Origin of the sequence: Caproiciproducens puteiluti, from assembly GCF_052442865.1 — a bacterium.
GTDB lineage: Bacteria > Bacillota > Clostridia > Oscillospirales > Acutalibacteraceae > Caproiciproducens.
Genome location: NZ_CP194790.1, coordinates 401,207 through 457,324, shown reverse-complemented (window position 1 = coordinate 457,324; position 56,118 = coordinate 401,207). Strand labels below are relative to the sequence as shown.

Below are 56,118 nucleotides of genomic sequence, written 5' to 3'. Positions count from 1 at the left end.
TCCTCGTCCTCTATGTAACGGCGGTTGGTACAGTCATCCTTTTCGCAGTACCAGCGGGGCTTTCCCCCAGCTCTGGTATCGCGGAGCATCCTGCCGCCGCACACGCCGCAGACCGCTTTTTCACGGATGGGTCCGATGTAGTCCAGGCAGGGGGTAAAGGTATTCTTTTCTCCCCTGACAAGCTGGGCACGCAGAAAGGCTTCCAGCTCAAGGATGGGGGGATATTCCTTTTCCCCAAGATAGCGTTCGTTTTCAAGGATGCGCTTAACCATGTGCTTGTTCCATTCAGTCGTGTGGCTGTGGTAACGAAGCCCCCGGCGCATCATTTCAGCGGCAATTTTGCTGTAGGCCATGCCGTCCGCATAAAGCCTGAAAATCTCTTTGACCGCCGCCGATTCTGTGGGGCTGCATTGTATCTTTCCCTTTTTCATGGTGTACCCGAAGGGGATTTTTCTCTGCCATGCCATATTACCGCACCGACCTTTCCATGGTTTCTTTCAGCATCAGACCGTTGTGGAGGCTGATGCTCATCGCTGTTTCCGAGGCGATGGTGATGTTCTCCACCAGCATCTCAAATACTTCCTCCGTGAGTTCTTCCAGATAGTCGGGGCTGTCCTCCAGATAATCCAGCATGGCTTCGGTCGCTTTGATCTGACTGTCCTCGCCGTTGGCCTCCATGATGCGGCGGCGTTGACGGCGCAGCTCCCGAAGTTTGAAGTCAATTTCGCCGGTTTGGGATAAATAAAGAGCAGAATCTACGTATCCCTTCGACTTGAGTCGAACAAGAACGAGATTCTGCTCGGTGAGCTGGGCGATTTCTTTGTCAATATCATTGATTCTGCGGTTGGAGCGAAGCTCCTTTTCCCGAAGCTCGGTCAGCTGGGTTAAGACCGGGGACAGGATTTGTGTACGATGCCGTTTCAGCTTGTGGTACATATGGAGGATTGCCGTGACAATCTGTTCCTCCGGTATCTGTGAGGTGGGACAAAGGTTTTTATCACGGTCATGCCTCCGGCAAGTCCAGTAGACCTTTTCGTTGACGATTTTTCTGCGGAACAGGGTTCCGCAACCTTCACAGCGGATTTTTCTTGCCAGCAGTGCGAAGGAAGCCGGTCTGTTGCCCTGATTCCGTCGGCTTTCCATCAGTGCCTGCACCCGTTGAAAGTCCTCCTTGGAAATAATCGCCTCATGGCAGTTCTCTACAAAGTATTTTGGCTTCTCGCCCTTGTTGCGCACCTGCCGGAACGGGATTTCGTTGGTGGCAAAGCTCTTTTGCCAGATCATATCTCCGGTGTAAGCGATGTTGGTGAGAATGTATGCCACTGTACTTGGGTGCCAGACGGTTCGCCCCTTGGTGCGGGGGATGCCTGCTTTGTTCAGCTCGTCTGCGATGTCATCCTTTCCCTGACCGCTGAGATAAGCGGCATAAATGCGGCGCACCACCTCGGCTTGTTCAGGAATAATCATTAGGGTGCGCCCCTCCAACCTGTAGCCGTAAGGCTCGGACGGCGAGAGGTAATCGCCCTTTTCCATACGGATGCGGACGCTGATCTGCATATTGTTTGAGTGGTTCTGTGACTCCATCTGTGAAAAAGCGCCGTAGATGGTGGCAATCTGCTCCGACGTCATTTTGCCGGTGTCGATGTTCTCCTTTTCAAAGTGAATGGAGATGCCCAGCCGTAAAAGCTCCCGCACATACTGGATGTATTCCTTGGTATTTCTTGCGAAACGGGATATGGATTTGACGAGGACGCGGTCGATCTTTCCATCCCTGCAGTCCTGTATCATGCGGTTGAATTCATCCCGCTTGCTTGCTACAAGGCCGGAGATGCCCTCGTCGGCATAAATGTCCGCCAGCTCCCAGCTCTCCTGTGCGGCGATATGCCGGGTGTAATAATCCACCTGTGCGATGTAAGAGTTCTGTTGATCCTCCGAGTCGCTGCTCACACGGGCATATGCCGCCACACGGAGCTTTGCAATTTCCGGCTTTCTCGCCTGTATCAATGTGATTTTAGGCGCTTCCGCCGATGTTGAATTGGATTGATACATCTTTTTTCCCTCCTTTCAACGACATACACTACCACACCTCCCGGCATATAGCTACTGAATAGTTGATAATATTCAGAAAACAATTCCGCGACTCAGCATAGTGCGATGATGGTGGGTCGCAGCCTGCGTTCCAAGTCTTTTTTAATCCTTTCAATTTCCTGATCCGTCATGCTCTTGGCGGCCGCAAGCCATGTGAGCTGCTGCAAGGCGGCAGCGTACATTAGATTATCGGATACCTGTGCGTTTGTCATGGTGTTTCCCTCCCTGATAAAATAGGCACCGGAGCAAGCCCGATGCTGATTGCCAGTGCCTCATCAATTTTTTTCATTTCCTGCGTACCCAGCCTGCCGACATATTCCCGAAGCCTGCTGCGGTCGATGGTGCGTATCTGCTCCAGAAGCACAAAGGACTCTCTGTACAATCCGCTTATTCCGGCGATGGCCGCATGGGTGGGGAGCGGCTTTTTTGGCTCCGCTGTAATGGCGGCAGCAATCACGGTGGGACTGTAGCGGTTTCCGACGTTATTTTGCAGAATGACCACAGGCCGCACACCGCCTTGTTCCGAGCCGACCGTTGGATTTAAATCTGCGTAGTAGATGTCGCCTCGTAAAATGACCTTTTGGAACTGTTTCAAATACACACCTCTTTTCCTATGCCGGTATTCTTAATGGCACAAATATAGGGACCGCCCTGTATGATCTGCTTTGCTGTGAGAGCATCCGCAGACAGGGCGATCCCCATCGCTTCTGACATTAAGTCTTTTTTTTGTAATAACTGTGCTTAATTCAACACTATTCCCCAAGCACACAGAGCTCTGGTTTATAAGAGCCCAAAAGGCGACGGCCTGAACTGCGGCTGGCTTCACCGCATCATAGGAATCTCACCTCCACCGGGATCTCCGCTGGCTGCCCTCATTGCGTGGTCCCCAGGTCTTGTGGGGGCTGTGACTGGACAGAAGTATCAATATAGGCTGACGGGGTCATTGCAAAACAGGCTGCCACAGCCTGCTTTTCGGATGAATGGGTACCGCTTTGCACCTTATTTGGCCGTCTTTGATAGGAGCAGAAAGAAACAAACGAACAGAAAATAAGTGCTTTCGTTTTCTTACTGCCTGCCTACAGGTGGTCTTGGCGCATCCTCCGGGGTCGCTTTCCCTTTTGGGGTCCGTCAGCTAACGTATTCAGGTCGTCGGATATGAAATTTTCAAAGAGCAGTGAGGGTGAATAGAAAAACCCCCTCACTACTAAGCCGATTTCGTGAGGGGGTTGGACCAAATTATTTTTAATTTTCCATAAGTTTTTTCAGACGGGCCAGTATCCGCTTCTTCCTGTTATGGATTGTCATGCGAGGGATTCCGGTTTCTACTGCCATTTGGTGCTCACTTTTGTTCTGAAAAAACAGTGTAAAAATGAGTTCCTGCTCCGCACTGGTAAGCTGGTTGAGGCACCTGTGGAGCTTTTCCGTTATGAGCTTGTCCATGACCACATCCTCCACACGGGGAGAGACAAGGTCCGGAATCCCATCCTCGCCTGTAGTTTCCGCCGTATCCATGGCACTGTAATAAAAGACGCCGTTTGCCGTATCCCTTTCCTCCAGATAGATTTCACGGCGCTTCATGCGGTGATAGGTAACATAGACTTCTTCGCTGACCGGCACAAGCTGACCCTGCACCTTGATTCGGTATTCTTTTTTCTCTGCCATATGGCTTGTCCTCCGTTTTTTGAAATTTTGATGGTGAGTCAAAATGTCAGAAGCGGAGGGGAGCGGCAGCGAGGAACAACAGCTTCCTTATATAAAAGCAGATTGTAAAACTCTGTAAATCTCTGTCGTTGTGAACGGTTTCTTGTCGAAAAGAAAAAGTCAGCACTTTGCCCTTGGCAAAATACTGACTTTTTTAGAGTGTATCTATGAAATTGTGTATGTAGAGAAAGGTATAGACGGACAGCGCCATCTTTATCTACACCTCCATGCGGGAGGGTAACGGTTATTACTCATAGAAATACCTCTTTCTTCCGTGGCAGGTGAAAGCCGGTATCCCGATATCCAAATGATCCGTCAAAAGCCGTATAAGAGAGCAAGGGCGTGCCCTCTGTTGAAGAGGGCACGCCCTGCGCGGTTTTTGGCAGCCAGGCTATCATAACGTTCGAGAACGCCTTAGACCCTGTAGCTTTGCGCCCCCGGTTTTCACCGGGTTTGCCCTTGGCATTATAATTTTATTTGGTCTTTCATGGAATGTTAATGGCAGAAATCTTTTTCTGTAAATACTTCCGGGTTGCTGCTGTACCGGAATATATTCCTATAAAGATGATAAAAATCTCCAATCTTCCAAAAATCATTCCCAGCATTTCAATCACCAAAGTTGCTGTGTTGGTGGATGGACCCGTTATCCCAATTGACAAGCCCACTGTTCCAAGCGCGGAAGCAAACTCAAACATCGCCTCAGTAAGAGAACAGTTTGCCGTTAAGGTTAACAACAGCGACCCAGCAATAAATATGCTTAGATAGCAGGAAATAAAGCCGGTCGTATCTGCTATCAGTGTGCTGTCTATTAGGCTTTTCCCTTGCGCCTTGTTATAATAGGATACGGTTATTTTCCGCGCAGGAAATAATCTTTTACATACATTGATATAGGTTGTACGTATCATCAGGTATACGCGCGTGAGCTTGATTCCACCAGCAGTTGATCCGATTCCGCCGCCGACCAGCATCAGCAAAGTTAATATTCCAATGGCAAAAGGCGGCCATACAGTGTATGACATTGTAGAGAATCCAGTGGTGGAAAGTGCGGAGGTTACATCAAAGGCGGCACGGCGAATACCCTCTCCAATACTTATGTTTAAGGAGTGGGATAAGGAAAATGCAGTTACAGGAATAAAGATTGCTAATAATAAAAGCATGAATTTTACTTCGCTCACCCGAAAAGCCCGCCGCAGTTTTCCTTTTGTCAAGAGCTGCAGAACTGCAAAGTTTGTAGTGCCAATTAGCATTAATACGATGGTAATCAGTTCTATAGAAAAGCTGTTATATTCTCCTATGCTGTTTAGCTTGGTTGAGAATCCACCTGTTGACAATGCGCACATTGCATGAACCATTCCGTCAAACAGGTTCATTCCAGCAAGGCGATAAGCAAATGTTCCTATGCCAAGAAAAGCAAGGTACATCCCTGCGATTGTTTGTGCTGTTTTTGTCAGATTCGGCATGAGCTTGTCCGGATGTCCTTCTGCACTAAATAGATTCATAGACTGCTTTTCCCGAATAAAAATGATCATAACCATAACAAAACCCAGCCCACCGCAAAATTGCATAAACGCTCGGTGAAACAAAAAGATTTGAGGTGTCTTTGTTACATCCATTACAGAAAGTCCGGTGGTGGTCCATCCGCTCACCGCCTCAAACAGTGCCTGAACAAAGGTCAGCTGCTTTGATAAAACAAATGGCAGTGCGCCAGTGACAAATCCATAAAGCCATGCAAATAGCACGGTTAAGCTGCTGTTTTGTAATGCATGGTTCCATTGCTGACAATCCTTATCTTTTTTAGGCAGTAATCCACTCAACAAACCCAGAATAACGGATACCATGGATGGAACTAAAAATGCAAATGTATAATTGCTTTCCTGCGGATAAAAGGGTAATACTGCAAGAGGAACCGCCATTAGAATTCCAATCAGCAGCATAAGCTTTCCGCAGGTGCCACATCTGGACATATATACCTTCATAACCCTCCCCGTCCTGTCAGCTCTTTAATCGCAGTCAATTCCTGCTTGTCCGACGAAATGAGAACCAGCATATCTCCAGCAAGTATTCGAGTGTCTCCACGGGGAATCATGCTGCCCTCACCACGAAGAATGCACCCAATAATAACCTCCTTGGGCAGATCAATCTCCCATATTTTTTTACCCACCACCGGAGCTGTTCCGGGAATAGGAACCTCAGCAATGCTGATGCGCCCTTCACCAATTGGAATAAGGGACGCGATTCCATCTAAAAAAGCTTGCTGCTCAATAATATTGGTAATAGCATTTACCGCACACACCACGGAATCAATGCCCATCTGATAGAAAAAGTCTGTTTTCTTTGGATCATTAACAAGCGCAACCGTTTTTTTAATGTTATACTTCTTTTTACACAACTCACAGATAACCAGATTATCGTCATCCCTTTGTGTAAGTGCAATGGCAATATCCATGTCCTGAGCATTTGCATCCTCCAAAACAAAGGGTTTTGTTCCGTCACCATGAATCACTGATAGAGCCTCTGTCTCAGCCAAAATGAGACAGCTTTGATAATCACTGTTAATTACCGTTACACGATAATCTTTTTTTATCAGTGAAGCAGCAAGGGAACGTGCTTTATGAAAACCTCCAATAATTAAAGCTTTGTTTTTCATACTGCCGCCTCCTTTTCATGACTGTTCAGCAACCCACGTATTGCGTTTGACGATAAAATAGCAGGGGATATCGTATCAATACCAAATTCGCGATATACATAATCCCTCTCAGGGTCATACAGCCGGGCTATTACAAGTTCCTTTTTAAAGATTTCCTTAGCCATCTGAGAAATCATGATATTGGAATTGTCATTATTGGTTACAACAACCACGGCGGTCGCCTTTTCTACTTGTGCCTCACGCAAAACATCGATGTCTGAAGCATCTCCTATGAGAGTGAGACCCCCATAGGACGACGACAGTTTACGAAAGGATTCCTTATTATTGTCTATAATTAAGACATCCTGCCCTTCATCAGATAAGGCATTTGCCAGGCTACCGCCCAGCCGCCCACAGCCAATGATTACGATATAATCTGCTTTTTCTTTTCTCCCAAACAGTTTCATTCCTGTTCCCTCCTCACAACATGGCCAATACCATTTTTGTCATAAACTAATTTAAAGTTATCCTTCTTCGTCTCAGGCGGACAATCAGATTCATCAATAGCCCAAGTCCCTCTGGAGAAAAAAGTCCCGAAGTGGTCTAAGTTATGACTCGCGGGAACATAGGTAGGGTCAAGTGCCCATGCCGCACGAAAATGCTTCATGGCAGTCAAGTGATCACCTTGCATCTCCAGCAGCAGTCCAATCAGGTTATGCGGTTCCGGTGCATGCGGATATTTTTTCATTGCTTCAAAAATCAGCGGTTCGCATTTTTGATAAGCTCTTTCGCCTACTAACGTCCGTACTGTATTGCAAAGCGCAGTCAATTCGTTTTTGCTTTCCATCCTATCTTGCATTTTCATAAGTAAAGTCTCCTTTCCGTTTTCTTAAAACCAACCCATTAAAAGTCCTAAGGGCAATGCAATTAAATACACAGCAGCAAGGACCATCAGTAAAATAAAAATAGGAACTCCTATGAACATAAAATTAAAGGCCAAAAAAGGATGATGCCTCATATAATTTTCTATTTTTGCAGCTACATGCATTTTGTAGCTTGCAAAGGCTGTTATCTTTTTCATAATTCAGAGCCTCCTTTGTAATTACTTCTGATTTCCTTGCATCTACAATTTTAACGCTTAGTCTGTGACCACGGTGTGAGCTTTGCACTTTGACTGTGAGAATGCTGTGAGAATAAAAATGTATAAAAAAGGAAACCGCTTTGAATTTTCAAAACGGTTTCCTTTTTTATACATCGGTCTTATATCCAATTTAATTAAATCATTATTTATTCATCCACAAGCCGATAGCCAACCCCAATTTCAGTAATGATATAACGAGGCTTTGCCGGATTCTTCTCAATTTTACGCCGGAGCCCGGCCATTAATGCACGTAAAGCCTGTGTGTCATTTCCATAGCCGACACCCCATATTTCTTTTAATATCGCACTGGTCGTCAGAACCTTACCAATATTCTTAAACAATAAACTTAACAGGCTGTACTCCATCGGTGTGACGTGAAGTTCCTTATTATGCAGATAAACAAGATGCTTATCCATTTCTATTGTCAATCCGCCAACAGTAAGTGCACCCTGCTGGTTTTCTTTCCCATGCATATGCAAGTGACGCACAGCTACACGAATACGTGCCATCAGCTCTGTCGCAGAAAACGGCTTGGTGAGGTAATCGTCTGCCCCTAAATCAAGAGCCGCCGCCTTTTCACTATCCTGATCTCTGGCAGAAACCACAATAATCGGCAGGTCAGACCACTCCCGGACCTTCTTAATTACATCCATGCCATCAAAATCAGGCAATCCAAGATCCAAAAGCATGATGTCGATTTGCTCCGATATTAGATGGCTCAATGCATCCTGTGCTGTATGCGCCGTAATATATCGAAACTCTGCCTGTTTTAACGAATAGCAGATAAAATTTCTAATTTGAGGATCATCTTCGACCACCAGAATGTTTTTATGATAACTGTTCATACATTTGCACCTCCATGGGAAGCGTAAATGTAAATTCCGCTCCTGTTCTATCGTTTCGGTTTTTAGCTTCAATGGTTCCTCCGTGCGCTTTGATAATTGCATCGCAGATAGTCAGTCCAAGGCCGATTCCATGCTTCGCATCAGCAATCTGTGTGCGGGAGGTATAAAACATTTGAAATAAATGCGGCAAATCCTCTTGAGAGATACCGCTCCCGCTGTCAGTAATCTTAAAAACAGCGAAATGCGAATTTTCATCCTTCTCCACCGAAATATGAATATCACCGTCCGGAAGTGTATGCTTAATCGCATTGTCCAGTAAATTAATTAAAACCTGACGTATCAGCTTCGCATCCATTGGTATCATCAGAAGCTCGTCCGGCATGCTGACATCAATTTCATATTCAGGCCATTGCTTGGAAATGCGTTCAATGGCACCGGCCAATACCTCTTCGACAGCCTCCGGCTGTTTATTGAGGATCAGCTTGCCTTCCTGTAATCTCGTAAGGCTCAGAATATTTTCCACAAGGGAATGCAGCCAGTCGGCATCCTTATGAATGGCAGACGCTAAATCATAACGGGGATCAGTCTGAGTGGACATATCCATAATCATCTCAGAAGTACCCATAATCCCCGACAGTGGCGTTCTTAGATCGTGTGAGATAGCCCGCAGCAAATTTGCACGATACCTCTCCTGAACGGTTTCTTCACGCGAACGGTTATGCAGCTCTGATGCCCGCAATCTGTCCATTGCCAAAGCGACGCTTTCAATCATGGACCGCAGCAGACGTGTCTGTGCTGCGCTCATTGTCTGCGCTGTTTTAATAGGAATTCGTATCATGCCAAGCATTTTTTCATATCCGTAAATCGGCCAGTCATAAAACTCTGAACCAATTTCATAGCCTGTTTTTAATTGCTCCATCCGGCGCTTAATTTCCTCCGGATTTTCAATTTCTCGGCGTACCTGCCGGCTTTCTGTTTGCTGCTGTATAAAAAACCTTTCAGAATTTCCGTTTTCATCAAAGCAAAGACAGGCTGCCCGGCACCCAAAACATGTGCTGATTTCACCTACCGTAAAGCCAACGATGTCATTGATATTGCTTGCATCGGTCAGATGGTTTGTCAGATTATATACCGCCTTGGTCTCCGTTTCCTTTTGTCTGGCATCCAGTGCGCTTTTTTGGGCGTGAGAAGCAATTGTGCTTGTGATAAGCGCTACAACCGTCATAATGAAAAAGGTTATGATGTAACTCGGGTCGTTGACGGAGAAGGTCAGGTACGGCTCGGTAAAGAAAAAATTAAATAGGAAGGTTGCAATCACCGAGGAGAGAAGCCCCCATAGAAAGCCTTCCGTCAGCCATGCAATCATGTGTACCGCCAAAAGGTATGTGATTACGATATTCGTCTCAGGGAATTCGCTGAAATGGAACGCATATCCGATTCCTGAGGAAATGGAAAGCAGACCAACCACGAGCAGTGGCTGTACTACCATTCTTGCTTTGTCTCGCCTGTTCAAATCCATCCCTCCTTATCACAGCTCCTCAACCATTCGGTATCCTACGCCCATTTCCGTTAAAATATATTTAGGCGCACCAGGATTTTCCTCGATCTTTCTGCGGATATTTGCCATGTTGACGCGGAGTGTATGGCTATCTCCAGCGTACAGGCCCCATATTTCCTTCATGATATAATCATGAGTCAGAACTTTCCCCGCGTTTTTTGACAGAAGCGCCAAAATTTTGTACTCAACAGGGGTCAGATGGATCGCCTTTCCAGCGAGAAAAACCGAACGCTTTTCATAATCTAACTGGAGATCTCCAATGGTCGTTTTCTCTTCGCCCAGTGCCTGAGCGCCCATGCTTTGGGGACTATGCCGCAGTGCCGTGCGAATTCTTGCCAGAAGTTCCGAGGTGCCGAAGGGCTTTACTATATAATCGTCTGCTCCTAAATCAAGTGCTTCAACCTTTTCTCGTTCGTGTCCGCGGGCTGACACCACAACGACCGGTATCTTCGACCATTCGCGGATACTTTTCAGTATCTCCACTCCATCAATATCCGGCAAGCCAAGATCCAGCAAAATGACATCCGGCGAATAGGATGCTGCCATAGAAAGTCCTTCTTTTCCTGCACCGGTCTTGATGACCTGATATCCGTTTGAATTCAGGATTGCTGTTATAAAGTTGCATATTGCTTCCTCATCCTCAATGACGAGAATTGTTGGTTTTAACATAGTCACTCACTTCCTTCCAATGGCAGTGTGAATTTAAATACCGCACCACCTTCTTTGCGATTAGCGGCTTCCATTGTTCCGTTATGCGCTTTGATAATTGTCATGCAGATAGACAGCCCGATGCCCATCCCTCGGGAAGAATCCGAGCTTTTCGTTCCATTGGGAACATAGCTGGTAAAAAGATAGGGGAAATCCTCGTCTGCGATTCCCTTCCCATGATCAATCACCTCAAATATCGCTGCATTTTCGCCCTTTTTTAATATAATCTCAACGGGCGAGGTATCGGCAGAATGCTTCACCGCATTTTCCAGAAGGTTAATAAGCACCTGTGCAATCAAGGTACCGTCCATGGGCACTTCTAACAGCTCATCGGGCACAGAAACCTCAACCTTGTGGTATGGAAATCTTTTTCGGATTCGGCTTACGGCCTCCGCCACAACCTCCTCAGCCGCCTCAGGGTTCTTGTTAACCTTGGATTCTCCCTCGTTAATACGCGTTACTGACAGCAGGTTTTCTACCATCCGTATCAGCCACTGAGCTTCCTCCTGAATATCTGCATTCAGCTTGTTGCGGGTATTCTCATCCAATGTTTTTGAATTTTCATGTATTGCAGAGCTGGCTCCAAGAATCCCGGACAGTGGCGTGCGCAAATCATGAGCAATAGCCCGCAGTAAATTGCTTCTCATTTTTTCCTTTTCTGCATCTACAACGATACTGCGCTGTTCATCAGACAAATGCTGCCGCTCTAGCGCCATAGCCACCTGGGATGCAATCATACGCAAAAATTGACGGGTATTATGGCCTAAAGACCCTTTTATACAGGAAATACCTAAAACAGCCAGCACCTTGCCTTGCGATATAACCGGCATATAAAAACCGGCTGCTCCCATTAAGGTATCCGTTCCCGCTCCCGCACGCTTTTGATTTACAAATACCCAATGTGCGACTGCCTTTTCGTCCTTGGAATTAAGAACTGCTTCATCCGTATCCCCATCGGCCTGCATGACACTGCCATCGGTACCAGTTTCAGGGTCGGATGGGAAAAATACAACGGAACGCTCAAACAAATTCACAATATACGCATTGGTCAGCGAGATAATATTTTCAAGCCCTCGGGTAACCAGAAGCTTTTTGTTGATCTCATAAAGAACCTCTGTGCGGTGCTCTCTCTGAACAGCCAGCTTGGCCTGTGTCTTAATCCTTACTGTAAGTGTGCTTGTGATCAAGGCCACCAGCAACATAATAAGGAAAGTAATGGGATAGCCCGCTTGAATCGCATTGAACGTGTATAGCGGCTCGGTAAAAAAGAAATTAAAGCTCAGCACACTTGCGATTGAAGCGATAATTCCAAAAACATGTCCTTTTGTAATCCTTGATATGACAAGCACAGAAAGAATATAGGTCATTATAATATTCTGATCACCGATTCCCACCATCCGCAGCCCAAGGGATACCAGTGTGGCCGCCACTAGTAACGCCGCTGTTTTCGCGAAGTCAATCCATGAGAATTCCACCTTGCCTTTCCAAATTGTCTTGCGCGGTTTTTTATAATCTCGGCGAGCGGTGGCACCGGGAATGATATGGACTTCTATGTTTGGTAAAAGAGAAATCAGTTTGTCTTCAAAGTCCATATCGAACAGGTTTTTAAGTGTTTTCTTATTACGGCTTTTGCCTACCACAATGTTTGTGATGCCGGATAATTTCGCATATTCTGATACGGATACCGCAATTTCATGGCCTGTGAGCGAAACAATTTCTGCTCCAAGCTTCTCCGCCAGATCCATATTTTCACGGAGTATTTTCTGCTGCTGGGAAGTTAAATGATTGCTGTCAGTGCTTTCCACATAAAGCGCTATCCATTGTGCATGAAAGGCTTCTGCGGCCCGAGCCGTCCACCTTATACATTTGGCAGAGGATGGGGAAGGACCAATACAAACCAGCATTTTGGTATTCGCCATTTTTTCAGTCGTACGGCGCTCATTTTGGTTTTCATTGCTAATTCTATCCGCAGCCTTGCGCATGGCAATTTCACGCAGGAGCTTTAAATTCTCCCGTGTAAAAAAATGATTCATGGCCGTCTGCGCCCGCTCCGGTTTATAAATCTTCCCATCTTCGAAGCGCCTGAGCAGTTCATCCGGCTCAATATCGATCAGTTTGATTTTTTCGGCTCTATCGAAGATATAGTCGGGTACGGTTTCTTTTACGCGAACACCGGTTATGCCCTCAATCACATCGTTGAGGCTCTCAATATGTTGGACATTTACAGTCGTGTAAACATCAATTCCTGCGTTTAAAAGCTCCTCAATATCCTGAAAACGCTTCCGGTTTCGGACGCCCTCCGCATTGGTGTGTGCAAGCTCATCCACCAAGATCAGTTTGGGTTTTCGGTTTAACGCTGTATCCAAGTCAAATTCCTTAAGCTCTATATTACGGTAAAATACAGACTTGGGCGCAAGGGAAGGCAACCCTTGTAAAAGCTGCAGCGTTTCCGGACGGGTATGCGGCTCAACGTAACCGACCAGCACGTCTTTTCCCATGCGGTACTGCTCCTGTGCATCGTCGAGCATGGCATAGGTTTTGCCTACACCGGCCGCATATCCGAAAAAAATCTTTAATTTTCCCGAATGATTATCCTGCTGTGTTTGTATGTCTGCCAGAAGCGCATTAGGGTCGGGACGTCCATCCAATTCATTCATTTCAGCTCACCTCCTCTATATTTAACAATCATACCACTACTAACTTTTATAGCAAGTTATTCCGATCACAATTGACTATTTATACATAAATTCAGATCCTATTGCCCTTCGAACCGATCAATACTGATTATAATATGGACTGGTTTCGCAGGAAACTATGTAATCTTTGAAGCCTCCGTAACCGAAGTGGTTTCTTTCTCTAAAAGCTCATGATAATAACTGATTACAGACTTTCTTGTAATGATTCCAACAAATTTATCCCGGTCATCCACAACGGGAACAAAGTTCTGATTCATCACCCGCAGGAGCAGTTCCTCTAAGGTGGTGCTTATTCTGACCGCAGGATTCCAGCCGGGACGGATAATATCCGAGACAAGGTAATTCTCCTGCTCCCGCATAGTGTTCTTTTTCTCTTCCAGCATGTGCCACAGGAAATCACCTTCGCTCACGGTTCCGATGTATGTACCGTCATCTGCTACCACGGGTAATGCAGTATAGACATGATACCGCATACTTTCCAGCGCCTGACGAAGCGTACTTCGACTATTTATATAGGCGACGGACGACTTGACTGTGATCAAAAAAATAATATTTCTTTCCAAAGCATTTTGAATGCTTGTATGATTCATTTCCGGATTCTCCTGCTGATCTCTTTCTGGTATCTGCATTATTTTTTCCTCTCGCTAAATTTTTTCATAGCAATGGCGGAACAGTTCAACGAACTGGAAGGTCATGCAGAAATGCATGACCTTCGCAGCTGTTTACCACTTTACGGCTTACAGCAAACCATCCAGCGCCAAGTTAACCTCCAGAACATTTACAGCAGGCTCACCGAATATCCCGAGAAAACGGCCGGTAGTATATTTACTGATAATCGCCCGGACATCGTCCTCACTGATGCCGCGTTCCCTTGCAAGACGGGCAACCTGATATTCCGCCGCTTCCGGCGTGATATTCGGGTCCACGCCGCTGCCGGAGGCGGTTACCAAAACCATTGGTATGTCTGCTGTGTTATCCGGGTCAAGGGCATGCAACCAGTCCGTACGCTCCTGTACAAGTGCCTTTTGCTCCTCACTAACCGGGGAGAGATTTGTTGTACCCATCGGCCTTCCAATCATGTATTCGGTGCTTGTAAACTCCTGTGCAATCAGCGCGGAACCATAGTTCTTCTGTGTGCCATCCTTGAGCGTAATGGTGATGATGCTTCCATTTGCCTGGCCTGGGAATATAAGCTGTGCGATTCCCGTAACAGCCGCCGTATAAATAACCCCGCATATTACGGTCATCACGAGGAAGCACATAATTGCCGGACGTAGTATTTTTATTGATTTCGTCATTTTAATCCTCCTCACATAATGCCGCAGGCTGTAAGCAGCATATCAATTCCTTTGATTGCAATAAAAGGCGCTGCAATGCCACCCAAGCCGTAAATCAGCATATTCTGCCCGAGCAGCTTACCGGCGGGCAGCTCACGGTATTTTACACCCTTGAGTGCCAGTGGGATTAATGCGATGATAATCAGCGCGTTGTAGATAATGGCGGATAGAATTGCCGTCGTGGAGCTGGTAAGTCCCATAAAATTTAAGGCTGTCAGCTGCGGGTAGATGCCAAAAAACAACACCGGGATAATCGCAAAATACTTGGCTACATCATTTGCCACGCTAAAGGTTGTCAGCGCTCCACGAGTCATTAGAAGCTGTTTGCCGATGCGCACAATGTCAATGAGCTTGGTGGGGCTGGAATCCAGATCAACCATGTTTCCAGCTTCCTTAGCCGCCTGCGTACCGGTGTTCATTGCCACGGCAACATCCGCCTGTGCCAGCGCTGGTGCATCATTTGTGCCATCGCCCGTCATTGCCACTAAATGCCCTTTGGTTTGGTAGTCGCGTATCAAGTCCAGCTTTGCTTCCGGCGTAGCTTCCGCGAGGAAATCGTCTACACCAGCCTCTGCGGCGATTGCCGCGGCAGTCATGGGATTGTCGCCCGTAATCATGATGGTTTTGATACCCATTTTCCGCAGGTCTTCAAACCGCTCCTTCACGCCGTTCTTGACAATATCCTTTAAATACACAACACCCATCACCTGATTATTTTTTGCAACTACCAGCGGTGTACCGCCCGCTCCGGCAACGCGTCTTACAATCTGCTCGCATTCTTCGGGGTACTCTCCACCATTGTTCTGTACAAAAGCCTTTACCGCTTCGGCGGCACCCTTACGAATCTGAATGCCCTGATAATCCACACCGCTCATTCGAGTTTTTGCCGTAAATTCTATAAAGCTGGCATTCATCTTGGAAAGCTCCCGGCCTCGAATACCGAACTTTTCTTTTGCCAGAACAACGATGCTCCGGCCCTCGGCAGTTTCATCTGCCAGAGAGGAGAGCTGTGCGGCATCCGCCAAATCCTGCTCCTGTACGCCGTTTACCGGAAGAAACTCACTTGCCTGACGATTTCCAAGAGTGATAGTACCCGTTTTGTCCAGCAGCAGCACATCTACATCTCCGGCAGCTTCAATCGCACGACCGCTCATAGCAAGTACATTTGCTTGGTTGAGACGGCTCATACCAGCGATACCAATGGAGGATAGGAGTGCACCGATTGTGGTGGGAGCCAAGCACACCAGCAGAGCAATGACGTTTGTGATAGATATCGCCGCCCCGGCCCCAGCCTGACTGCTGGCAAAGCTTGAAAAGGGGAGCAGTGTTGCTGTGACGATTAAAAAGATAATCGTGAGCGTCACCAGCAAAATCTGCAGTGCAATTTCGTTGGGTGTCTTTTTTCTGGATGCACCTTCCACCATGGAAATCATCTTATCCAAAAAGCTTTCGCCAGCTTCCGCTGTCACCTCAATGACAAGCCAGTCGGATACCAGTGTGGTACCGCCCGTGACCGCGCTGCGGTCGCCGCCGGATTCACGGATTACCGGCGCGGATTCACCGGTAATCGCGCTCTCATCGACAGAGGCAGCTCCGTCGATGACTTCCCCATCCATGGGGATCTGCTCACCTGCCCGGACGATGACAATATCACCCTTTTTAAGCTGGGCAGAAAGCACTTCTGTATAATCCTCCACATTGCTTTTAGATATTAGCTTTTTGGCTTTTACGTCTTTACGCGCTTTGCGTAAAGTATCCGCCTGAGCGCGCCCGCGTCCTTCCGCAATCGCTTCTGCAAAATTTGCAAACAATACCGTGAACCATAAAATCAGCGCAATCGCCAGAATGTATCCGCTGTTTTCATCCTTAATTCCAACGAAGGACAAAATGTATAACGCCGTGGTTAAAATTGCGCCAATATATACGACCAGCATAACCGGATTTTTTACTTGAATACCGGGGGCAAGCTTGGCGAAAGATTGCCTGAGCGAATCGCCTAAAATATTTTTATTGATACTTTTCTTTTCCATGTTAGTCCCCCCGTTCTATCGCATTGTGAAGTAATCGGCAATGGGTCCGAGAGCCAGCGCTGGTAAAAAGCTCAATGCGCCGACAATCAAAATAACGCCGATCAGCAGTCCCACAAACATGGTATTTGTTGTTGATAAGGTTCCTTCACTGACTGCAACCGCCTTCTTCTTCGCCATATTTCCGGCAAGGAAGATGGCCGCAGCCATAGGAATGAAGCGTGCCAAAAGCATGATGATGCCGCCGACCACATTTGTAAACACCGTGTTTGCATTAAATCCGGCAAACGCGCTTCCGTTGTTGTTGCCCATAGACGAAAATGCATAAAGGATTTCTGAAAATCCATGGGCGCCGGAGTTGGTCAGCCATGAGGCGGCATCCGGCATCAATACGGCTGCGGCAGTTCCCAGAAGGGTAACCATTAAGGGAGCAAGCACAATCAGGCACACCATTTTCATGTCATACGGCTCCACCTTTTTCCCGAGATACTCCGGCGTTCTCCCCACCATGAGTCCGGCGATAAATACCGTCAGCAGAACAAAGGCAATCATGCCGTACAGTCCGCTGCCCACGCCGCCAAACACAATTTCACCAAGCTGCATCAGGAACATGGGAATCATTCCCCCGAGAGGCGTGAAACTGTCATGCATGGAATTTACTGAGCCATTGGATACTGCTGTAGTGGCTGTAGCCCACAAGGAAGATGCGCCGACACCATGGATAACCTCTTTGCCTTCCATACTACCTGAGGCAGCAACCCCTTCGAAAGAGGGCCCCATATACTGCTCACTTATTGTTGTAACGCTGAGAGCTACTACAAACAGAATCATCATGGCAATATAAATGGATTTTCCTTGCTTACTGTCCTTGACGGCCTTACCAAACGATACGCATAAAGCAGCAGGAATTAACAGAAGCGATAAGCATTCCAATAGGTTCGAAAATGCCGTCGGATTTTCCAACGGAAAAGCAGAGTTAACGCCGAAGAAGCCGCCGCCGTTTGTTCCAAGCTGCTTAATGGCAATCTGGCTGGCCGCAGGACCCAAAGGGATAGTTTGTGCCGCTCCGCCTTGAAGCATAGCCACTTCCTTGTAGGGTGCAAAGGTCTGCACAACGCCCTGTGACACAAGCACAAGTGCCAGAACAAAGGAGAGGGGAATCAGCACATAAAGCGTAATTCTGGTCAAATCAGTCCAAAAGCTTCCGATGGTTGTTTTCTGCCTTAAAACAAAGCCTCTGATTAGGGCGAACAATACGGCGATTCCAGTTGCCGCCGACACAAAATTCTGGACGGTAAGCCCTAAGAACTGCGTCAGATAAGACAACCCGGTTTCTCCGGAATACGCCTGCCAGTTGGTATTTGAAACAAAGCTTGCCGCCGTGTTAAAGGCAAGATGCCAGCTTGTGCCTTCAATCCCCGCAGGGTTAAATGGTAATACGCCCTGCAGCATCTGAATGAGCCAGACAAAAAACACACCGATTGCACTGAATATCAACGCGGACAGTACATATTTTTTTGCGCCCATTTCCTCGTTGCCTTTAACACCCATGACTTTATAGATTCCGTTTTCTACCGGAGCAAGGGCGCGGGATAAAAACACCTTTTGGCCGGTCATGACCTTGTACATATAAATGCCAAGCGGAATGGATAACCCCACCAGCAAAACAAGGTAAATAATATCCTGTAAAATAATCATGTTCATAAGTCCTCACCTCGAAACAATACGTAGAATAAGTAGATCATCAAGGCAAATCCGATGATACCGGTGATTGCCAACACCATACCCATATTCTCATCTCCTCTCACTTTCTCAGCGTATGTATGGCAGAATCATGTTCCATCGCACTGCCATGACAATGGCCATTGTAACGATTAAAAATGCCGCAAAGGATAATACTTCTTTCCATGTGCATTGCGTCTTATCATGTTTCATACCGAAAACGCCTTTCATTTTAGTTTTGTTGTAAAGTTTTTAGATATTATACGTAAATGTGCATTTTTTACCCAAATATCATTCTTTACGCTATTTATCATAACAAAAAAGAGGTCAATGAGGTGTCAATTCGAATGGAGTAGATGTCAAGAAAGCGTCCAGATGTTTTATGCAAAACATAAAGAGAAACACTTTCTTCTTTTTCTGTAATAAGTCTTTCTTAGAGTGGGAGGTTCTGGTGGGTTCACAGTGAACCGCACCTGGGTTCTGCGGAAAGACGGAATACCCCCTTGGCGGGAAATACGCCTTTCCGCTTTGCCGCGATTCCGCTACTTTTTTAGAATCAGCCGGTTGCTGGTATTACTGCCGTTCTCCCGGTAGCGGGATTCTTTTTCAATGAGCCCAGCATGAACCAAATCATGCAGGGCGCGCTTGACGGTGCTGCGGGAAAGCTGCAAGTCGGCGGCAATGGTCTTGACCGCAGGCCAGCAGTCTGAGCCTTTCCCCGCACGGTCACGAAGGTAAATATAAACCGTCCTCGCCCGATGGGGGAGTTCATCGGGCGGAGCGGTATAGATGTGGTTAAAATAGCTCATTTGTTATCACTCCGTTCTGACATGGCTGCGCCGCTTTAGTGGCTCCGCGGGATGCTCCGTCACGGGGGTGTGGAGCGCACCGGTGCCGGTGGGCGACTCCAATATCTCCCCGGTTTCCTCATCCACCATCAGGCAGGCTGTGTGCTTGCGAACAATGTTTTCCTCCAGCGTCTGCTTATCGGCATAGACCACCTTCCGGTGCGCCTTTTCTTCAACGGTATAGGGCTTCCCAAAGCGGATACCCCAATCCAGAAACAGCCGCAGCCTTGTCCGCATGGGATGTGTGCCGGTTTTCATAACGACAAAGCTGCCCTTGGGAATGGATTTGAGTTCATCCGGTGTCATAAGAGGACGCTCCATCATTTGCAGGGACTGGCTGGGATCGTTCTTTCCACGGCTGATGCTGCCGCTCATCACGGTGCGGCTGCCCAATGCCTTAGAAAGTACCTCTGCGGTCTGGCTATTGGGCGCGAAACCGCCGAAGATGGTGTCCTGGCAGTTGTCCACGATGATTTCTGCACCCTCCTTGCCGTAATTCTTTTCAAGCTGTCCGAAGGACTGGATAATGGGAATCATGGAAAGACGGCGGGAGCGGCTGGCCGAAAAAATCAGCTCAAGTGATTCAATGGCCGGGAGCGTACCCAGCTCGTCACAGTAGAACATCACCCGATTTTTCAGCTTGCCGCCGTTCTCATCCGCTACCGCAAGGATTTCACGGTAGAGTTGCTGGATCATCAGGCTGACCATGAAATATTTAGTTAGATCTTCTTCGGGAAGTATAATAAATAGCGCCGATTTTTCATTGCAGAATTTCTCCGCGTCAATGGTGGTTTCAAAGCAAAGAATCTGCTCCATTTCACTGTCGATAAATGAGTTGAGGCGGGACAGCACGGTAGACAGTACCGAGGCCATGGCCTGCTCCGCGGAGTTGAGGGCGGCTCCCGCAAACCAGCGGGCCTTATGGTCAGGCGGCAGCTTTTCCATCAGGAGCTGGAACTGGCTTTTACCCTTTACCTTGCTGGGCGCCAGCAAATCCTGTACCAGTTTGAACACGCTGATGATATGGCGGCAGTCCACCTTTTTTCCATCTGCTTTAGTGGGCGGCAGATATTCGGCTATCAGCAGAATGATGGAGGACAGAAGCCCCTCGGCGGCATCATAGAAAAATTGGTTCTGTCCGTAGTTCTCGCCGCTGGCGTTGATGATGGTCTTTGAGATGATTTTGGCGTATTTCTCCGCCTTGGCCTTTGCCACAAGATTGTTTTCATCGGCAAGGTAGGTGTCCATGTAGGTGTTGACCAGCTGGAGCATATTGTTGCCGTCCGAGCGGGTGGGGTTTCGAAGGTCAATGACCGCCACATGGTAGCCATAATGGTCACGGGCAATGGCACCGTAGTTGCGGAACAGGTCCCCCTTGGTATCGGTGGTCAGAAAGCTCATGCCAGAGGCACAGGCATACTCCAGATTCGGGTACAGGAAAAAGGCTGTTTTGCCCACGCCGGATGCGCCGATCATCAGGCAGTGGACGTCGTCGGTATCCACCAGCGCCGTGACTTTGTTCTTTGCTCCTGTGCTGCCGAGGATGATGCCTTGCTCTGAAACAGCGGGGAGGTTTTCTCCCTTCCGCCACAGCTCCGGCTGAAAGGGAATATGCTTGTAAATGCTTTTGATTTCCTGCTTGGTGGCAAAGCGCGCCGTACCGTGCTGGCCATCGCCCACTGTGCGGGACTTGATTCCGTTGAGGGTGTAATAGTGGGCTAAAAGAGAAAGGCCGCCGATGACGAGAAACATCACGGCGGCCGCTGCGATTAGAATGTAGACTTGGGATTGCATAGGGGAAACTCCTTTCAGTCTGGAATATTTTGTGGTATCCTAAATCTAAAACATATGTGTTACATAAATAGGGATTTGAGGAGTTGACTATATTGTTGGTAATGGGGATTAATCGAATTTTGAAATTGGTTCAAATCACTTCCGGAGGAAAGAGTTACACTTGTCCCACCCAAGAAATAAATGGCGAACTTTTCTTTATTTTCAAAAAGAGTTTGCATAAGGTAATGGATTTCACATCTGAACACACCACAGAGCTTATTTCCGTAGGTGGAAAAATTATAGACAGGAAGCTAAATAAATGAGCTCCATTTTTCTATGCCATCCTCATTTCAAACCCACTCTGCCTTTGCTGTGCCGCTTCCGTTAAATCGTCATTCCAGTCCTTCCCCTGAGATATGAGCCGTTCTGATTCATAGCCCTGTTCGGCAAGCTGCTGTTTCAGCCGTTCGCTGGCCTTGTGCCCGGCTGCATCGTTGTCCAGGCACAGCGAGACTTGCCGGAGCTGTGGATACTGTTTCAGCATCCACAGCATCGCCTGGCCGCCGACGCCGCAGAGGGACACATAGCTGTGCCGCTGCCAGTCCTGCGGATGCAGGGTAATAAACGACAGCAGATCCACAGGCGCTTCAAACACATACAGCGCATTGCTTTCGCCAAGCCAGTGAAAGCTGTGGCGGGGGTCGCAGCCGTCCACGTTCCCTTTAAATGCCTGCCCCAAGGTGTAAATCCCGCGCTTGTGAGCGTGGCGGGCAACTCCGTTTTCATCTAAGCCCACAAACACGGCGTTATGGTATTCCTTTGTTCTGTTCTTGGATTTTTCACAGCTTTCATAGAGGAGCTTCTGCTTTGCAAAGAAGCTCACCACCTCCCGGCCGATGTGCCGGGTTTTCACCAGATAGGCATAAACACGCCTCATATCCGTATGTGCCGGTGGGAGCGCAAAGGGCTTTTTCGGCTCCGGCTCCTTTTGCGAGGCTGGCCGATAGATTTCACCCTGCTCACCGCCCAGCAGCAGGGTCACGGCTTCAGGATAGGAGCAGCCGTAAAACTTCCGCACAAAATCAATGGCATAACCGCCGCTCTCCGCGGAGTGATCGTACCACTCGTTCCCCCGGACGGTGATGCTGCGGTCGGAGGCCAGCCGCTTATCCCGTCCGCTGGGCAGGAGTCTTTCGCCGCGCCGCTGGAGAAAGTCAGCTAAATCCACATTGTTGGCACGGTATTTCTGTTCGTCTGTAAAATGCACATACACACCCATAGCGCACCTCCTATTGATGGCGATTGCCGATTCGATGAAAAAATGCCGCCCTTTTTACAGGACGGCATTGCTTTGGATACAAATTTTTCCGGACGGGCATCCGCCCGGTTTTCTTTTTCTGCTTTTTCATGGTGTTCCTCCCATCGTTTTTTAGAGTGACATGGTCTGTTCGTGGTCGTCCCGCGCATGACCCTGTGCCTGCTTCTTCTCCCGGAGCCTGCGCAGGAGCTTACGGTCGATACGCTGACCGGGCGGTTTCAAGGGCGGAGCGTTGTCAGTAAACACACGGCTCATGTGATGCAGGAGCCGTGTGCCAGCCAGCAGGACGGAGGGGTTTTTGAACTCATCCATATGGTCAAGGAAAAACTGTGCGTAGACATTGCCCTGCGCCGCCGAGAGAGTAAACCAGCGGACGGCGGTTTCCCTATTCTTGGGTACGTCTTTTCCCATCAGATACAGCTTGCCGAGGGTATACTGCGCATACTGGTTTTCTTGCTCGGCGGCGGCTGTCAGGAATTGCAGGGCAGCGGGAATATCCTTTGGCACATCTTCGCCCATGAGATAAACCTTGCCCAGCCGGTACTGTGCGAACTGATTTCCCTGTGCGGCGGAGTGTTTTAGGTATTCCAGTGCTTTTGGGATATCCTTTGGAACATCCTCTCCCTTGAGATAGAGAACGCCGAGGGCATATTCGGCAAAGGGATTCTTCCGGTCGGCGGCAAAGGTCAGCCAGCGGATTGCGGCTTCCACATCCTTGAGGACGCCACCGCCCCCAAGGTACAGCTTACCGAGCCGGTGTGCAGCAAAGTCGTTATCCTGCTCCGCCGACAGGGTATAGAGCCGTACTGCCTCAGCCGTGTTCTGCGGGACGTGCTGTCCCGTCTCATAGAGCTTGCCAAGAAAATATGCGGCATAGGGATTTTCCGCCTCCACCGCCTGCTTGAGATAAACGAGGGCTTTTTCCACCTCCTGCGGCGGCGCTGCTTCGTCTGCAAGAATGAGCTTGGCAAGCTGGTAGCAGGCAAAGGGATTTCCCACCGTCGCTGCCTTTTCAAAATATTCCTTTGCTTTTGTCTCATTCTTTTCCGTGCCCACGCCGTTTAGAAGCATCCAGCCCAGCCGGTACTGGAGCTTATCGTCGTGCCCTTTTTCCTCCAAAGAGGTGAAACCGAGAAAGGCTTCCCGAAAACGCCGATCAGCTTCCGCACTGTTTTTTACGCAGCCGATGCTGTCCCGCATCATTTTGCCAAGCTCGAAGCTGGCATAGGGAAAGCTCTGGTCTGCCGAGCGGATGTAGAGGTCAAAGGCGGTTTCATAATTCTGCTCTACACCCTTGCCGTGATAATACAGACCGCCGAGGGAATACTGCGCATATTTGTACTTCTCGTTTGCAGAAAGAGTGAGCCAGTCCGCCGCCTGCAGATCGTCCTGCTCTGTGCCAAGCCCTGCGGCGACCATTTTGCCGATGCGGTACTCGGTGTACTTCCAAGGCTTTTTTTCCTCGGCGGCATGAAATAGCGCAAGTGCCTTTTCGTACCAGCCATAGGCTGCATCGGCGTTCGCTTCGCACCCAAGCCCGTCGGCGGTCATACGACCAAGATCATAGAGTGCCAGGGGATTATCTTTATCCGCTTCTGCGAGGAAAAGTTCACGGGCTTTTTCAAAATCCTGCGGGATTTCGGCTTCCTCATCGCCGTGGAGATACTGTTTTGCCAGCTTGTATTCCTCCGTCCACCATGAAGCAGAAGCTTTCTCCCCGTTGCGGAAAGACGGAGCAGGCGGCGGTTCGGACGCATCCTCCGGCTCGGCGGGCGCATTCTCCGGCGCAGCCTCCATGGAGGGTACATCGTCATCCGGGGTGGCGTCCGGCAGAGCGGTTTCCACCGAAGCCGGTTCCTCAAAGGTCATAGTTCCGCTGCCAAGTCTCAATGCCTCCTGAATAACCATGTTTCGGATGGGCTTGAAATCCTCACAGCGGGAAAGGGGCGGCGGCTCGGAGGGTGTTTCGGTGTATATGGATTCGATTCTGCCCCTGACCTCCCACCACAGGTGGTAGGCTTCGGCAATGCGGCTGTCCTTGGCAAGCTCATCCACAATTTCGTCTACCACATTTTTCAGGTCTGCTTTCAGGTAGCCGTACTGCTTTTTTCCGCTGACCGTTTGCAGACGTTCGGCAAGGTGTGTGAGGAGTTGCTCCATGCGCTCACTGACCAACACGCCGCCCTTCATCTGGCGAATCAGCTCCCCCATGGCTTCAGCGGCCTGCTGCTTCAGGTCATCCCGTCGCTGGGTCTTTTCCCCGTAAATCGGGATGAGCTCCTGACGGAAAATCTCATTTGCCAGAGCGGACTTCATTTTGCGGATACCCTGCTTGGTGAGATAGCCCTCCTGCGGATTTGTACTGTAGCAAATCATGTGAACATGCGGGTGGTGCGATTCATTGTGAAACGCCGCATACCATTTCAGATGGTCGGGGTGGATTTTCAGGTTCTCCGCCAGCTCCATCGCCTTGGAGGAAAGCAGGGCTTTCCATGCCGCCGCATTTTCAAAGCCAAATTTACCTGCATCCTCCCGGCGCAAGGAAATAATCGGCGTCCAGACATTGCCGGTGTGGGCGGCCACTTCCTCCGCAACCTGTGATAAAACCAGCAGCGCATCCCCGGCTGTAAACAAACCGTGACTGTCAAACTTTTCCACGCGGGGACGGTTTGCGATGTAGTCCAGATATTTTTCCCTGTCACCAATCTGCGGGAGGTGCTGCTCCAGTGTTATAGAGATAAACTCAGAAGCATTTTCACGATTGGGCTGGGCGAGGTAGTCCTCATACTCCAGAGACTCCTTGCTTTCGGGAAACTCACGGATCATTTGCGCAATGAGTGCCCGCTGATTTTTGGTGCTGTGCCAAAGTGCCCGGCCATTCGGAACCTTTTCTACGCCGTCACGGGTTGCTATATATTTCACCAGATGACTCAGGTGCGCGGCAGCTTTTCCGCCCTTGAGGTATCCGTTTTTAATGACCAGCCTTGCCATTAAAGATCAGCACCCTGTTGGAACTGCACCGCATCTTCCAGCTTGATTTTACCTCTCGTCTTTTTCACCTCGGAAATGCATCGTCCACGGAGACTGCGCAGCTCATCATCGGTAACCTCCAATGTGGCTGCCAGCAAATGCATCATCATGCTGATCTCCACCGACAAGCGGAACAGATTATTTGCCACACGATTTTCCGTATTTTGCAGCGTACCCTGAATCGCTCCTAACAGATTCTGAGAAAGAAATGCCGTACTGTTTTGGCTGCTCAAATAGCCGATATAGAAATCTACCGCCTGCGAAACAAATTCGGTGTGGTTTTTCATATCCTTTTCCTGCATCATGGCTTCCATGGTTTTAATCATATCCGGGTAGAGCCATGCCACTACCCGTTGCTTTAGCTCGTTTCTATTTTCATTCATAGGCTCAAATCTCCTTATATTTTGTGTCCAGCACCCCAAACAGCACCTTCAAAATGCTGGAATGGCTGGGCTTTCATGTGGGGCACAGCACCTGACGGAGCCAAAATCCCCATTTACAGCACCTTTTGAAATTCCGAAGCAATCGTTGCAGAGTCCTGAAAAGCCTTTGTATTTCCGTAGAGTGCGGGCGGCACTGCCGTCCGCTGTGACCGCGAGGGGCGTTTACAGCACCTCGCTTTCTCCTGCTCTTTTTTCGACCGTGGAGACTGCTGGATTTGGGGTGCAGAGAGCCTTTTCCCAACGCTCGCACAAAGCCCTCACGTTGCCGTTTAGAGTGGGATGGGTGCATGGATGCCACACCGCCTGTCAAAGCGGCACACAGGGGCGAACAGGGGGCAACGCTGGGGGACGGGCATGCGCCTTAATGTGCCGCCCTGTCCTGTGTGCCATCAGCGGCAGGAGCAGATTTCTCTTTTTCTTTTTGCTTTTTGGGCGAAGCGGTGGCGGGAGCATCCTCGCAGCCCTCGTCAATATATTCCCGGACGGAAGACGGAACGTATTTTTCATAGAGCTTCTGCAAGGAATCGCAGAGCTCCTGTGTGAGATCCGCATCCTTTTTCTCCATGTAGCGTTTCACCGCACGGAGCTTTTCGCCGTCCATTTGCACGGTAATGCTTTCTTTTTTCATGCTGAGTGTCCTCCTTAAAATCGAAATCCCATAAAGGTGAAGCCGGGTTCCAGCTCCGGTTCCTGCCCGGTGAATTCGGGAATGTCAGCAAAAAGCTGGCTGTATTCCGCGACCTTACTCTTGCCGAGCGAGGTAAAGTTGCCGTCATAGGTGGTGTCGCAGACAAAAAACGGACCGCAGATAATGTCCGCGCCCAGCCGCCTGTTGGGCGGCATTCCGTTTATTTTGCCTTCCTCATTGCAGACGGCAACGCAGCCGTTGGGAAAGCTGATGCATTCAATCAGGCCGCCCACCTCCGCCTGCAGGCTGGCAAGGTCATTTTGAATTTCCTTGACATGGGGCGCCTGCCCCGGCTCAATTTTGAGTACCTTAATCTTGTTCTCACGCATAAAATCAGCCCTTCCTTCTTAAATTTATGGTAGATAATTTCTCGGATTTTGCTTCACACCGTTCACCCGCACCTCAAAGTGCAGATGGTTTCCGGTGCTGCGCCCGGTGGAACCCACCTTGGCAACGGTTTCCCCGGCTTTCACGGTTTGCCCCTCACGGACGAGAATCTCAGAGCAGTGACCGTATAAGGTGACCAGCCCGCCGCCGTGGTCAATGGTGAGATAATAGCCGTAGCCGGTGCTGCCATAGACTACGGTTTTCACTGTTCCCGCCTGTGCCGCACGGATGGAGGTGCCTTTCGATGCGCCGAGATCAATACCGGAATGCCCCGCCCACTCGCCGGTGAGCGGGTCCGTCCTGCCGCCGAATTCAGAGGTCACCATGGAGCGCCAGTTCTTACCCAGCGGAGAAATCAAGCCGGAGGCGGAGGCTTCCGGCGCTTCCGCGTAGGGTCTTGCGTACAGCACCTGCTTGCCGGAATCGAACAAATCCCGGTAGACGACCTGTCCTTTCGAGGAGGATGCGTCCACCACCTTGCCGTCCCCGGCGTAGATGCCAACGTGGGTAATGTTCATGAAGCGGTCGTTGGGCTTGTGGCTCCAGAACACCAAATCTCCGGGAGCAAGGCTGGATTTTGGAATCGTCAGCCCGTTGTCCACGCAGTATTTGCCCTGCGCCGCAGCCGTGCCAGGCAGATTTACCCCCAGCTTTTTGTACACCCACTGTACAAGATAGCTGCAGTCGGTGTAGCTGCCCTGTCCTCGAAGCTCCTGCGAATACGGGTCTCCAAGGCGGGAAAGCCCCAGCCGGACAGCCTGTGCACCCGCTTCTCCGACAGGCAAATCGGAATAAAAACCGTCCATCTGATCCGGCGTCCAGTCCTCCCACAGCCCGGAATTGTCATCTTCCATGGGCGCGCCGGTGCCATATCGGGCGCGGTAATAGATTTCATTGGCGTTGGCCTGATCCTCATAAGTGACGGCTCTGCCGAACAGCGCGCGGATGTTGTTGTAGACAGCGGGCAGAGAGGTGATGGGTACGGCTACGGTATAGGTTTCTTCCGAGGTGGTGCCGTCGCCGTTCTCCACGGTGCGGGTGCGTTCCTCATACGTCACAAAGCAGTCCACATAGCGCCGGTGTTCCAGTCGGGAGGGGGACGCTGCGCCGAAGAACAGAGAATAAAAAATTGCCTTGACCCGGTAATTGTCAAGGCTGTCGCCGTCCTCCATCTCTGCGTTCACGTTATCGATGGCATTGTCTATGAGGGTGAAGCTCTGGCGCATATCCCCGATGTATTCCCGGTACTCCGCAGGCATACTCGCCGGAATGACACCGCCGTGAAAGCACAGCTCCACGGCGGTGTTGTTGTGGTTTGTGGTGCCGGAAAGCAAGGAGCAGACCAGCACGACGACCAAAATCAGCGGGGACAGGACGGCGGCAATGATCCAGCAGATGGTTTTCCGGGTGCGTTCATCCGAGAGCGCGGTAGCGGCGGCTTTTACAACAGCTGCGATGGTTGCGGGATCTGCCATGCCGTCACCACCATTTCAGACCGCCAAAGCCGAATAGACTCTGCTGTTCCGGCTCCGGCTCACTTGCCATGAGCTGCTCGGTATAGTCCACCGCCTGCTCCAGAACAGCGGTGTCAAAGCCCGCGGTTTTGTAGCCCTCACGGATGGTGTTGTAGTAATAGTCCGAGGGATACCCCAAGCGATGCCCCGGCGTCATCACATAGACCATGGCGGACACCGACTGTCCATCCAGTGGCAGTTCCATCAGTTCCTTGTCATAGAACCGGGGAAAGCCCTCATAAACATCCAGCGCCGCTTCATCCTTCGGCGTGATCTTCCACAGCAAAACAGGGACGGAGGAACCCTCGCAGGGCTCAATGGTGGCAACGGCTCCGTTTCGGCCGCCCCGGAACACAAGGGCATAATCCTTGATTTCGGATGCCCCCACCACCTTGGCGGATGGGCACCGGTGCGCCATCTGCGGCAGATTAAGATTGCTGCCATAGGCGATATACAGTTTGCTTTTCATACGTTCTCCCTTCTACATGGACATAGTAAAAGCGGGGGACTGCTCGTCCTCCGCTTCCATAATAGGTTCCGGCACCGCTTCTTCCGGGGGAGCCTGTGTCTGCTGACGCTCCGCCTCCCGCTTCTGACGCAGCCGTTCCTTTTGCCTTTGGGCCTGTGCCGGGTCTTTCCACGCGATGCAGCCCTCCAGATGATCCAGCAGATGCTTACGGGCGGTTTTAAACTCGTCCCCGATCATACCGAGGCGCAGAAGCCAAACACGGAAAGTATATTTTTCATTGCTGGACTGTGTTTTCGTAGGACTTGCCGACCGCTGGTTGAGCGCCTGCGCGGTCATGGCAAGACAGAACTGGATGTACGCCTTGATTTTTCCGGCGTGCAGCTCTCCGTTGAACGCCCGGAATTCCACCGTACCCTTTTGGAACACACTGTGCAGATTCAGGCAGTGGTAGCGGCTATGGTGGTAATGCTCCCGGCTGCCGTCCCCGCCGTTATACCAGAGGCTTTTCAGCCGGTCGAGGGTGGCGGGCTTCTGCCGGTTGAGCCGCTCTAAAAAAGCGGGGTCAATCTTCTGGCAGTAGTGGCTTTCCCTCCCACGCGAGACCTTCAGCGCCTTGTAAATCATATCCTCCTTGGCCGCCATGATGTTGACCAGATTACGGAGGTGGGGTGCGTCAAAGGGCGCGGCATTGATATGAATGTGGATGCCACAGGAGGAATTCACAAACGCACCGGCCTCCCGGAGCCTGCGGATCAGCTCCTGCACCGTTTCGATATCCCCGTACTGGCAGATGGGGCTGACCAGCTCCACGCTGTAGTTCCGGTCGGCGCTGACCTTCCTGCGGCCCTCCTTCCGCTGGCAGTCCAGACTGCCGTCGCTCATGACCTTCCATTTGCGGCCGGTGGTATCCCTTGCGAAATAGGTGTCATAGAAGCTGCCCTCATATTCTTTTGTGGTGCCGAAATATTCGGCAATGACCTCGGCAGCGCGGCTTCTGGTAAGCCCGGTCATTTCAATTTCAATCCCGAAATCCTGACCCTGTATCTCCATTTACTCACCGCCTTTACCATATCCTGTGCTGCAGGGTCAGGTCTTTTTCCTGAGACAGCCCCGCCAGCTCCGCCGCAGAGTTGATGAAGCCGCACAGCCGTTCCCTGCGCCAGGTATCAATGAGATACCGCCCGCATTCCTCGTTGAGCGCATTGATTTTCAGCACCGTATCCCGCACACACTCTGAAACGGCGGCGGGATCACCCTGCGCCAAGGTGAGGTCGTCAATGTAGTCATCCAGAATCTGCCCCATGACAGACACATCCTCCGGGGTATAGTGGTAGCTCCCGGCGTAGGGATCGGGGTATTCCTTGCCATCCATGCAGCACCGGAGCTGCTCCAAAATGGCGGGGCGCTCGTCGCAATCCGCTTTCTGGTATTTCTCCATAAACGCTAAAAGATCCGCCTCCCGATTGGGTGTGTAGCGGATGAAGGACAGCATATCTTCGAGGAGTCCTGATTTGTTTTCTTTCTGCTGTTGCAGTCTGTTCATGATTTTTCTCCTTTCCATGTTATCTGCCGCCCGCCGTTCCGAACAATTTCTCCTTATATGCCGGAGCGTGAACCGCGAGGTTATACCGCTCAATGCCGCATTTGTAGAGGCAGACACCGCGCTGGGGAAAGCGGATCAGGTTGTATTCGCTTTCTTCCAGCTGGAGGGAGTCGATATAGAACCGCTTGTCGATGTTGCCTGCGTTGAACAGAAACGCATGAGACGGAATGGAAAACAGCGGCTTGGTCAATTCGCGGATGTGCTCAATATTGAAGTCCTCCAAGTTCTGTGACGAAAGAATAACCGCCGATTCCTTCTTGCGCACACGCTTCATGAAATTGCGGATGTATTCAATGGCTGTCAGGTTCGTGAGGAACAGATACAACTCGTCAATGGAGGCGGCGGTGTTCCCCTCGGTCAGAAGCTTGTCGCTCATGAAGGACAGAACATTGAACAGCAGGGCGTTTTTCACGTTCCGACTGGCCTGGAGCAAGCCTTTTACTCCGAACACAATAAAGCGGTCGGAGGTTACGTTGGTGTGGCCGTTGAAAAACTGACTTTCCGCGCCCATGCACATGGAGTGAAGCCCCAGCAGGATTTCCTGCAAAAGCTCCGGCGGGTAGAGCTGGTATTTGGTTTTGTCGTAGCCCTTGTACTCGGCTTCAATCAGGGCATAGAGGTCGGACAAAATGGGGTAGTCCGTGGCGGCAAGGCTCTTGAAATCGGTGCGGTCGCTGATTCCGAACTGTTCGTACAGCTTGCCCAGCATGATTTCAATGGCGTCAATGTGGCGGTCGGAAAAATCTTTGTAGCACCGGAAGAAATCCTTGAGAAAGCTGATGTGCTGACTGAGCTTGGTGGACTGGCGGAACGCCTGGGGCGCGTCGGTGTCCTCCGGGCTGCCGCCCTCGTCCCATGTTTTCGGCTCCAGCGGGTTGATCCGGTACCGGCCCGACATGAGATCAATGAAACAGCCGCCGAGGTTTTCCGCCAGCTCCACATATTCGTGCTCTGGATCAAGGCACAGAACCGACTTGCCCGATTCGAGGATATTGCAGAGAATGAGCTTTAACAGGTAGCTCTTGCCTTGGCCGGAGTTACCGAGTATCAGGACATTGGCGTTGGTTTTGTCATCGTCGCGCTTGTCAAAATCCGCAATGATATTGGAGCCGAACTTATCCCTGCCGAGGTAAAAGCCGTGAGGGTCGGTCTTACCGCTGTAGTTGAAAGGATAGAGGTTTGCCACGGAGCTTGCGGGCAGCACCCGTTCAAACTGGCTGGCGAACACATTCCAGCCAGCGGGGCCTACGGCGAGAAAACCCTCCCGCTGGCGCAGCATGAGCCGGTCCACATTGAGCTTGGAGCGCACCAGCTCGGTGAGCACATCGGTCTGGAGCAGCTTCAGCGCATCGGAATCGTGAGCGGTCAGCTCGATAAAAACAGCGCAGTGCAGAAGCGGCTCCCGATTCCGGTGCATGGAGGAGACCAGCGTCACTACATCCTGCAGATTGCTTTCGGCGGTGACGGTCTGCTGGAGATCGTTGGTACTGCTCTTATCCATGCGATTTTTGTTGGCGGCATTGTGGATGATCTTCTTTTCCTCGGCCGCCGTTACCTGACGGGTGTAGATGCGCAGGGTCACGCCGTCCTTTTCTCCGAGGTGGCGCAGGATGGCCTGTTCCTCGGTAGCTGTGGGATATTCCCGCAGCACCCACACACAGCGGTAGGTGTTGCCGCATATGAAGTGGTCGGTGTTGAATTTGATGATGCCCGGAGCGATCATGTCAAGGAAATCCTTGATTTTTGCATCCTCCTGCGGCACTGATTTTTCTCTTTTTCTGTTTTTACTCACCGAAAATCACCCACCTTTCTCCGTCATAATCCTCGTATTGTTCCGTTGTGACATTCTGCTCATAATAGACACCCAGCAGGCGCTTGATGTCCGATTCACCCGCCTTGCGCACCGTGAAGCCCTGATCCTTAAGGCTCTTTTCGATGCGGGAGAGGTAGGGCTGAACATCGCGTTCCTTTTCATTTCTCAGCCGGATGATGATTAGAAATTCCCTTGCCGTTGCCATCTGCACCTGCATACGGTCAAGGGCGGTCTGATCCTGTGCCAGCAGTTTTCGGATGACAGGATTCTGCTCGGCATCCATTCTTGCTTTGAGATAACTCTTATTGTCCTCGAAGTTTTCCCGGCTGTTCAGGCACAGCATTTCAATTTCAGCAATGCCCTTGAGAACATTCATAAGAGCGTAGATTCTTGCCCCCACGCTGCTCTCAGACAAAACACTGATATTGGTCGGTTTAATCATAAAAAACACCAGCTCACCGTGGGGCGTTACAAGGCTGTGGGCGGTGATGCCATCAATGCCCATGAGCTGGCGGGTGGAGGCTTTTTCTCTGGCCTCCTGTTTCTTTTTTCTGTTCATATTCATCCCCTCCATTCGTAGGTCTGCTGCTTGCCAAAGAAGAAAGCGACGGCGTAGCGGATAAAGTCAAGGATGCTCACATCCTCGAAGCGGATGGATAAAAAGGCATAGACCGCCGTCAGAACAATGGGCGGCAGCCAGCCCAGCCGGGAGAGGGCAAAGACAGAAATCAGGCATTCGATGCCGATGATTCCGATGTCCCGCAGATCCCACAGCCACAGGGTCGCCTTTGATTTTAAGTTGTCGGGGTAGATGTACATCGGGGTGATCCCTCCTGTTCCTCATAGATTTTTCGTAAAAAATAAGCGATGCCTCGGAGGACAAAGTCCACGCAGGGTATCGCCACACTATTTCCAAGAGCTTTATACCGGGCGCTGTCAGATGCCCCCGGAATTAGCGTCCAGCCATCGGGAAAACCTTGGAGCCGTTCACATTCCAGAGGGGTAAGCCTGCGGATGAGGTTGCGCCTTTCCACAATGCATTTGTTCTGACTGACATACTGGCTGCCGATGCCTTTCTCATCTCCACGGCAAAGCGCGCCCACCACCTCTTGGTATGGCTCACACACTGCGTGCCGGTCGCTGGTTGTAATGGTGTAGCTGATGTCCGGCTGACAGCCGAGGCCGTTGCCGCCGTTTTCCGGCTCCCGGTCGATGGTGTTTCCGGCAATGCAGATGGTTTCCTGCAAAATAGCAATGCCGCCTTGGTTCTTGCTGGGATCGGGGCTGGTTGTGTCAATGGTTCTGGCAACCTCCGTTTCCCGGCATCCCGAATGGGGATTTGCTGATTTCATGCTGTTGGATTCCTTGGAATCCAGCGAAAAGGCAACGGCACTGCCCACCAGCGGAACATTATTGCCGCCTGTTCCCATCCGGGCGGACATGGTGGGCGCTACTGCATGGGGGCCGGTGTAGCGGCTGTCAATGCCGTGATTTTCAAATAATACCGGCTGATTATTGCCACTCATCCCGGCACTTGCCGTAATGGTCGGGCAGATGCCCTCGCCAATTTCAGCGCCGCCCTGCTGGGTCGCCATGACCAGCGGCTGATTGTTCCCGCCCTGCCCGAAGCCTGCGGATACTGTCTGCGACACATCCACCGGTCCGGTAAAGCGGGAATCTTGTGCGTGGTTGTCAAACACCAGCGGCTGGTGTCCATGCTCCTGTGCGCGGAGGGTGCCGGTGATATCCTCGGTACAGTGCATCTGACTGCCGCCCTGATCGTTGAGGCACAGTACCGATGGGGCCGTGCCGGTTTTAATGGTGGGTGAGCACTCCGCCTGATAGCCGATTCCTCTCGCATCGGCGCTGGCATTTCCGCAGAAGCCCGCGGTAAGCACACAGGGATAGCCCTGTCCGGCCTGCCCACCGCCGCCGGTAATAGAGGTGTGTACCTCCGGTGAGAGAAAGCAGTCGCCGTCACCCTTGCTGACAACGCCTGCCGCAAACAGAAGCCCTGCCGGGTTTCTTCCCCCGCCGCCGTCCGCACCGGCAAGAGTCGGCGCCACACCCTCCGGCGTGAACACACGGCTTTGCTGGGTATCCCAGCCGTTCAGACAGTTTGGCTGAGATACAAGGGGAGGATGCCCGCCCATACCGGCGCGCAGCGTGGACGCCACATCCTCGGTGACATCCATCCGTTCGCCGCCCTGATCGTTTAAGCACAACAGCGGTTCTGCCACAAAGGTCTGCTGTTTCATCCCCGGCTGAGCCTGTACTGCCCCTGCAATATCGTGCAAATCCCGCACTTCATCACGTTGGTTGGCGGCGAAAGCAATGGGTATTCTTTCTTCTGTCTGAATATATCCGTGCCCACCGCCTTCACCACTATAGAGGGCGGGCCATGTTCCGGTTTCTTCAAAAATGCGGCGGCTCTGTACATCCCATGGGGTCAGGCAAGCCCCGCCTGTATCATCAGTGCGTCCCTGAGCTGGGGCGGCAGCTCCTTGCCGCGGGCCTCCGCTCTGCGCAATATCCCCAAACAGGCTGTCTTGCTTAAATAGTATTTCGGGTGCGGTCGTGCCTCCAAAATCTGCGACAAGGAAGATGCGACGGCGGCGCTGGGCGACTCCCCAGAATTGAGCGTCCATGACTCTCCAAGCCAGACTGAATTCATTTCCCAAAAGGACAGCCCCAGCAGATTCCCAGCGCCCGGACTCAGGTCGAGGCACATCACAGGCACTGTACTTAATGCGGACGATCTCCTCAATGACCGCCCGGAAGTCCTCCCCCTCTGCGGAGCTGAAGGCTCCGGGGACATTCTCCCAAACGAGGTATCGAGGTCGAACAAGGTGAGCTGGTACGTTTCGTTGCTCATCGGATTTTCTCATCTCCTTCGCAATGCGTGTCTGCTCCATAAACAGGCCGGAACGCTCACCCGCCAAGCCCCGGCGCTGGCCAGCGACCGATAAATCTTGACACGGGCTGCCGCCGCAAATGACGTCCACAGGCGGCAATTTCGCTCCGTCCAGCTTTGTAATATCCCCGACATGGAGCATTTCGGGGAATCGGATTTTCGTCACTTCAATGGGAAAGGCTTCGATTTCACTGGCCCATACGGGAGTGATACCGTTGCGGATAGCCGCCAATGGAAAACCTCCGATCCCATCGAAGAGGCTCCCCATCGTCATCATCAGGCCATCCTCATCGCCTGCTGGGGAGCTTCGGCCGGTTTGGTGCCTTTGGCTCTGCCGATGGCAAAGCCGTTTTCCTGTTCCATCACCCGGCGAACCGGGATTCCGATTCTGACCGCTTCCTCGATTTCAAGGTGCATTCCATAGGAGATGCGGTCGCCGTAGCACCACAACTCGTCACAGCGGGGCAGCATGGCAAGTCCCATATCCAGACCCGCCTGACGCTCCTGCGGATTGGAATCATCAAGGAGCTGCGGATATAACAGATGGGGCGCAAAAAAAGCGTGCCCCTCGTTCATCACATGGCGGCACGCTTTCCTGGCAAATGCGGTGTTCTGTTCGATGTCCCCGGCATAAGGGGACGCCACATAGATTAATTTCATAGGCTTTTCCTTTCTGTGCTTATTTCGGCGCTACCGCCTGTACGATGGTGCGGGTGGTGTTGACGGCAGCCTGTGCGGTATACACGGCGCTCATCACGTTGGCCTTTGTACTGGTATCCAGCCCGAAGGCTCCGGCAATTCGCGGTACTTCTCCTGCGGCCAGCATCAGACCAAGCCCCAGCAGAGCGTGGGTTCGCAGCACCATAAGCCCCGCCGCAAGGATGGTTGCCTGCAAAAATGTGGTGAGGCACAGACCGATGATCTGCTTGCACCACTGTGTAAAACCGTCGATGTAGCCGCGGGGAACGGAAAACATATACAGGCTGCCCACGGCAATCTGTATGAGCAGGATGCCGCCGCGCTTCAGGTTGGCAAAGAACACCTTAATGACCGCGTACCCCATCATGATGATCATAAAGAGCAGCAGGATGGGGCTTGTAATGACAGCCAGCCCTCCGAACACGCCGGAGCCCATGGCGCCAACCATATCCGGTGAGCTGCCAAGCTCGGAAATGATGTTCCCGGCAAGGTCGCCAAAGCTGGTTCCATAGCCGGTGATCCCCGCCGTGAGGCTGCTCTGGAGATTGACCGAGAGCTTGAACAGCTCCACCGGCACGATGGTAAAAAGGGACACCGCCATAAAGCCCTTAATGGCGTTTAAGGCGGTGTCCTTGATGCTGCCCCGGCCGTGCTGGTACTCGATGCCGGTTTCAAACGCCGACACCACCAGCCCGGTTCCATACAGCGCCCAAGCCAGATAGGAAAAAAACAGGACGATGGACTGCACCCAGCTCATTTCGAACAGCTCCACGCCCATATTTCCCATCTGTGCAAAAAAATCGGCCAGAAAACCGACCACCTGTCCGTAGAGCCATTCGATGATCTGATCCATCACGGTTCCAAGGACAAAGTCCCATATGAACATTGGATTCTCACCCCTTTCTGTGGAAATAAAAAAGGCACACCATGCAATAAAATGCGGTGTGCCTGCATATCTGTCTGAACGGATTTCTGACAGGGTGCTAACATTTAGAAAACTTCAGAAACGACTTGACAATCCGTCCGGTCAGAGCTTCAATACCACACAACGGTGGCCGCCGAAATAAGGAAAAGGAGGTCTATTGTGTGGCAGATTACAAAAAAATGTATGATTCGCTGTTTAACGATGTGACGGATGCCATCTCGCTGCTTCAGCGTGCGCAGCAAAAGACGGAGGAGCTTTTTATCTCCGGTGATGACGGCGTTATTGTGGAACTCAAAAGAGATTCAGAGCCCGACGGCAACGATAAATAGCATAGCCCGTTTACAAAAAGCAAGGAGAGCGGTTCTGCCGCCCTCCTTGTTTTGCTGCTGCAAACGTCTTTTGGGGGAAATAAAAAAGGCACACCGTGGGTTCATTCACAGTGCGCCTTGGAGAATAGTTGCAACTCGCTGCCGACAGGGGTTTCAGACTATACCGCAATCGTTTCCATGTGTTCAAAGTCAATGACCACATCCGCTTGGTCAAAGGTGATTTCGAACAGGATAAGCGCAGGAAGTACATCAGGGATGCTCATAATGTATTCCGGCAGCTTCAATAGAAACTGATCCTTGATGGCTTCCACCGAAACAGAGCTTTTCCGAACAATCCCATTCCTGACCCGAACGTGTTCTTCTCCACTTTCCGGAATCGTTGTGAATGCAGCATGAGGATTTTTCTCAAACTCCGCAACCTTTTGGTTGTCGCTAAAGGTGGAGAAATACAGGGCTTTCGTCTCTGCATCATAATAAAAATTGACGATGCGTACATTGGGCGCTCCGTCTGCCGCTGTAGCCAGCGCCATGGCTGTTTGTGTTTGCATCATGCGCTCAAATTCTTTTCTATAATCCATTTGTTATTTCGTCTCCTTCTTTTTAGGCATAGGCAATTGTGTAGCTGCTTATTTGGTAAAGGAACCAATTTCAATTAAGTTGCCCTCTGGATCTGCAACATAGCAAGTCCGCTGTCCCCACGGCTCTGTTGTAGGTTCTAAGACCGGCACGGCACCGTTTGACACAACCCGCTTAAAGGTATCATCTACTGCGGCATAGTTTTCTACACCCATCGCAATTTCATAATGGCCATGGATGCCATTCGCATAAGAAAACGACCTTTTTGCCATCTGCTCAAAATCTGTTCTGCGATAAAGTAAAAACAAAGTGCCATCTTTCACCAGATAGACATTGCTGGAATCTTCTTCCTCCTTGATTTCAAACCCAAGAACATCACGGTAAAAACGCACCATAGTCGGCATATCTTTCACGAAAATTCCGAAGCCTTCTAATTTCATACGTTTCCCCCCCTTACTTCAGAGCAATGTAGATATCAATATCACAGTTTTCCGGGTCGGCATTTCGGTATTCCTCGAAATCGCCTGTAAAGCTGCGGTCTAAATCCGTCTGCCAAATCTCTCCCCATGAGTCAGAGACGGCCTTTTCCATATGCCCATGCACAGAGAATTTTGCGTATTTTCCGGCAGGGATTGTTTTTACGGTCAGTTCAGGATTTTCTGCCTTGGAAACCTCATTACCCGCTGTTACACAGTACCCATCGGCCGTATAATCGGAATACAGCCCAATGGCGTACTCGTTTACCTTGTTTTTTATCACGGCATTGATGCCGCCTTGGTATAACTTCTCCCAAAGCCCGCCAATGATTTTCCCCATTTCAGGGTCGCTGTTGCTGGTCGCAGCACTTACCCCAACAATAATCTTTTCCTCTAAATGCACAACTTCGTAGTTCATTTGATCGTCCTCCTTGTCTTTGATACTATCATCATAGCAAAGACCAATTGACAGCAGCGTGTCATATTATAAATATTGTGCCAGTGTTTTTTGCAGCTTATCCTTGATTTGCAGGCGGATATCCTCCGGTTCTATGATCTCACAATCCTCACCAAAGGTCGCAAGATATTGATAGACCCAATCGCCTCTGGGCATGGTGAGCGTCGCAATGAAATCACCGCTGGGAAGCGTTTTGTATTGTGAAAATTCATCATAGACACGATACGCCATTTTCTTTGACAGCTTCAGTGTGATTGTCACGAAATCATCTTGAAATATTTTTGTGCCTTCAAATATCTTCGCGGAGGCAGTGCGTTCAAAGCGCTCGTCAAGCAGCTTCAATTCTTTCATGCGCCGCAGTTTGAAAAACCGATAATCTTGACGCACTGTGCAGAAAGCATAAAGATACCAGCTCTGTCCCTTAAAGCAGAGTTTCATGGGTTCTGCTGTGCGCTGCGTGCTGCCCTCACTGCTGTGATACTGAAACGCCACTTTTTTCTTTCCGAGAATGGCGCTTTTCAGCAGGCTGAACAGCTGCGCTTCCTCATCGGCGTTTGCCCAGCCGGAGAAATCAACTTCAACCCAATCGGCGCTGGTGTTTCCAAATAGGGAGGACAGCTTTTGCACCGCAGTATTGGTTTGCTCCAAGTTGACCGCATCTACTGCGTGAAGTGCAGCGAGAATATCTGACTTTTCGCCATCGGTCAGGACAGTTTTATTGAGAACGAAGTCAGGGAGCAGTGAAATTCCACCACCCTTGCCCTTGGTCATATAAATGGGTATTCCCGCCGAGGATAGAAGCTCTACATCCCGGTAAATCGTGCGGGGTGAAACCTCAAAGTGTGTTGCGAGCTCCCCGGCGGTCATACTTTTTTTGTTCAGCAATAGATAAACCATTTCGAATAGCCTGTTAATCTGCATATTATCACCTCTACTGCTTTTATTATAAGATGATAATATGACATCTACAAGACATATTAAAGCAACGAAACATTATTTGTTCCACTACATCCCCAAAATCGTCCAGAGTATCCTTGCAAAAGGATGGCGAACGGACTTTTTCATAGTATCTGTGTCCTTTCCATTGTTCATATTTGTTTAATTGAAAGTTCCGCTTTACTATGGTAAACTCACTTTATATATCTGCCGTGTAAAACTTTTGTGAAACGGTAGCATGGGAAATTAACGCTCGGTGAGCAAGTTTTATATAATTTATATAATGTGTGAGGTGGTGCAATAAATGTTTAATGAAATTTGTATCTATGAGGCAAAGATTGAAAAGCAAGAGGAAATTGAGCAACTTATGAAAGAGGTTGCCGCCTTTTATATGGAGCAGGATGGTGTTATTGAAGTTAGATATATCAAACGCACCCACCGCCAAACAGATTTTAATGCCGTTAAAGAAGGGGCATTGCCTGTTCGCCTCACACGCAATGTAGGCAAAGTCACTTATGTTTTACATTGGACTGTTAGAGATGAAGAAACTCACGCAAGGGTGTCAAAGTTAGGGTTAGAGCATTTTTACAAGCGATGGAACAGATGCTTAACCACTATGCCAAAAATTATTTTGGGTGAAAACATTGTGTAAGGGTATGAGCACACCCTCTGTTAGTAGTTTAACTTCACCTACACAATAAAATCTGACTTATCACGAATTTGAGCCGTTGCATCTTACTTGACGCAACGGCTCTTGCTTTGTCTACATGCCAAGAATAGTCCAGAGTATCCTTGCATTAGGTCGGTGAACGGATTTTAATTTTCATAAACAGCGCTTCCTTTCATATTGACATTTTTTGATGTGAAGCATATACTATATCATATCAAGATAATTTGATGTGAGGTGATAAACGTTGGAGCTTACTCCGGAGAAGAACGCTAATGTATTTAAGGCATTTTGCGATGAAAAGCGGCTTGCCATTTTGGAACTGCTGCGCAGCGGTGAAAAATGCGCCTGCGTGCTCATTGATCAAATGGAAATCGGTCAGTCCTCCTTGTCCTATCACATGAAGATTTTATGTGAATCGGGTATTGTCGAAAGCAGACAGGAAGGCAAATGGACACATTATAAAATCAGTGAACAGGGCAGCCACGAGGCCATGCTCCTGTTAAAAGCAATTACCACCCCCAATGCAACCGCTGAAGATACTCGTTGTTGCAATCAATAACGGCCATCTGATGGAAGATGGCTTTTATTCGGCACAACATATCAAGTTTTTTTGATATGACTATTGAATTTAAGAAAGAGAGGCGCTTACCCTATGGAGATCCTTCAAAATACGTGGCTGTTCTTTCAAGACCAAGTGCTTGGAATGAAATGGCTCAACGCCCTAATCGGTAATCTGCTCTCGTTGTTCGGTCTTGATGTAACAGGACGAATTGGTGGCAGCGTTCAATTCTTTATCTATGATGTACTAAAAATCACCGTACTGCTCTGCGTGCTGATTTTCATCATCTCGTACATTCAAAGCTACTTCCCGCCGGAACGAAGCAAGAAAATTATGAGCCGCTTTCACGGCGTGTGGGCAAATATCATGGCAGCACTGCTTGGCACGGTAACGCCTTTTTGCTCTTGCTCCTCCATACCTCTGTTCATTGGATTTACCAGTGCCGGACTGCCCCTTGGCGTGACTTTTTCCTTTCTGATTTCCTCACCCATGGTAGACCTCGGGTCGCTCGTTCTGCTCATGAGCATCTTTGGCACAAAGGTCGCTATCGTCTATGTCGTTGTGGGCCTGGTTATCGCGGTCGTTGGCGGTACGCTGATTGAAAAACTTCACATGGAAAACTATGTGGAAGAATTCATTCGCTCGGCAAGCGGCGTAGATTTTGAATCGCCTGACTTAACCCGCAAAGAGCGTGTCATTTACGCCAAGGATCAGGTGGTGTCAACCTTCAAAAAAGTTCTGCCGTACATTCTGGTTGGCGTGGGCATCGGAGCTATCATCCACAACTGGATTCCTGAAAGCTGGATTGAGATGGTGCTTGGCAGCAATAATCCTTTTGGGGTAGTGCTGGCAACTCTGCTTGGCGTTCCCATGTACGCTGACATTTTCGGCACGATTCCGGTGGCCGAAGCGCTGCTCTACAAAGGCGCGCAGCTTGGTACGGTTCTCTCCTTTATGATGGCAGTCACAACGCTTTCCCTGCCCTCCATCATCATGCTGCGCAAGGCGGTAAAGCCGAAGCTGTTGGGCACATTTATTGCCATCTGCACCATCGGCATTATCATTGTTGGCTATCTGTTTAATATTTTCCAGTATCTACTGGTTTAATGGGAGGGAAAGAGAATGGCTAAAAACTGGTATCCAGTCATCGATTATCTTGCTTGCACTGAATGCGGAACCTGCGTGGATTTTTGCTCCCACAGTGTTTATAACAAAGCAAAAGCCCCGTCCCCTGTGGTGATGCAACCCGGAAACTGCATTGACCGTTGCCACGGCTGCGGCAACAAGTGTCCGGCAGGCGCCATCTCCTATGTAGGCGACGATACTGGCTGGACACCGCCAAACGGCGAATGCAGTGCAAAAAAAAGCGTAGATTGCTGCCGCGGCGGGGCTTGTGAGGAGGATTCCTCCAAGGCTGTGCTTGTGGAATATCTCTATCTTGATCTCAATACCTGTGACCGCTGTATCGGCGCCGATGCGGTACTGGAAGAAGTTTTGGGCAGTATCGCGCCCGCTCTGGAGGCTGCCGGATATACCATGCGGCTTCAAAAGGTACAGATCGCCACAAAAGAACTGGCGGAGCACTACCGATTCCTTGCGTCGCCCACCATTCGTGTAAATGGGCAGGATATCTGCGGACCTGTTGCGGAAAACACCTGCGGCTGCTGTGGTGAAATCAGCGGAACCGATGTGACCTGTCGTACCTTTGCATACAAAGGTCAAGCCTATGAAGTACCGCCCAAAGCCATGCTGGCCGAAGGAATTCTAAGAGCTGTGCTCGGCATGGTGCAGCCCGTTTGTGACTGCGGCGAGTATTCACTTCCAGAAAATCTCAAAAACTTCTTTGAGGGAAAAGCTGTGAAGACCGGTTGCTGCCCTGAAGGTACTTGCGGATGAGTAAACAAAGGATATAAAAACAGTTATTCCACTTTTGATTTTCGCCGTCATTGCCGAGATTGACCTTTACGGTTTTGGGTATCCTTGCGGCCACGGCGGGCAGCCTTGTATGGAGTGTTTTGCTACTGCTGCTCTATTTCATTGGGCACGGCATTCTCGCCGTGATTGCGGAGCCTTCCATGGGCTTTGCCCAAAAGCTCTCCCAAAGCGAGAAGTATGGAAAAGCCAGCGCTATTTTGAAAATCGTCATGGGCGCGGTGATCCTGCTCATCGGTTTCTATTTGTTATATTCAGGTTTCTAATCATGAATTTAAGGAGGTTTTTATTATGGCATTGTTTGGTTTTGGTAAAAAGAAAAATGCAGAGGAAGAATTGGTGCAGTGTGGTTGCGGGGAAATGTGCAAGCCCTCCGAAATTGCCGCAAAGAAAGCTGACGAAGAAGCAAAAGCAAAAAACTCCGGTTGCTGCTGTGGCGGTGACTGCAATACAGAAACGATTGCGGAAGCCGAAAAAGCAAAAGTGAGCGGTTCATCCGTCAAGGTGCTTGGCTCGGGCTGTGCAAAGTGCAATCAACTGGAAGCGGCTACCTTGGAAGCGCTCAAAGAGCTTGGCATGGATGCCACCATTGACCATGTGACAGACTTTACACAGATCGCTGCTTACGGTGTGATGACAACTCCTGCATTGGTTGTGGACGGCAAGGTCGTTTCCTTTGGAAAGGTTTTAAAAAAGGACGAGGTCGTTAAAATCCTGCAAAAAGTACGGGGGTAAATTTATGGCAAAGGAAAAATCACAAAGCATTGGCTTCTTTCAAAAATACCTGACCGTGTGGGTTGCTCTCTGTATGACGGCAGGTGTTTTAATTGGTAAACTTTTACCTGCCGTTCCTGCATTTTTAGGCCGTTTTGAGTATGCCAGAGTTTCTATTCCGGTCGCCATCCTCATTTGGGTGATGATTTATCCCATGATGATGAAGGTGAATTTCCAGAGCGTCAAAAATGTGGGGAAAAACCCAAAGGGGTTATTCGTCACATGGGTGACAAACTGGCTCATCAAGCCGTTCACCATGTACGGTATCGCCGCGCTATTTTTCTATGTGGTTTTTAAGGGCTTGATTGCCCCTGACCTCGCCAAGGAGTATCTGGCGGGTGCAGTACTCTTGGGTGCGGCACCCTGCACAGCGATGGTGTTCGTCTGGAGCACGCTCACCAAAGGAAACCCTGCCTACACCGTAGTACAGGTAGCAACCAACGATTTGATTATTCTGGTTGCCTTTGTGCCGATTGTGAAATTCCTACTGGGCGTTTCCAACGTGTCCGTGCCATGGGACACGCTGATTTTATCGGTCATTTTATTTGTAGTCATTCCGCTTGCGGGCGGTATTCTGACCCGTGTGCTGGTGACAAATCGCAAGGGCACAGAGTATTTTGAAAACACCTTTGTCCATAAATTTGATAATGCCACCAGCATTGGTCTGCTGCTCACTTTGGTATTGCTGTTTTCCTTCCAAGGTGATGTGATTTTGAATAATCCGCTGCACATTCTACTCATTGCTGTGCCGCTTGTTTTGCAAACTTTCCTTATTTTCTTCATCGCTTATTTTGCTTGCAAATGGCTGAAGCTGCCCCATGATATTGCCGCCCCTGCGGGGATGATTGGCGCGTCCAACTTCTTTGAACTGTCGGTCGCTGTGGCGATTGCATTGTTTGGTACTACTTCACCGGCGGCTCTTGCCACCGTAGTTGGCGTGCTGACCGAGGTGCCGGTGATGCTGTTGCTTGTAAAAATCGCCAACAAAACGAAAGGATGGTTTCCAGTATGAGCAAACCTAAAGTAGCATTTATCTGCGTACACAACTCCTGCCGCAGCCAAATTGCCGAAGCACTGGGCAAGTACCTTGCGTCTGATGTCTTTGAAAGCTATTCTGCCGGAACGGAAGTAAAGCCGCAAATCAATCAGGATGCTGTGCGGCTGATGAAGCAGATTTATGGCATCGACATGGAGCGAACTCAGCGCAGTAAGCTGCTGGAGGAGATTCCCCCAGTGGATATCGTGGTGACCATGGGCTGCAATGTGCAGTGTCCTTTTTTGCCCTGTATGCACAGGGAGGATTGGGGGTTAGATGACCCAACCGGCAAAAGCGATGTGGACTTTGAACGTACTATAAAAGCAATCCGCTCTAAAATTGAGAATTTGAGAGAGCGAATCGCTGACAACAAACTATAAAGAACGAGGCTGGCGTTTGTCAGCCTCGTTTTCCTATTCTCCGTTACATCCCCAGTATCGTCCAGTCAATACTTGCATAAGGACAGTGGAAATTTGCGGCAACATATGGTACGATAACTTTTAACAAGTATTTGAATTGCTAATTATTTATAATCTGTACAGTAATTAAAGGCATCCGTAAACTCCTGCTGCAGCCAAATTACGGAGATTATCGGCAAGCACTTTATCTCATATGTGCAACTTATATCAGGTAATTGTCTGTGAGAATTGATATACTGGAGAAAGGAGTGAAGCAAATGTCTGTTCAAACAATAGAAACAATGGCAAAGTGGGTAGAAAATAACATAACAGAAAGCCCAAGCCTGCAAGATATGTCATCATATGTTGGTTATTCACCGTATTACTGCTCTACAAAGTTTCGGGAGCACATGGGTATGACATATAAACAATTTCTTGCCCAATGTAAATTAAAAGCTGCTGCTAATGATCTTTGCATAACCAATGACAGAATAACCGATATTGCTTTTCGATATGGGTACTCGTCATCTGAAGCGTTTGCAAGAGCTTTTTCACAAGCGTTTCAATGCTCGCCACGCCAATATCGGAAAACTTCCGGTGTTTCTCTTAGCTCGCCTTAGTCTATAGGGCGTATTGCTCCCTCCGAATTTGTAAATGCGAGGAGATAAAATGTCTGACAAGTTTGGAAGAAATGATCTCTGCTGGTGTGGCAGCGGTCGAAAATATAAGAAATGTCATGGCCCTATTGATGAGCAAATTGAAATCTACCGCTTAAAGGGATATGAAGTGCCTTATCGAAAATTGCTTAAAACAAAACAACAGATTGAAGGTATTCGGGAAAGCAGCAAACGAAACATCGCTTTACTGGATTTCATTGCAAATTATGCGGTTGATGGAATCACCACGGAAGAGCTTGACCGGCTTATCTTCGAAAAAACCAAGGAACTGGGAGGCGTTCCAGCAACACTCAATTTTGACGGATACCCTAAGAGCGTGTGTATCTCAATTAATGATGTTGTATGTCATGGTATCCCCTCTGATCGTATATTCCTGCGAAACGGCGATATTGTAAATATTGATGTGTCTACAATTTATAACGGATTTTTTTCAGATTCTTCACGCATGTTTTGCATTGGTGCTGTTTCCGCTGAGAAACAAAAACTGGTTGATGTTGCGAAAGAGTGTGTGGAGCTGGGCATTGAACAGGTAAAACCGTGGGGATTTCTTGGTGATGTTGGGCAAGCTGTTCAAGACCATGCAAGGGAAAATGGATATTCTGTCGTTCGAGAAATCGGAGGCCACGGTATTGGTCTACAATTTCATGAAGATCCTTGGGTCGGTTATGTGACAAAGCAAGGAACAGGAATGCTCTTAGTCCCAGGACTTGTTTTTACTGTAGAGCCTATGATAAATATGGGAAAATCCAATATAGTAACAGATAAATGCGATAATTGGACTATTCGCACTGCTGATGGGAAGCCTTCTGCGCAATGGGAAAAACAGGTGTTAGTAACCGAAACTGGTTATGAGGTGTTGGCATATTAATGAACAGTTAGGAATAACCAGAATTTCTTATTATGAGCATAATGAGAACCTAAATGAGCAGACCCAGCTCCTTGCAGAACTGGACCTACTCATTATTACTACATGCCAAGAATAGTCCAGACAATCCTTGCATAAAGACGGTGAACGGATTTTTGTTTTCATTTTAATTCTCCTTACATCTTCTATAATATTCTGGTTGACAATGATTGCAATCTTGCATATAATATATAGAATCTCTTTGCACTGCATTACATTCAGCATGAATGCGAGATCAACAGTACAAACTGAGCAGGCGATGAACCTTTTTGTAAAGGTCATGGGGCCGGGCCGCCCAATGAGCGGCAACAGATTGCAATTTGAGCACATCTGTGGGACAGTAGTATGTTCCATAGGTGTGCTATTTTTTATACCCTGATGGAACACATGACCCCGAAATGGAGTGCCATAGAGCTATCAAACGACTGCCGAAAGGCTAAAACGGAGGTAACTTTTATGACAGACAAAAAGCAAAACATGGCTGGCTTAACCGCCACCGAAGCAAAACGATTGCAGGAGCAATATGGTAAGAATGAATTGACCGCACGGAAAAAAGAAAGCTTTTTCAAAAAAATCCTGCATATTATCTGCGAACCAATGTTCTTACTGCTCATTGTTGCTGCGACCATTTATTTTATTCTGGGAGAATCCAGGGATGGTGCGATTATGCTCATTTTTGTGGTGGGCATCATTAGCATTGATGTAATTCAAGAATGGAAAACCGATAAAGCCCTAAATGCCCTGAAAGATTTATCTGCCCCGCATGTCACTGTTATTCGTGATGGCAAGGAGCAGACCATTGCAAGTGCTGACCTTGTGCCCAGCGACTTAATGATGATTTATGAGGGGGTTAAAATCCCGGCAGACGGCATTATAATAAAATGTAACGACCTGTGTGTCGATGAATCTTCGTTGACCGGCGAAGCGGAAGGTGTGTGGAAAATCAACACTGAGAGTGCAGATTCAACAAGCGACTATTGGCGGCGTGATTATTGTTATGCTGGCACGCTGGTTACACAGGGCACAGCAACGGTACTGGTAGATAAAATTGGTGGCAGCACCGAATATGGAAAAATCGGTGCTAATGTTGCATCTGCACCAGAGGAACCCACACCCCTACAAAAGCAAACCGGAAGTCTTGTTAAACTATGCGCAGGAATTGCTGCAGTCTTGTTTGCCCTTGTAGGAATATTCACATGGCTAAATATTCCTGACCACAGCTTTGGCGACAGGCTGATTGAAAGCATTTTGTCGGGCATCACCCTTGCCATGGCAATGATTCCAGAAGAGTTTCCTGTCATCCTCACGGTATTTTTATCAATGGGAGCTTGGCGACTTGCCAAAAAGCAGTCACTGGTGCGCAAGTTGCCTTCAGTGGAAACGCTTGGCGCCGTATCTGTGCTATGCGTAGATAAAACAGGTACCATCACGATGAATCAGATGACCGTGCAGGATACGTGGGCTACTGATGGCAACACCATAGCACTTTGTGAAGTAATGGGTATGGGCTGCGAGACCGATGCCTATGACCCAATGGAAAAGGCAATGCTCAAGCATTGCGAAACCCTTGGAATTTTAAAGGAAGATCTTTTTGCTGGAGAACTAATCAGCGAATATGCCTTTACAAATGAGTTGAAGATGATGGGGCATATTTGGCGCAGAGATGACGGAATTACCGTTGCCGCAAAAGGGTCCCCTGAGCGTATCTTAACTATTTGTAAGCTTACAGATTTAGAAAAACAAACAGCAGAACAGAAGATCACCGAAATGTCCAAACAAGGTTTGCGTGTAATTGCAGTTGCCACTGCAAAGCTACAAAGTGAAGCAGAAATTCCTGCACAGATCACAGACTGCCATTTAACGCTTTGCGGACTGATCGGGCTTGCCGACCCACCCCGTGAAGGTGTAAAAGCAGACATCGCCGTTTGCAATAAAGCGGGTATTCGTGTTGTTATGATTACAGGTGATAATGGCATCACCGCCGCGTCTATCGCAAAGAAAATCGGTATGCAAAACAGCGACCATATCATTACAGGCGATATGCTAAGCGAAATGACCGATGAAGAACTGCGTGAAAAAGTGAAGGATGTCAGCATTTTTTCTCGTGTCATTCCTGAACATAAAATGCGTATTGTAAAAGCATTCAAAGATAACGGTGAAATTGTCGCGATGACCGGTGATGGCGTGAATGATGCACCCGCTCTCAAATATGCCGATATTGGCATTGCAATGGGTAAACGCGGCAGTGAAGTTTCCCGTGAAGCAGCAGATCTCATTCTAATGGACGACAATTTTACTACTATTGTAGAAACGGTAAAAGACGGTCGCCGTATTTATGATAACATTCGCAAGGCTGTGGGCTATGTGTTCACCATTCATATTCCCATTGCCTTTGCCTCCTTACTTGCACCAATCCTTGGCATTGCCCCCTCAGCACTGCTTTTACTTCCTCTCCACGTTGTTCTGCTCGAGCTACTCATTGACCCTACCTGCTCGATTGTACTAGAGCGTCAGCCTGCCGAAGCAGACATTATGGAGCGAAGCCCTCGAGATCCAAAGGAAAAACTGTTGACCGCAAAAACTCTAGCCAAAAGCATTTTGCAGGGACTTATCATTTTTGCGGCCTCCTTTGGAACGTATTACGTAATCCTCGATGGAAATGTTGATAATGCACCAGTTGCCCGGGCAATGGGGCTTGCAATTATCATGCTATCCAACTTGTTTCTTGTACAGGTCAATAGTTCTGATCACGATTTTACCTTTCAATCGGTAAAGCGCCTTGTGAAAGACAAAGTGATGTGGGCAGTTAACCTTGGTACACTGGCTATGCTTGGCATTATTTTGTATTCGCCACTCAATGGCTTATTAAAGTTGGCACCACTTTCTGCTTCTCTGTTATTAAAGGCTGTTATTATTGCATTTATCGCAGTGTTTTGGTTTGAGTTAGTGAAACTGGTAAAACGACAAAAACTGAAAAATGGTTCAATGCAATAAAAATAAGAGCTGCGTGAATTCTCACGTGGCTCTTACTTTTTTTACATGTATTGTGGTTTCAATCCCCCAATCTATCGGCATCTGCCTTAGTTTTGTGCACTGTGCCATGCGGATGATGTGGTGGTGCATAAATTGAATAGAGTTTTAAAGGGCATCGCCCTTTATTAACAACATTATGCCATGTTCCGGCAGGGACAAAAATAACATCATCTGCTGCTATACATTGCTGGAAATCCAATTGCTCTTTGCGGTTTCCCATCAAAGCAACACCGTTTCCTTGTTCGATACGCAAAAACTGATCAGTATCTGGATGTATCTCTAACCCAATTTCACCGCATACGGGAATACTCATCAGAGTTAACTGCAGGTGACATCCAGTCCACAATGTCGTGCGATAGTTCTGATTCCGCCCAGTTGCTTGCGAAATGTTGGTAACATAGGGATAAGGCCCATGGTCTTGTTGGCATGACTCTACGGTCTGATTTCCGCAACCCCTTCTGTTTTCATTATATCGACTCACAAAAAAACACCTCCTTTTTCAGCTTAGGTAACATCACAAAATTATAAATTGCATAGCATTACCCTTATATATCTTATGCGATTGGATTAATAGGGTGATTGAATCCTGAGGGTAATTACACTTAAACCCCTCTCGATGATATTAATCCTGGATACAAAGATAGGCTTACAACCTTTTTAATAAAGTAAATAAGGAGCTACATCACGTTGTGATATAACTCCTTATCTTTATTGTTCCGAATATTCTATTGCATGAACCGGACATGCCTTTATTACACTTTGGAGTTTTTCATAATCAAGAGCCTGTTTATCATATGCTTTGACAACAGCTTTTTTCCCTTGCATTATAAACAGTGTGGGATAGTTCTTTGCACAAAGGGTACAGCCCATACAGGCATCCTTGTTAATATGGAGGCCGGGCTTAGCCAGCATTTCTCCCGGTAGATCCTCATCCCGAATAATTTTTGCCGAAATCCATGAGAAGATGATTATGGCAAGTACAGTGAGCGCCCAACGAATGGCCATGAACTTGGGACCTAAAAACTTTGCTTCATTACCTTCTGGCACTTTCTACCCAGCAAAAATCGGAATCTGTTTTGCTACCTATCACAAAAAAGCAGCTTGCTGACTACTTCGGTGTACAACGCCCCTCACTTTTCAGGGAACTGAAACGAATGAAGGACGAAGGCTTAATTGAGATTGCAAACAAAAAAATATATATCAAATTTATCAGTGAGCCATGGTATTTTTCTTAAGAAGCTTTACCCTTATTTTAGATTATGAAATTAAGCCGTTGCATCTTTATCTTGATGCAACGGCTCCTGCTTTGTCTACATCCCCAAAATCGTCCAGAGTATCCTTGCAAAAGGATGGCGAACGGACTTTTTCATAGTATCTGTGTCCTTTCCATTGTTCATATTTGTTTAATTGAAAGTTCCGCTTTACTATGGTAAACTCACTTTATATATCTGCCGTGTAAAACTTTTGTGAAACGGTAGCATGGGAAATTAACGCTCGGTGAGCAAGTTTTATATAATTTATATAATGTGTGAGGTGGTGCAATAAATGTTTAATGAAATTTGTATCTATGAGGCAAAGATTGAAAAGCAAGAGGAAATTGAGCAACTTATGAAAGAGGTTGCCGCCTTTTATATGGAGCAGGATGGTGTTATTGAAGTTAGATATATCAAACGCACCCACCGCCAAACAGATTTTAATGCCGTTAAAGAAGGGGCATTGCCTGTTCGCCTCACACGCAATGTAGGCAAAGTCACTTATGTTTTACATTGGACTGTTAGAGATGAAGAAACTCACGCAAGGGTGTCAAAGTTAGGGTTAGAGCATTTTTACAAGCGATGGAACAGATGCTTAACCACTATGCCAAAAATTATTTTGGGTGAAAACATTGTGTAAGGGTATGAGCACACCCTCTGTTAGTGGTTTAACTTCACCTACACAATAAAATCTGACTTATCACGAATTTGAGCCGTTGCATCTTACTTGACGCAACGGCTCTTGCTTTGTCTACATGCCAAGAATAGTCCAGTCAATGCTTGCATATAGACGGTGAACGGATTTTAATTTTCATAGCACCGAACCCCTCCCTGTTGTCTATATTTAATTAATTGAAACTTCCATTTTGCTATGGTAAACTTATTTTATATATTTACCGAGTAAAACTTTTTTGAAACGGTAGTGAGGAAAAATTTGCCCCGAAGGGGTGTATTTATATTTGCTTGATTCGCATTAGGCGGATAAACATAATGAAAACTTTACTTTGAAGATGAGGGGGAATAATTTGATTATAAAAGATAACAAGCAATTCAATATATTCCCCTCGCATGTGGGGCTGAGAAAATATATTCAATATTACAACGTCGTATTTCCATCGAATAATACATTTACCGCACAATATACGCTTATGCCTAACGCTTGCGGAACATTGTCGCTTGCTTTTGACGGAAACGCAGTCATTGCTGAACTGTGGGGAGCATCTTTAACCCCGGTATTGTTAGGAATGGAACCAAATAGTTATCATGTCCTATTGCTTGTACAACTTTCTCCCTATGGTTTGTATCAAATTACTCGTCAAAGCCAAGCGGAGTTTGCAGATAAACGACTGACGCTTGAGGATATTGACAATGAGCTGTTTTATTCGCTGCATCAGGCTTTTGTAGCATCAAAAACTGTATCCGATTTGGTGAATACTTGTGAGGAAATTTTATACCGACGCATGGAAAAGCATGTTGTTTCGGACTCTTTGGTGTTGGCAACCAAAGTGATTTCTGATAATTATGGACAAATACAAGTGAAAGAAGTTGCCAGACAATCCCATTATAGTGGGCGACAGCTAAACCGCTTGTTTCTTGTGCAAATTGGGATGAATGTTAAGGACTTTATACGCTTAACTCGCTTTAATTATGTATTAAAGCACATTCAAAAATCGCCTTGCTTTTTTGCGGCATTGTCGCAACAAGCTGGATATTTCGACCAAGCCCATTTTGATAAAGATTTCAAGGCTATCAGTGGCGTTACCCCACAAAAGTATCTGAAAACAATGTCGGATTTTTACTATGACGGCACAGAGATATACGATACACTATCCTCAAAGGGGGATTGAAAAATGAAATATCAAGGTTGTCTTTTAGCGGTTAAGGATATAGCCGCATCGAAACATTTTTATGAAAAGGTGCTTCATCAAAACGCGGTAATGGATATTGGCGTACATGTGACCTTTGAGGGGTTTTCTCTGCAACAAGGATATGCCGAACTCGTTGGCATATCAGTCGATAGCGTGAAAGAGCAATCGCACAACTTTCAAGTTTATTTTGAAGTGGAAGATTTAGACAAGGTATACGCCAAACTAAAAAGCATATCCAGTTTGCAGTGGGTACACGAAATCAAAGAATACCCGTGGGGGCAGCGTGATATTCGGGTATATGACCCCGACAAGCACATTGTAGAAATTGCAGAGGATATGACCACGGTTATCAAACGCTTTTTTAATCAAGGCATGTCGGCAGAAGAAGTTGCTACACGCACAATGTTCCCTCTTGAGGTTGTAAAACAGTATGCGTTAGGCTTTAGTATGTGATACACGGCGGCTTTGGTAAACCAAAGCCGCTATTTTATTCCAAACAAGATTGGAGGAGACGGACAATGAGTAAATATGAGCCGCTTTGGAAGGCGATAGGTCAACGCACGGAGAACAGCTTCGCGCTGACCTATGCCGAGATTGAACAGATTCTGGGCTTTCCCATCGACCACGCCTTTTTAACCTTCAAGAAGGAGCTGCCCGTCTACGGCTATGAGGTGGATAAGATCTCCATGAAGGCACAGACGGTGACGTTCAAACGCTGCACTTGACAAGCGGTGCGTTTCTGCCATCATCGGCTTCACCCATCCAAGAGGAGGAATACTATGAACTGGGAGCCATGGACAGGCTGTTACAAGATAAGTGATGGCTGTACAAATTGCTATTTTTATGGGCCGTATGCAAAACGCTATGGTCAAAGCACAATACAAAAAACAGATAAATTTGATTGGCCCGCAAGGAAAAATGCAAAGGGAGAATACAATATCAAAGGCAACAAAATTCTTCCAACCTGTTTTGCGACTGACTTTTTCCTGCCAGAAGCAGACGAGTGGCGTAAAGACATTTGGGCTATCATCAAGGAAAGAACAGATATTGATTTCTTGATTTTAACAAAGCGAATTGACCGTTTCCCCCAATCGCTTCCGTCTGATTGGGGTACAGGCTATGACAATGTGAATATTGGCTGTACTGCCGAAAATCAAACACTCGCCGATTACAGGCTTCCGCTCTTTTTATCCTATCCGATAAAGCGGCGCTTTATTGCCTGCGCCCCACTTTTAGAAGCGATAGATTTAACACCATATCTTGATGGCATAGACCATGTTACCGTTGGCGGCGAAACAGGACGAGAAGCCCGTATGTGCGATTATGATTGGGTACTTAATATCCGTGAACAATGCGTAACAGCAGATGTAACCTTTTGGTTCAAGAATACAGGCTCACTTTTCAAACGTGACGGTGTAGTGGAAAAAATAAATCCATTTAAGCAAAACAGTGTGGCAAAAGAGCTCGATATTGATATTTCAGATGGGAAAAGGTTGTTCTGATCAAATCAATGGAGTAAAGCATTATTGCCTATTTTGTTTAACAAATATTCTGTATGAACCAAATGAGCAGACAGCTTATTGAGACTAAATCGGTTCTACCAAAACTAATCACGATTACTATGAAAATATGGGCAAACCTTGCTATCAGGCTCGGGTTGCCTACTTTTTGTTTTACAGTCACATCCCGAGTATAGTCCAGATATAGGTCGGCGCCGTGAGAGTGAACACCAAGCAGGCGAACAGAATGGCGGGCGCCGCCCACTCAAACTGCCCATGTTTGCGATAATCGAAGTACGCCATCCCAAGTTTGGCAAAGAAAAACACCGCCAGAATCAAGTCGATTGCAGGGAACACCACCTTGTTGACCACCGTCTTGATTTGCCCGGAGGCATCGTTCCACGTTCCCTCAATCGCCCCGGCCACGTCGCCGTTTGCCGCAAAAGCGGTTGTGCCAAACAGCAGGCTTACCATGAGAACGAGCGTGAGTGCCAGCGCGATTTTTTTATATCTTTTCATAAAGACCACCTTTCCGAAATGAGGAACAAGGCCGCAGGATCGCTCCCGCCGCCTTGTTCTTTTTCTGTTTTTATAGCTGCATGGTCATGTCCATGCCCGGAGTCTGTTCCTCCAAAAGCGGAGCTACCGCAAGCACTTGCGGGTTTTGGTAAAACTTCAGGTCGCCCCGAAATCCTTTTTTCAGCGCACTGAATTCCTTCGCTTGTGCAAGGAGCTCAGCGGAACAGCCGGGCGGCAGCTCCTGATTCCAGCGCACCCAATCGCCGTTCTGATAGCGCGGCTCCAGCTGGAGAATCACATAATCCTCCGGCACAAAAGCGGGGTATTTCCGCCAGAAGCCCTGCACATCCACGTAAGGATGCCCCTCCTGCATGACGGTCATTTCCATAAGCCGCAGGGTATCTGCAAGAGAGGTGCAGAACCAGCACTCCCGATCTCCGAACCGCCGGATGCGGCCATCCTTGAGAATTGCCTCCAGCCGATCCGTTTTTGTGTAGTGGTACACGCTGCCTTTTGGAGCCTCAATGCGTTCATATGCCATCCTCGTCCCTCCTTTACGGCTGGATGGGACCGGCGTGCCAATCCTGCCACAGATTGCCGCGGATAGTCAGGCTGTCGGTCAGGTTGGCGGACAGCATCCCATCGGGCGTCCACGCATCTATGAGCCATGTGTTGACGGTATAGGCGCCGTCCAGCATCCAGATGGGGCTGAAATGAGTCCGATTCTTGTAGGTGGAATAGGGATTTTTCTGAAATTCAAACCGCCCCGATCCCATACGATCCAAGAGCCGCCAGTAGGCTTCGTAGCCGAATTCAGGGAAATAGCTGACCGCATTCTGCGGCTGGGTAACCGCCGAGCTTTGGCTGGAGCTGACACTCCCGGTGACGGTCTGGTTGATACCGTATCCTGACTTCATAACTCTTCCGCTGGCGGTGGGATTTTTATCATCGCACTGGATGCTCATGGCTGCGGTTAGACTGGCGCTGTAGCGATCCAGATCAAATTCCCACCATCCATGGTCACACCAGTATCCGTCCTCATCATCCCCATGCCATACCCAATATTCCTGCCACCACGGGCGCCAGACACTCCAGCTTGCCGTGCTTTTCACCGCTCTGCTTGGAACAGAAGTGCGGGAGAAGCTGTCATTGCGGTCATCGGCTACGGGATTGGGCGGCGGGTTCTTATCAAGGTCAACGATTTTTACGTTGAGGGTCGTTTTCGCCGTGCTGCCGGGGCCGGACACCGTCACTTCAATGGTCATGTTCTGCTCGGTATCAGGGGTTCTCCATTTCACCCACGCAAGCTGGCTGTCGCCTTCAGGGTAATAAACATTGCCCACGTTGTA

At 48.7% G+C, this 56,118-nt stretch carries 63 protein-coding genes and 2 riboswitches (2 of these 65 only partly in view); of the genes, 18 read left to right on the top strand and 45 right to left on the bottom strand.

Features of this window, described 5'->3' with window-relative positions:
* The 36 genes from ACRQU7_RS02280 to ACRQU7_RS02105 all read right to left on the bottom strand — a co-directional run.
* Positions 1-467: the 5' portion of a recombinase family protein gene (locus ACRQU7_RS02280; RefSeq protein ID WP_341547696.1), read on the bottom strand. It extends 421 nt beyond the left edge of the window; only the first 467 of its 888 coding nucleotides appear in the window; its start codon is at positions 465-467; its stop codon lies beyond the left edge, outside the window.
* 1 nt (position 468) lies between these two features.
* Positions 469-2,049 carry a recombinase family protein gene (locus ACRQU7_RS02275; RefSeq protein ID WP_444643353.1) on the bottom strand — a complete coding sequence of 527 codons (1,581 nt, stop codon included), beginning with the start codon at positions 2,047-2,049 and terminating at the stop codon, positions 469-471.
* Between the two features lie 92 nt (positions 2,050-2,141).
* Entirely contained in the window at positions 2,142-2,300 is a 159-nt protein-coding gene (locus tag ACRQU7_RS02270) for a hypothetical protein (RefSeq protein ID WP_341547698.1), read from the bottom strand.
* Positions 2,297-2,683 carry a type II toxin-antitoxin system PemK/MazF family toxin gene (locus ACRQU7_RS02265; RefSeq protein ID WP_341547699.1) on the bottom strand — a complete coding sequence of 129 codons (387 nt, stop codon included), beginning with the start codon at positions 2,681-2,683 and terminating at the stop codon, positions 2,297-2,299. Before ACRQU7_RS02265 ends, ACRQU7_RS02270 begins: the two co-directional genes overlap by 4 nt.
* A gap of 647 nt (positions 2,684-3,330) precedes the next feature.
* A complete protein-coding gene (locus ACRQU7_RS02260) occupies positions 3,331-3,750 on the bottom strand; it encodes a sigma factor-like helix-turn-helix DNA-binding protein (protein WP_341547700.1) in 420 nt (139 codons plus the stop codon).
* A 417-nt stretch (positions 3,751-4,167) separates the two neighbouring features.
* A riboswitch (cyclic di-GMP riboswitch) is annotated at positions 4,168-4,257 on the bottom strand.
* 17 nt (positions 4,258-4,274) lie between these two features.
* The gene (locus ACRQU7_RS02255) at positions 4,275-5,723 is read right to left on the bottom strand and encodes a TrkH family potassium uptake protein (RefSeq protein WP_444643350.1); all 1,449 of its coding nucleotides are present in this window, start codon (positions 5,721-5,723) and stop codon (positions 4,275-4,277) included.
* A 38-nt stretch (positions 5,724-5,761) separates the two neighbouring features.
* On the bottom strand, positions 5,762-6,436 hold the full coding sequence (locus ACRQU7_RS02250) for a potassium channel family protein (RefSeq protein WP_341547702.1): 675 nt from the start codon (positions 6,434-6,436) through the stop codon (positions 5,762-5,764).
* The gene (locus ACRQU7_RS02245) at positions 6,433-6,882 is read right to left on the bottom strand and encodes a potassium channel family protein (protein WP_341547703.1); all 450 of its coding nucleotides are present in this window, start codon (positions 6,880-6,882) and stop codon (positions 6,433-6,435) included. The genes ACRQU7_RS02250 and ACRQU7_RS02245 overlap by 4 nt, the downstream gene beginning before the upstream one ends.
* Positions 6,879-7,280 (bottom strand): tetratricopeptide repeat protein, encoded by a 402-nt coding sequence (locus ACRQU7_RS02240; RefSeq protein WP_341547704.1) that lies wholly within the window; start codon positions 7,278-7,280, stop codon positions 6,879-6,881. Before ACRQU7_RS02240 ends, ACRQU7_RS02245 begins: the two co-directional genes overlap by 4 nt.
* 24 nt (positions 7,281-7,304) lie before the next feature.
* Positions 7,305-7,496, bottom strand: a complete 192-nt coding sequence (locus tag ACRQU7_RS02235; RefSeq protein ID WP_341547705.1) for a hypothetical protein — start codon at positions 7,494-7,496, stop codon at positions 7,305-7,307.
* 206 nt (positions 7,497-7,702) lie between these two features.
* Positions 7,703-8,401 carry a response regulator transcription factor gene (locus ACRQU7_RS02230; RefSeq protein ID WP_341547706.1) on the bottom strand — a complete coding sequence of 233 codons (699 nt, stop codon included), beginning with the start codon at positions 8,399-8,401 and terminating at the stop codon, positions 7,703-7,705.
* Positions 8,385-9,914 (bottom strand): DUF4118 domain-containing protein, encoded by a 1,530-nt coding sequence (locus tag ACRQU7_RS02225; RefSeq protein WP_341547707.1) that lies wholly within the window; start codon positions 9,912-9,914, stop codon positions 8,385-8,387. Before ACRQU7_RS02225 ends, ACRQU7_RS02230 begins: the two co-directional genes overlap by 17 nt.
* Before the next feature lie 15 nt (positions 9,915-9,929).
* On the bottom strand, positions 9,930-10,628 hold the full coding sequence (locus tag ACRQU7_RS02220; RefSeq protein WP_341547708.1) for a response regulator transcription factor: 699 nt from the start codon (positions 10,626-10,628) through the stop codon (positions 9,930-9,932).
* A gap of 2 nt (positions 10,629-10,630) precedes the next feature.
* On the bottom strand, positions 10,631-13,324 hold the full coding sequence (locus ACRQU7_RS02215) for a DUF4118 domain-containing protein (protein WP_444643345.1): 2,694 nt from the start codon (positions 13,322-13,324) through the stop codon (positions 10,631-10,633).
* A 155-nt stretch (positions 13,325-13,479) separates the two neighbouring features.
* Complete coding sequence (locus ACRQU7_RS02210) at positions 13,480-13,953, bottom strand: CBS domain-containing protein (protein ID WP_444643343.1); 474 nt, start codon at positions 13,951-13,953, stop codon at positions 13,480-13,482.
* A 147-nt stretch (positions 13,954-14,100) separates the two neighbouring features.
* Positions 14,101-14,661, bottom strand: coding sequence for a K(+)-transporting ATPase subunit C (gene kdpC, locus ACRQU7_RS02205; RefSeq protein ID WP_341547711.1), 561 nt, complete (start codon positions 14,659-14,661; stop codon positions 14,101-14,103).
* An 11-nt stretch (positions 14,662-14,672) separates the two neighbouring features.
* Entirely contained in the window at positions 14,673-16,730 is a 2,058-nt protein-coding gene (kdpB, locus tag ACRQU7_RS02200) for a potassium-transporting ATPase subunit KdpB (RefSeq protein WP_341547712.1), read from the bottom strand.
* Between the two features lie 15 nt (positions 16,731-16,745).
* Positions 16,746-18,431, bottom strand: coding sequence for a potassium-transporting ATPase subunit KdpA (gene kdpA, locus ACRQU7_RS02195; RefSeq protein ID WP_341547713.1), 1,686 nt, complete (start codon positions 18,429-18,431; stop codon positions 16,746-16,748).
* Positions 18,428-18,511, bottom strand: coding sequence for a K(+)-transporting ATPase subunit F (gene kdpF / locus ACRQU7_RS02190; RefSeq protein WP_444645486.1), 84 nt, complete (start codon positions 18,509-18,511; stop codon positions 18,428-18,430). The genes kdpA and kdpF overlap by 4 nt, the downstream gene beginning before the upstream one ends.
* 480 nt (positions 18,512-18,991) lie before the next feature.
* The gene (locus ACRQU7_RS02185) at positions 18,992-19,258 is read right to left on the bottom strand and encodes a helix-turn-helix domain-containing protein (protein WP_341547715.1); all 267 of its coding nucleotides are present in this window, start codon (positions 19,256-19,258) and stop codon (positions 18,992-18,994) included.
* Between the two features lie 6 nt (positions 19,259-19,264).
* The gene (locus tag ACRQU7_RS02180; protein ID WP_341547716.1) at positions 19,265-21,091 is read right to left on the bottom strand and encodes a VirD4-like conjugal transfer protein, CD1115 family; all 1,827 of its coding nucleotides are present in this window, start codon (positions 21,089-21,091) and stop codon (positions 19,265-19,267) included.
* 313 nt (positions 21,092-21,404) lie between these two features.
* Positions 21,405-22,349, bottom strand: a complete 945-nt coding sequence (locus tag ACRQU7_RS02175) for a DUF3991 and toprim domain-containing protein (protein ID WP_341547718.1) — start codon at positions 22,347-22,349, stop codon at positions 21,405-21,407.
* A gap of 150 nt (positions 22,350-22,499) precedes the next feature.
* The gene (gene mobP3, locus ACRQU7_RS02170) at positions 22,500-25,379 is read right to left on the bottom strand and encodes a MobP3 family relaxase (RefSeq protein ID WP_444643339.1); all 2,880 of its coding nucleotides are present in this window, start codon (positions 25,377-25,379) and stop codon (positions 22,500-22,502) included.
* Complete coding sequence (locus tag ACRQU7_RS02165) at positions 25,379-25,801, bottom strand: hypothetical protein (RefSeq protein WP_341547720.1); 423 nt, start codon at positions 25,799-25,801, stop codon at positions 25,379-25,381. Before ACRQU7_RS02165 ends, mobP3 begins: the two co-directional genes overlap by 1 nt.
* Before the next feature lie 421 nt (positions 25,802-26,222).
* Positions 26,223-26,489, bottom strand: a complete 267-nt coding sequence (locus tag ACRQU7_RS02160) for a DUF6103 family protein (protein ID WP_018213969.1) — start codon at positions 26,487-26,489, stop codon at positions 26,223-26,225.
* Positions 26,490-26,503: 14 nt separating this feature from the next.
* Entirely contained in the window at positions 26,504-26,878 is a 375-nt protein-coding gene (locus ACRQU7_RS02155) for a DUF3846 domain-containing protein (RefSeq protein WP_018213970.1), read from the bottom strand.
* Between the two features lie 24 nt (positions 26,879-26,902).
* Positions 26,903-28,411 carry a peptidoglycan DD-metalloendopeptidase family protein gene (locus ACRQU7_RS02150; protein ID WP_018213971.1) on the bottom strand — a complete coding sequence of 503 codons (1,509 nt, stop codon included), beginning with the start codon at positions 28,409-28,411 and terminating at the stop codon, positions 26,903-26,905.
* A 4-nt stretch (positions 28,412-28,415) separates the two neighbouring features.
* Positions 28,416-28,919 (bottom strand): gamma-glutamylcyclotransferase family protein, encoded by a 504-nt coding sequence (locus ACRQU7_RS02145; RefSeq protein WP_018213972.1) that lies wholly within the window; start codon positions 28,917-28,919, stop codon positions 28,416-28,418.
* Between the two features lie 12 nt (positions 28,920-28,931).
* Positions 28,932-29,969, bottom strand: coding sequence for an amidoligase family protein (locus tag ACRQU7_RS02140; protein ID WP_018213973.1), 1,038 nt, complete (start codon positions 29,967-29,969; stop codon positions 28,932-28,934).
* Positions 29,970-29,982: 13 nt separating this feature from the next.
* Positions 29,983-30,462: a hypothetical protein gene (locus tag ACRQU7_RS02135; protein WP_018213974.1), complete on the bottom strand. Its 480-nt coding sequence runs from the start codon at positions 30,460-30,462 to the stop codon at positions 29,983-29,985.
* 19 nt (positions 30,463-30,481) lie between these two features.
* Positions 30,482-32,245, bottom strand: coding sequence for a helicase HerA domain-containing protein (locus tag ACRQU7_RS02130; protein ID WP_207729943.1), 1,764 nt, complete (start codon positions 32,243-32,245; stop codon positions 30,482-30,484).
* A gap of 61 nt (positions 32,246-32,306) precedes the next feature.
* On the bottom strand, positions 32,307-32,909 hold the full coding sequence (locus ACRQU7_RS02125) for a hypothetical protein (RefSeq protein ID WP_018213976.1): 603 nt from the start codon (positions 32,907-32,909) through the stop codon (positions 32,307-32,309).
* Entirely contained in the window at positions 32,897-33,154 is a 258-nt protein-coding gene (locus ACRQU7_RS02120; protein ID WP_018213977.1) for a hypothetical protein, read from the bottom strand. Before ACRQU7_RS02120 ends, ACRQU7_RS02125 begins: the two co-directional genes overlap by 13 nt.
* On the bottom strand, positions 33,130-35,526 hold the full coding sequence (locus ACRQU7_RS02115; protein ID WP_074432651.1) for a DNA cytosine methyltransferase: 2,397 nt from the start codon (positions 35,524-35,526) through the stop codon (positions 33,130-33,132). The genes ACRQU7_RS02120 and ACRQU7_RS02115 overlap by 25 nt, the downstream gene beginning before the upstream one ends.
* On the bottom strand, positions 35,526-35,909 hold the full coding sequence (locus tag ACRQU7_RS02110) for a DUF7768 domain-containing protein (protein ID WP_444643334.1): 384 nt from the start codon (positions 35,907-35,909) through the stop codon (positions 35,526-35,528). The genes ACRQU7_RS02115 and ACRQU7_RS02110 overlap by 1 nt, the downstream gene beginning before the upstream one ends.
* 19 nt (positions 35,910-35,928) lie before the next feature.
* On the bottom strand, positions 35,929-36,834 hold the full coding sequence (locus tag ACRQU7_RS02105) for a conjugal transfer protein TrbL family protein (RefSeq protein WP_018213985.1): 906 nt from the start codon (positions 36,832-36,834) through the stop codon (positions 35,929-35,931).
* A gap of 200 nt (positions 36,835-37,034) precedes the next feature.
* Here ACRQU7_RS02105 and ACRQU7_RS02100 point away from each other — a divergent pair, with 200 nt between their 5' ends.
* On the top strand, positions 37,035-37,202 hold the full coding sequence (locus tag ACRQU7_RS02100) for a hypothetical protein (protein WP_018213986.1): 168 nt from the start codon (positions 37,035-37,037) through the stop codon (positions 37,200-37,202).
* Positions 37,203-37,360: 158 nt separating this feature from the next.
* On the opposite strand, the gene ACRQU7_RS02095 is transcribed toward ACRQU7_RS02100, so the two are convergent.
* From ACRQU7_RS02095 to ACRQU7_RS02080, 4 genes are all read right to left on the bottom strand, one after another.
* Positions 37,361-37,780, bottom strand: a complete 420-nt coding sequence (locus ACRQU7_RS02095; protein ID WP_018213987.1) for a pyridoxamine 5'-phosphate oxidase family protein — start codon at positions 37,778-37,780, stop codon at positions 37,361-37,363.
* 48 nt (positions 37,781-37,828) lie between these two features.
* The gene (locus ACRQU7_RS02090; protein WP_018213988.1) at positions 37,829-38,218 is read right to left on the bottom strand and encodes a VOC family protein; all 390 of its coding nucleotides are present in this window, start codon (positions 38,216-38,218) and stop codon (positions 37,829-37,831) included.
* A 13-nt stretch (positions 38,219-38,231) separates the two neighbouring features.
* Positions 38,232-38,672, bottom strand: coding sequence for a GyrI-like domain-containing protein (locus ACRQU7_RS02085; RefSeq protein WP_018213989.1), 441 nt, complete (start codon positions 38,670-38,672; stop codon positions 38,232-38,234).
* Between the two features lie 66 nt (positions 38,673-38,738).
* Positions 38,739-39,632 carry a helix-turn-helix transcriptional regulator gene (locus ACRQU7_RS02080; protein WP_018213990.1) on the bottom strand — a complete coding sequence of 298 codons (894 nt, stop codon included), beginning with the start codon at positions 39,630-39,632 and terminating at the stop codon, positions 38,739-38,741.
* A 319-nt stretch (positions 39,633-39,951) separates the two neighbouring features.
* Between ACRQU7_RS02080 and ACRQU7_RS02075 the strand changes: the two genes are divergently transcribed.
* The 11 genes from ACRQU7_RS02075 to ACRQU7_RS02025 all read left to right on the top strand — a co-directional run bounded on the left by ACRQU7_RS02075 (position 39,952) and on the right by ACRQU7_RS02025 (position 49,591).
* Positions 39,952-40,299, top strand: a complete 348-nt coding sequence (locus ACRQU7_RS02075) for a hypothetical protein (RefSeq protein WP_018213991.1) — start codon at positions 39,952-39,954, stop codon at positions 40,297-40,299.
* Between the two features lie 262 nt (positions 40,300-40,561).
* Positions 40,562-40,876 (top strand): ArsR/SmtB family transcription factor, encoded by a 315-nt coding sequence (locus tag ACRQU7_RS02070; RefSeq protein ID WP_018213992.1) that lies wholly within the window; start codon positions 40,562-40,564, stop codon positions 40,874-40,876.
* Between the two features lie 93 nt (positions 40,877-40,969).
* Positions 40,970-41,983 carry a permease gene (locus ACRQU7_RS02065; protein WP_018213993.1) on the top strand — a complete coding sequence of 338 codons (1,014 nt, stop codon included), beginning with the start codon at positions 40,970-40,972 and terminating at the stop codon, positions 41,981-41,983.
* Positions 41,984-41,998: 15 nt separating this feature from the next.
* Positions 41,999-42,772 carry a DUF2703 domain-containing protein gene (locus ACRQU7_RS02060; protein ID WP_018213994.1) on the top strand — a complete coding sequence of 258 codons (774 nt, stop codon included), beginning with the start codon at positions 41,999-42,001 and terminating at the stop codon, positions 42,770-42,772.
* A gap of 50 nt (positions 42,773-42,822) precedes the next feature.
* A complete protein-coding gene (locus ACRQU7_RS02055; protein WP_139104090.1) occupies positions 42,823-43,074 on the top strand; it encodes a hypothetical protein in 252 nt (83 codons plus the stop codon).
* Positions 43,075-43,168: 94 nt separating this feature from the next.
* Positions 43,169-43,543 carry a thioredoxin family protein gene (locus ACRQU7_RS02050; protein WP_312576926.1) on the top strand — a complete coding sequence of 125 codons (375 nt, stop codon included), beginning with the start codon at positions 43,169-43,171 and terminating at the stop codon, positions 43,541-43,543.
* Positions 43,544-43,547: 4 nt separating this feature from the next.
* On the top strand, positions 43,548-44,594 hold the full coding sequence (gene arsB, locus ACRQU7_RS02045; RefSeq protein WP_018213997.1) for an ACR3 family arsenite efflux transporter: 1,047 nt from the start codon (positions 43,548-43,550) through the stop codon (positions 44,592-44,594).
* Positions 44,591-44,998, top strand: coding sequence for an arsenate reductase ArsC (locus ACRQU7_RS02040; protein ID WP_018213998.1), 408 nt, complete (start codon positions 44,591-44,593; stop codon positions 44,996-44,998). Before arsB ends, ACRQU7_RS02040 begins: the two co-directional genes overlap by 4 nt.
* Positions 44,999-45,294: 296 nt before the next feature.
* Positions 45,295-45,636, top strand: a complete 342-nt coding sequence (locus ACRQU7_RS02035; RefSeq protein ID WP_026184155.1) for a helix-turn-helix domain-containing protein — start codon at positions 45,295-45,297, stop codon at positions 45,634-45,636.
* A 49-nt stretch (positions 45,637-45,685) separates the two neighbouring features.
* Entirely contained in the window at positions 45,686-46,561 is an 876-nt protein-coding gene (locus ACRQU7_RS02030) for a methionyl aminopeptidase (RefSeq protein WP_026184156.1), read from the top strand.
* Between the two features lie 274 nt (positions 46,562-46,835).
* Positions 46,836-46,940, top strand: a riboswitch (NiCo riboswitch).
* A gap of 113 nt (positions 46,941-47,053) precedes the next feature.
* Positions 47,054-49,591, top strand: coding sequence for a cation-translocating P-type ATPase (locus ACRQU7_RS02025; RefSeq protein ID WP_018214001.1), 2,538 nt, complete (start codon positions 47,054-47,056; stop codon positions 49,589-49,591).
* A gap of 58 nt (positions 49,592-49,649) precedes the next feature.
* Here ACRQU7_RS02025 and ACRQU7_RS02020 read toward each other — a convergent pair whose 3' ends face one another.
* Positions 49,650-49,943: a cupin domain-containing protein gene (locus ACRQU7_RS02020; protein WP_242841522.1), complete on the bottom strand. Its 294-nt coding sequence runs from the start codon at positions 49,941-49,943 to the stop codon at positions 49,650-49,652.
* Between the two features lie 395 nt (positions 49,944-50,338).
* Entirely contained in the window at positions 50,339-50,677 is a 339-nt protein-coding gene (locus tag ACRQU7_RS02015; protein ID WP_230974964.1) for a (4Fe-4S)-binding protein, read from the bottom strand.
* Here ACRQU7_RS02015 and ACRQU7_RS02010 point away from each other — a divergent pair.
* The 6 genes from ACRQU7_RS02010 to ACRQU7_RS01985 all read left to right on the top strand — a co-directional run bounded on the left by ACRQU7_RS02010 (position 50,656) and on the right by ACRQU7_RS01985 (position 54,253).
* Positions 50,656-50,865 (top strand): helix-turn-helix domain-containing protein, encoded by a 210-nt coding sequence (locus ACRQU7_RS02010; protein WP_080632397.1) that lies wholly within the window; start codon positions 50,656-50,658, stop codon positions 50,863-50,865. The two genes, ACRQU7_RS02015 and ACRQU7_RS02010, sit on opposite strands and share 22 nt — an antisense overlap.
* 310 nt (positions 50,866-51,175) lie before the next feature.
* On the top strand, positions 51,176-51,523 hold the full coding sequence (locus ACRQU7_RS02005; protein WP_018213991.1) for a hypothetical protein: 348 nt from the start codon (positions 51,176-51,178) through the stop codon (positions 51,521-51,523).
* Between the two features lie 385 nt (positions 51,524-51,908).
* A complete protein-coding gene (locus ACRQU7_RS02000) occupies positions 51,909-52,730 on the top strand; it encodes a helix-turn-helix domain-containing protein (protein ID WP_018214004.1) in 822 nt (273 codons plus the stop codon).
* A gap of 3 nt (positions 52,731-52,733) precedes the next feature.
* Positions 52,734-53,204 carry a VOC family protein gene (locus tag ACRQU7_RS01995; protein ID WP_018214005.1) on the top strand — a complete coding sequence of 157 codons (471 nt, stop codon included), beginning with the start codon at positions 52,734-52,736 and terminating at the stop codon, positions 53,202-53,204.
* A 65-nt stretch (positions 53,205-53,269) separates the two neighbouring features.
* On the top strand, positions 53,270-53,476 hold the full coding sequence (locus ACRQU7_RS01990; RefSeq protein ID WP_018214006.1) for a hypothetical protein: 207 nt from the start codon (positions 53,270-53,272) through the stop codon (positions 53,474-53,476).
* A gap of 54 nt (positions 53,477-53,530) precedes the next feature.
* Positions 53,531-54,253: a DUF5131 family protein gene (locus ACRQU7_RS01985; RefSeq protein WP_018214007.1), complete on the top strand. Its 723-nt coding sequence runs from the start codon at positions 53,531-53,533 to the stop codon at positions 54,251-54,253.
* Between the two features lie 177 nt (positions 54,254-54,430).
* Here ACRQU7_RS01985 and ACRQU7_RS01980 read toward each other — a convergent pair whose 3' ends face one another.
* The 3 genes from ACRQU7_RS01980 to ACRQU7_RS01970 all read right to left on the bottom strand — a co-directional run.
* Positions 54,431-54,769 (bottom strand): DUF3852 domain-containing protein, encoded by a 339-nt coding sequence (locus ACRQU7_RS01980; RefSeq protein WP_018214008.1) that lies wholly within the window; start codon positions 54,767-54,769, stop codon positions 54,431-54,433.
* A 70-nt stretch (positions 54,770-54,839) separates the two neighbouring features.
* Positions 54,840-55,310 (bottom strand): hypothetical protein, encoded by a 471-nt coding sequence (locus ACRQU7_RS01975; RefSeq protein ID WP_018214009.1) that lies wholly within the window; start codon positions 55,308-55,310, stop codon positions 54,840-54,842.
* A 13-nt stretch (positions 55,311-55,323) separates the two neighbouring features.
* Positions 55,324-56,118, bottom strand: partial view of a hypothetical protein gene (locus ACRQU7_RS01970; protein WP_018214010.1) — the 3' end only. 891 nt of this gene lie beyond the right edge of the window; only the last 795 of its 1,686 coding nucleotides appear in the window; its start codon lies off the right edge, out of view; it ends in the stop codon at positions 55,324-55,326.

Excerpts from the sequence above, each read along its gene's own strand:
- ACRQU7_RS02105 (WP_018213985.1), bottom strand. The coding sequence starts at position 36,834 with ATGTTCATATGGGACTTTGTCCTTGGAACCGTGATGGATCAGATCATC.
- ACRQU7_RS02155 (WP_018213970.1), bottom strand. The coding sequence starts at position 26,878 with ATGCGTGAGAACAAGATTAAGGTACTCAAAATTGAGCCGGGGCAGGCG.
- ACRQU7_RS02255 (WP_444643350.1), bottom strand. The coding sequence starts at position 5,723 with ATGCTGCTGATTGGAATTCTAATGGCGGTTCCTCTTGCAGTATTACCC.
- ACRQU7_RS02080 (WP_018213990.1), bottom strand. The coding sequence starts at position 39,632 with ATGCAGATTAACAGGCTATTCGAAATGGTTTATCTATTGCTGAACAAA.
- ACRQU7_RS02235 (WP_341547705.1), bottom strand. The coding sequence starts at position 7,496 with ATGAAAAAGATAACAGCCTTTGCAAGCTACAAAATGCATGTAGCTGCA.
- ACRQU7_RS02145 (WP_018213972.1), bottom strand. The coding sequence starts at position 28,919 with ATGAAAAGCAAACTGTATATCGCCTATGGCAGCAATCTTAATCTGCCG.
- ACRQU7_RS02135 (WP_018213974.1), bottom strand. The coding sequence starts at position 30,462 with ATGAACAGACTGCAACAGCAGAAAGAAAACAAATCAGGACTCCTCGAA.
- ACRQU7_RS02220 (WP_341547708.1), bottom strand. The coding sequence starts at position 10,628 with ATGTTAAAACCAACAATTCTCGTCATTGAGGATGAGGAAGCAATATGC.
- ACRQU7_RS01995 (WP_018214005.1), top strand. The coding sequence starts at position 52,734 with ATGAAATATCAAGGTTGTCTTTTAGCGGTTAAGGATATAGCCGCATCG.
- ACRQU7_RS02165 (WP_341547720.1), bottom strand. The coding sequence starts at position 25,801 with ATGAATGAAAATAGAAACGAGCTAAAGCAACGGGTAGTGGCATGGCTC.
- kdpB (WP_341547712.1), bottom strand. The coding sequence starts at position 16,730 with ATGGAAAAGAAAAGTATCAATAAAAATATTTTAGGCGATTCGCTCAGG.
- ACRQU7_RS02130 (WP_207729943.1), bottom strand. The coding sequence starts at position 32,245 with ATGATCGCTCCGGGCATCATCAAATTCAACACCGACCACTTCATATGC.
- kdpA (WP_341547713.1), bottom strand. The coding sequence starts at position 18,431 with ATGAACATGATTATTTTACAGGATATTATTTACCTTGTTTTGCTGGTG.
- ACRQU7_RS02120 (WP_018213977.1), bottom strand. The coding sequence starts at position 33,154 with ATGTACATCTACCCCGACAACTTAAAATCAAAGGCGACCCTGTGGCTG.
- kdpC (WP_341547711.1), bottom strand. The coding sequence starts at position 14,661 with ATGACGAAATCAATAAAAATACTACGTCCGGCAATTATGTGCTTCCTC.
- ACRQU7_RS01985 (WP_018214007.1), top strand. The coding sequence starts at position 53,531 with ATGAACTGGGAGCCATGGACAGGCTGTTACAAGATAAGTGATGGCTGT.
- ACRQU7_RS02030 (WP_026184156.1), top strand. The coding sequence starts at position 45,686 with ATGTCTGACAAGTTTGGAAGAAATGATCTCTGCTGGTGTGGCAGCGGT.
- kdpF (WP_444645486.1), bottom strand. The coding sequence starts at position 18,511 with ATGGTGTTGGCAATCACCGGTATCATCGGATTTGCCTTGATGATCTAC.
- ACRQU7_RS02230 (WP_341547706.1), bottom strand. The coding sequence starts at position 8,401 with ATGAACAGTTATCATAAAAACATTCTGGTGGTCGAAGATGATCCTCAA.
- ACRQU7_RS02095 (WP_018213987.1), bottom strand. The coding sequence starts at position 37,780 with ATGGATTATAGAAAAGAATTTGAGCGCATGATGCAAACACAAACAGCC.
- ACRQU7_RS02125 (WP_018213976.1), bottom strand. The coding sequence starts at position 32,909 with ATGGAGGGGATGAATATGAACAGAAAAAAGAAACAGGAGGCCAGAGAA.
- ACRQU7_RS02180 (WP_341547716.1), bottom strand. The coding sequence starts at position 21,091 with ATGCAATCCCAAGTCTACATTCTAATCGCAGCGGCCGCCGTGATGTTT.
- ACRQU7_RS02270 (WP_341547698.1), bottom strand. The coding sequence starts at position 2,300 with ATGACAAACGCACAGGTATCCGATAATCTAATGTACGCTGCCGCCTTG.
- ACRQU7_RS02250 (WP_341547702.1), bottom strand. The coding sequence starts at position 6,436 with ATGAAAAACAAAGCTTTAATTATTGGAGGTTTTCATAAAGCACGTTCC.
- ACRQU7_RS02065 (WP_018213993.1), top strand. The coding sequence starts at position 40,970 with ATGGAGATCCTTCAAAATACGTGGCTGTTCTTTCAAGACCAAGTGCTT.
- ACRQU7_RS02050 (WP_312576926.1), top strand. The coding sequence starts at position 43,169 with ATGTGCAAGCCCTCCGAAATTGCCGCAAAGAAAGCTGACGAAGAAGCA.
- arsB (WP_018213997.1), top strand. The coding sequence starts at position 43,548 with ATGGCAAAGGAAAAATCACAAAGCATTGGCTTCTTTCAAAAATACCTG.
- ACRQU7_RS02210 (WP_444643343.1), bottom strand. The coding sequence starts at position 13,953 with ATGAATCATACAAGCATTCAAAATGCTTTGGAAAGAAATATTATTTTT.
- ACRQU7_RS01980 (WP_018214008.1), bottom strand. The coding sequence starts at position 54,769 with ATGAAAAGATATAAAAAAATCGCGCTGGCACTCACGCTCGTTCTCATG.
- ACRQU7_RS02115 (WP_074432651.1), bottom strand. The coding sequence starts at position 35,526 with ATGATGACGATGGGGAGCCTCTTCGATGGGATCGGAGGTTTTCCATTG.
- ACRQU7_RS02075 (WP_018213991.1), top strand. The coding sequence starts at position 39,952 with ATGTTTAATGAAATTTGTATCTATGAGGCAAAGATTGAAAAGCAAGAG.
- ACRQU7_RS02040 (WP_018213998.1), top strand. The coding sequence starts at position 44,591 with ATGAGCAAACCTAAAGTAGCATTTATCTGCGTACACAACTCCTGCCGC.
- ACRQU7_RS02260 (WP_341547700.1), bottom strand. The coding sequence starts at position 3,750 with ATGGCAGAGAAAAAAGAATACCGAATCAAGGTGCAGGGTCAGCTTGTG.
- ACRQU7_RS02035 (WP_026184155.1), top strand. The coding sequence starts at position 45,295 with ATGTCTGTTCAAACAATAGAAACAATGGCAAAGTGGGTAGAAAATAAC.
- ACRQU7_RS02020 (WP_242841522.1), bottom strand. The coding sequence starts at position 49,943 with ATGAGTATTCCCGTATGCGGTGAAATTGGGTTAGAGATACATCCAGAT.
- ACRQU7_RS02185 (WP_341547715.1), bottom strand. The coding sequence starts at position 19,258 with ATGAGCTATTTTAACCACATCTATACCGCTCCGCCCGATGAACTCCCC.
- ACRQU7_RS02215 (WP_444643345.1), bottom strand. The coding sequence starts at position 13,324 with ATGAATGAATTGGATGGACGTCCCGACCCTAATGCGCTTCTGGCAGAC.
- ACRQU7_RS02150 (WP_018213971.1), bottom strand. The coding sequence starts at position 28,411 with ATGGCAGATCCCGCAACCATCGCAGCTGTTGTAAAAGCCGCCGCTACC.
- ACRQU7_RS02060 (WP_018213994.1), top strand. The coding sequence starts at position 41,999 with ATGGCTAAAAACTGGTATCCAGTCATCGATTATCTTGCTTGCACTGAA.
- ACRQU7_RS02110 (WP_444643334.1), bottom strand. The coding sequence starts at position 35,909 with ATGAAATTAATCTATGTGGCGTCCCCTTATGCCGGGGACATCGAACAG.
- ACRQU7_RS02240 (WP_341547704.1), bottom strand. The coding sequence starts at position 7,280 with ATGAAAATGCAAGATAGGATGGAAAGCAAAAACGAATTGACTGCGCTT.
- mobP3 (WP_444643339.1), bottom strand. The coding sequence starts at position 25,379 with ATGGCAAGGCTGGTCATTAAAAACGGATACCTCAAGGGCGGAAAAGCT.
- ACRQU7_RS01975 (WP_018214009.1), bottom strand. The coding sequence starts at position 55,310 with ATGGCATATGAACGCATTGAGGCTCCAAAAGGCAGCGTGTACCACTAC.
- ACRQU7_RS02005 (WP_018213991.1), top strand. The coding sequence starts at position 51,176 with ATGTTTAATGAAATTTGTATCTATGAGGCAAAGATTGAAAAGCAAGAG.
- ACRQU7_RS02245 (WP_341547703.1), bottom strand. The coding sequence starts at position 6,882 with ATGAAACTGTTTGGGAGAAAAGAAAAAGCAGATTATATCGTAATCATT.
- ACRQU7_RS02025 (WP_018214001.1), top strand. The coding sequence starts at position 47,054 with ATGACAGACAAAAAGCAAAACATGGCTGGCTTAACCGCCACCGAAGCA.
- ACRQU7_RS01990 (WP_018214006.1), top strand. The coding sequence starts at position 53,270 with ATGAGTAAATATGAGCCGCTTTGGAAGGCGATAGGTCAACGCACGGAG.
- ACRQU7_RS02085 (WP_018213989.1), bottom strand. The coding sequence starts at position 38,672 with ATGAACTACGAAGTTGTGCATTTAGAGGAAAAGATTATTGTTGGGGTA.
- ACRQU7_RS02160 (WP_018213969.1), bottom strand. The coding sequence starts at position 26,489 with ATGAAAAAAGAAAGCATTACCGTGCAAATGGACGGCGAAAAGCTCCGT.
- ACRQU7_RS02090 (WP_018213988.1), bottom strand. The coding sequence starts at position 38,218 with ATGAAATTAGAAGGCTTCGGAATTTTCGTGAAAGATATGCCGACTATG.
- ACRQU7_RS02175 (WP_341547718.1), bottom strand. The coding sequence starts at position 22,349 with ATGGGTGTGTATGTGCATTTTACAGACGAACAGAAATACCGTGCCAAC.
- ACRQU7_RS02140 (WP_018213973.1), bottom strand. The coding sequence starts at position 29,969 with ATGGAGATACAGGGTCAGGATTTCGGGATTGAAATTGAAATGACCGGG.
- ACRQU7_RS02275 (WP_444643353.1), bottom strand. The coding sequence starts at position 2,049 with ATGTATCAATCCAATTCAACATCGGCGGAAGCGCCTAAAATCACATTG.